Source organism: Cyclobacterium sp. L-R (genome assembly GCF_056859355.1).
Map to the genome: position 1 here is coordinate 1 of NZ_JBSXOH010000071.1, position 57,671 is coordinate 57,671.

Annotated in this window: 43 protein-coding genes (1 of these 43 running past the window's edge); 13 read left to right on the forward strand and 30 right to left on the reverse strand. The window is 39.7% G+C overall.

Annotation, left to right across the window (positions count from 1 at the left end):
- Positions 1 to 94: 94 nt before the first annotated feature.
- The 3 genes from AC13EX_RS10900 to AC13EX_RS10910 all read right to left on the reverse strand — a co-directional run bounded on the left by AC13EX_RS10900 (position 95) and on the right by AC13EX_RS10910 (position 4,412).
- Positions 95 to 2,227, reverse strand: coding sequence for an alpha/beta hydrolase (locus AC13EX_RS10900; protein ID WP_482892699.1), 2,133 nt, complete (start codon positions 2,225 to 2,227; stop codon positions 95 to 97).
- Between the two features lie 251 nt (positions 2,228 to 2,478).
- Positions 2,479 to 3,930 (reverse strand): sulfatase, encoded by a 1,452-nt coding sequence (locus AC13EX_RS10905; protein ID WP_482892700.1) that lies wholly within the window; start codon positions 3,928 to 3,930, stop codon positions 2,479 to 2,481.
- Between the two features lie 101 nt (positions 3,931 to 4,031).
- Entirely contained in the window at positions 4,032 to 4,412 is a 381-nt protein-coding gene (locus AC13EX_RS10910; protein WP_048642563.1) for a PH domain-containing protein, read from the reverse strand.
- A 98-nt stretch (positions 4,413 to 4,510) separates the two neighbouring features.
- On the opposite strand from AC13EX_RS10910, the gene AC13EX_RS10915 reads away from it, so the two are divergent.
- Entirely contained in the window at positions 4,511 to 4,678 is a 168-nt protein-coding gene (locus AC13EX_RS10915) for a hypothetical protein (RefSeq protein WP_482892701.1), read from the forward strand.
- 256 nt (positions 4,679 to 4,934) lie between these two features.
- Here AC13EX_RS10915 and AC13EX_RS10920 read toward each other — a convergent pair whose 3' ends face one another.
- From AC13EX_RS10920 to AC13EX_RS10965, 10 genes are all read right to left on the reverse strand, one after another.
- On the reverse strand, positions 4,935 to 6,632 hold the full coding sequence (locus AC13EX_RS10920) for a sulfatase family protein (RefSeq protein ID WP_482892702.1): 1,698 nt from the start codon (positions 6,630 to 6,632) through the stop codon (positions 4,935 to 4,937).
- A 490-nt stretch (positions 6,633 to 7,122) separates the two neighbouring features.
- Positions 7,123 to 8,484 (reverse strand): hypothetical protein, encoded by a 1,362-nt coding sequence (locus AC13EX_RS10925; RefSeq protein ID WP_482892703.1) that lies wholly within the window; start codon positions 8,482 to 8,484, stop codon positions 7,123 to 7,125.
- A gap of 109 nt (positions 8,485 to 8,593) precedes the next feature.
- Positions 8,594 to 10,393, reverse strand: coding sequence for a gamma-glutamyltransferase (gene ggt / locus AC13EX_RS10930; RefSeq protein ID WP_482892704.1), 1,800 nt, complete (start codon positions 10,391 to 10,393; stop codon positions 8,594 to 8,596).
- Between the two features lie 93 nt (positions 10,394 to 10,486).
- The gene (locus AC13EX_RS10935; protein WP_482892705.1) at positions 10,487 to 11,641 is read right to left on the reverse strand and encodes a bile acid:sodium symporter family protein; all 1,155 of its coding nucleotides are present in this window, start codon (positions 11,639 to 11,641) and stop codon (positions 10,487 to 10,489) included.
- Between the two features lie 47 nt (positions 11,642 to 11,688).
- Positions 11,689 to 12,240, reverse strand: a complete 552-nt coding sequence (locus AC13EX_RS10940) for a RidA family protein (protein WP_482892706.1) — start codon at positions 12,238 to 12,240, stop codon at positions 11,689 to 11,691.
- Between the two features lie 255 nt (positions 12,241 to 12,495).
- On the reverse strand, positions 12,496 to 14,340 hold the full coding sequence (locus AC13EX_RS10945) for a CocE/NonD family hydrolase (protein WP_339713552.1): 1,845 nt from the start codon (positions 14,338 to 14,340) through the stop codon (positions 12,496 to 12,498).
- Positions 14,341 to 14,443: 103 nt separating this feature from the next.
- Positions 14,444 to 16,021: a SusD/RagB family nutrient-binding outer membrane lipoprotein gene (locus AC13EX_RS10950; RefSeq protein WP_048644540.1), complete on the reverse strand. Its 1,578-nt coding sequence runs from the start codon at positions 16,019 to 16,021 to the stop codon at positions 14,444 to 14,446.
- A gap of 50 nt (positions 16,022 to 16,071) precedes the next feature.
- The gene (locus AC13EX_RS10955; RefSeq protein WP_482892707.1) at positions 16,072 to 19,506 is read right to left on the reverse strand and encodes a SusC/RagA family TonB-linked outer membrane protein; all 3,435 of its coding nucleotides are present in this window, start codon (positions 19,504 to 19,506) and stop codon (positions 16,072 to 16,074) included.
- A gap of 225 nt (positions 19,507 to 19,731) precedes the next feature.
- Positions 19,732 to 20,766, reverse strand: coding sequence for a FecR family protein (locus tag AC13EX_RS10960; protein WP_339717484.1), 1,035 nt, complete (start codon positions 20,764 to 20,766; stop codon positions 19,732 to 19,734).
- A gap of 149 nt (positions 20,767 to 20,915) precedes the next feature.
- Positions 20,916 to 21,605, reverse strand: coding sequence for an RNA polymerase sigma factor (locus AC13EX_RS10965; protein ID WP_482892708.1), 690 nt, complete (start codon positions 21,603 to 21,605; stop codon positions 20,916 to 20,918).
- Positions 21,606 to 22,494: 889 nt separating this feature from the next.
- On the opposite strand from AC13EX_RS10965, the gene AC13EX_RS10970 reads away from it, so the two are divergent.
- Positions 22,495 to 23,514 (forward strand): LacI family DNA-binding transcriptional regulator, encoded by a 1,020-nt coding sequence (locus AC13EX_RS10970; RefSeq protein ID WP_482892709.1) that lies wholly within the window; start codon positions 22,495 to 22,497, stop codon positions 23,512 to 23,514.
- 146 nt (positions 23,515 to 23,660) lie between these two features.
- Here the strand turns inward: AC13EX_RS10970 and AC13EX_RS10975 are convergent, their stop codons facing one another.
- From AC13EX_RS10975 to AC13EX_RS11005, 7 genes are all read right to left on the reverse strand, one after another.
- Positions 23,661 to 24,407, reverse strand: coding sequence for a glucosamine-6-phosphate deaminase (locus AC13EX_RS10975; protein ID WP_048642551.1), 747 nt, complete (start codon positions 24,405 to 24,407; stop codon positions 23,661 to 23,663).
- Between the two features lie 548 nt (positions 24,408 to 24,955).
- Entirely contained in the window at positions 24,956 to 26,299 is a 1,344-nt protein-coding gene (locus AC13EX_RS10980; RefSeq protein WP_482892710.1) for a dipeptidase, read from the reverse strand.
- 71 nt (positions 26,300 to 26,370) lie between these two features.
- Complete coding sequence (locus tag AC13EX_RS10985; RefSeq protein WP_482892711.1) at positions 26,371 to 27,714, reverse strand: Gfo/Idh/MocA family protein; 1,344 nt, start codon at positions 27,712 to 27,714, stop codon at positions 26,371 to 26,373.
- Positions 27,715 to 27,754: 40 nt separating this feature from the next.
- Entirely contained in the window at positions 27,755 to 29,827 is a 2,073-nt protein-coding gene (locus AC13EX_RS10990; protein WP_482892712.1) for an alpha/beta hydrolase family protein, read from the reverse strand.
- Positions 29,828 to 29,867: 40 nt separating this feature from the next.
- Complete coding sequence (locus AC13EX_RS10995; protein ID WP_482892713.1) at positions 29,868 to 31,289, reverse strand: Gfo/Idh/MocA family protein; 1,422 nt, start codon at positions 31,287 to 31,289, stop codon at positions 29,868 to 29,870.
- 89 nt (positions 31,290 to 31,378) lie between these two features.
- Positions 31,379 to 33,073 (reverse strand): RagB/SusD family nutrient uptake outer membrane protein, encoded by a 1,695-nt coding sequence (locus tag AC13EX_RS11000; protein ID WP_482892714.1) that lies wholly within the window; start codon positions 33,071 to 33,073, stop codon positions 31,379 to 31,381.
- 31 nt (positions 33,074 to 33,104) lie between these two features.
- Positions 33,105 to 36,146 (reverse strand): SusC/RagA family TonB-linked outer membrane protein, encoded by a 3,042-nt coding sequence (locus tag AC13EX_RS11005; RefSeq protein ID WP_482892715.1) that lies wholly within the window; start codon positions 36,144 to 36,146, stop codon positions 33,105 to 33,107.
- A 637-nt stretch (positions 36,147 to 36,783) separates the two neighbouring features.
- On the opposite strand from AC13EX_RS11005, the gene AC13EX_RS11010 reads away from it, so the two are divergent.
- The gene (locus tag AC13EX_RS11010) at positions 36,784 to 37,446 is read left to right on the forward strand and encodes a lysozyme family protein (protein WP_482892716.1); all 663 of its coding nucleotides are present in this window, start codon (positions 36,784 to 36,786) and stop codon (positions 37,444 to 37,446) included.
- A gap of 467 nt (positions 37,447 to 37,913) precedes the next feature.
- Here AC13EX_RS11010 and AC13EX_RS11015 read toward each other — a convergent pair whose 3' ends face one another.
- The 3 genes from AC13EX_RS11015 to AC13EX_RS11025 all read right to left on the reverse strand — a co-directional run bounded on the left by AC13EX_RS11015 (position 37,914) and on the right by AC13EX_RS11025 (position 41,907).
- A complete protein-coding gene (locus tag AC13EX_RS11015; RefSeq protein WP_482892717.1) occupies positions 37,914 to 39,140 on the reverse strand; it encodes an amidohydrolase family protein in 1,227 nt (408 codons plus the stop codon).
- Positions 39,141 to 39,307: 167 nt separating this feature from the next.
- On the reverse strand, positions 39,308 to 40,549 hold the full coding sequence (locus tag AC13EX_RS11020) for an Nramp family divalent metal transporter (RefSeq protein WP_482892718.1): 1,242 nt from the start codon (positions 40,547 to 40,549) through the stop codon (positions 39,308 to 39,310).
- Between the two features lie 65 nt (positions 40,550 to 40,614).
- Complete coding sequence (locus AC13EX_RS11025) at positions 40,615 to 41,907, reverse strand: dienelactone hydrolase family protein (protein ID WP_482892719.1); 1,293 nt, start codon at positions 41,905 to 41,907, stop codon at positions 40,615 to 40,617.
- A gap of 908 nt (positions 41,908 to 42,815) precedes the next feature.
- On the opposite strand from AC13EX_RS11025, the gene AC13EX_RS11030 reads away from it, so the two are divergent.
- From AC13EX_RS11030 to tsf, 5 genes are all read left to right on the forward strand, one after another.
- Positions 42,816 to 43,214 (forward strand): GreA/GreB family elongation factor, encoded by a 399-nt coding sequence (locus AC13EX_RS11030; RefSeq protein WP_048642542.1) that lies wholly within the window; start codon positions 42,816 to 42,818, stop codon positions 43,212 to 43,214.
- A gap of 287 nt (positions 43,215 to 43,501) precedes the next feature.
- A complete protein-coding gene (rplM, locus tag AC13EX_RS11035; RefSeq protein WP_048642541.1) occupies positions 43,502 to 43,945 on the forward strand; it encodes a 50S ribosomal protein L13 in 444 nt (147 codons plus the stop codon).
- 12 nt (positions 43,946 to 43,957) lie between these two features.
- Positions 43,958 to 44,344, forward strand: coding sequence for a 30S ribosomal protein S9 (rpsI, locus tag AC13EX_RS11040; RefSeq protein ID WP_014020963.1), 387 nt, complete (start codon positions 43,958 to 43,960; stop codon positions 44,342 to 44,344).
- Between the two features lie 45 nt (positions 44,345 to 44,389).
- Positions 44,390 to 45,151, forward strand: a complete 762-nt coding sequence (gene rpsB / locus AC13EX_RS11045) for a 30S ribosomal protein S2 (RefSeq protein ID WP_048642540.1) — start codon at positions 44,390 to 44,392, stop codon at positions 45,149 to 45,151.
- Positions 45,152 to 45,260: 109 nt separating this feature from the next.
- Entirely contained in the window at positions 45,261 to 46,091 is an 831-nt protein-coding gene (tsf, locus tag AC13EX_RS11050) for a translation elongation factor Ts (RefSeq protein ID WP_048642539.1), read from the forward strand.
- Between the two features lie 213 nt (positions 46,092 to 46,304).
- Here the strand turns inward: tsf and AC13EX_RS11055 are convergent, their stop codons facing one another.
- On the reverse strand, positions 46,305 to 47,840 hold the full coding sequence (locus AC13EX_RS11055) for a hypothetical protein (RefSeq protein WP_482892720.1): 1,536 nt from the start codon (positions 47,838 to 47,840) through the stop codon (positions 46,305 to 46,307).
- Positions 47,841 to 47,957: 117 nt separating this feature from the next.
- Positions 47,958 to 48,131, reverse strand: coding sequence for a hypothetical protein (locus tag AC13EX_RS11060; RefSeq protein WP_482892721.1), 174 nt, complete (start codon positions 48,129 to 48,131; stop codon positions 47,958 to 47,960).
- A gap of 228 nt (positions 48,132 to 48,359) precedes the next feature.
- Here AC13EX_RS11060 and AC13EX_RS11065 point away from each other — a divergent pair, with 228 nt between their 5' ends.
- Positions 48,360 to 49,091, forward strand: a complete 732-nt coding sequence (locus AC13EX_RS11065; RefSeq protein ID WP_482892722.1) for a hypothetical protein — start codon at positions 48,360 to 48,362, stop codon at positions 49,089 to 49,091.
- A 71-nt stretch (positions 49,092 to 49,162) separates the two neighbouring features.
- Here AC13EX_RS11065 and AC13EX_RS11070 read toward each other — a convergent pair whose 3' ends face one another.
- Together AC13EX_RS11070 and AC13EX_RS11075 are read right to left on the reverse strand one after the other, a co-directional pair.
- Positions 49,163 to 50,011 carry a lysylphosphatidylglycerol synthase transmembrane domain-containing protein gene (locus AC13EX_RS11070; RefSeq protein ID WP_048642538.1) on the reverse strand — a complete coding sequence of 283 codons (849 nt, stop codon included), beginning with the start codon at positions 50,009 to 50,011 and terminating at the stop codon, positions 49,163 to 49,165.
- On the reverse strand, positions 49,992 to 50,945 hold the full coding sequence (locus AC13EX_RS11075) for a glycosyltransferase family 2 protein (RefSeq protein ID WP_048642537.1): 954 nt from the start codon (positions 50,943 to 50,945) through the stop codon (positions 49,992 to 49,994). The genes AC13EX_RS11070 and AC13EX_RS11075 overlap by 20 nt, the downstream gene beginning before the upstream one ends.
- A 373-nt stretch (positions 50,946 to 51,318) precedes the next feature.
- Between AC13EX_RS11075 and AC13EX_RS11080 the strand changes: the two genes are divergently transcribed.
- Positions 51,319 to 52,413 carry a Gfo/Idh/MocA family protein gene (locus AC13EX_RS11080; RefSeq protein WP_482892723.1) on the forward strand — a complete coding sequence of 365 codons (1,095 nt, stop codon included), beginning with the start codon at positions 51,319 to 51,321 and terminating at the stop codon, positions 52,411 to 52,413.
- Between the two features lie 234 nt (positions 52,414 to 52,647).
- Positions 52,648 to 54,300, forward strand: a complete 1,653-nt coding sequence (locus tag AC13EX_RS11085) for an ArnT family glycosyltransferase (RefSeq protein WP_482892724.1) — start codon at positions 52,648 to 52,650, stop codon at positions 54,298 to 54,300.
- A gap of 54 nt (positions 54,301 to 54,354) precedes the next feature.
- Here AC13EX_RS11085 and hpf read toward each other — a convergent pair whose 3' ends face one another.
- Genes hpf through rpsU form a run of 3 tightly spaced genes read right to left on the reverse strand, consistent with a single transcriptional unit; the run spans position 54,355 to position 55,826 of the window.
- The gene (gene hpf, locus AC13EX_RS11090; protein ID WP_048642534.1) at positions 54,355 to 54,660 is read right to left on the reverse strand and encodes a ribosome hibernation-promoting factor, HPF/YfiA family; all 306 of its coding nucleotides are present in this window, start codon (positions 54,658 to 54,660) and stop codon (positions 54,355 to 54,357) included.
- A gap of 31 nt (positions 54,661 to 54,691) precedes the next feature.
- Positions 54,692 to 55,576 carry a tyrosine-type recombinase/integrase gene (locus tag AC13EX_RS11095; protein WP_482892725.1) on the reverse strand — a complete coding sequence of 295 codons (885 nt, stop codon included), beginning with the start codon at positions 55,574 to 55,576 and terminating at the stop codon, positions 54,692 to 54,694.
- A gap of 55 nt (positions 55,577 to 55,631) precedes the next feature.
- Positions 55,632 to 55,826 (reverse strand): 30S ribosomal protein S21, encoded by a 195-nt coding sequence (rpsU, locus tag AC13EX_RS11100; RefSeq protein ID WP_014020953.1) that lies wholly within the window; start codon positions 55,824 to 55,826, stop codon positions 55,632 to 55,634.
- A gap of 286 nt (positions 55,827 to 56,112) precedes the next feature.
- On the opposite strand from rpsU, the gene galE reads away from it, so the two are divergent.
- Together galE and AC13EX_RS11110 are read left to right on the forward strand one after the other, a co-directional pair.
- Positions 56,113 to 57,129: a UDP-glucose 4-epimerase GalE gene (gene galE, locus AC13EX_RS11105; protein WP_482892726.1), complete on the forward strand. Its 1,017-nt coding sequence runs from the start codon at positions 56,113 to 56,115 to the stop codon at positions 57,127 to 57,129.
- A gap of 12 nt (positions 57,130 to 57,141) precedes the next feature.
- Positions 57,142 to 57,671: the 5' end (the start) of a GH92 family glycosyl hydrolase gene (locus AC13EX_RS11110; protein ID WP_482892727.1), read on the forward strand. The gene runs 1,753 nt beyond the window's last position; only the first 530 of its 2,283 coding nucleotides appear in the window; it begins with the start codon at positions 57,142 to 57,144; its stop codon lies beyond the right edge, outside the window.

Here is a 57,671-nt window from a genome sequence, read left to right on the forward strand (position 1 = left end):
TCGTGTTTTGGTTGGTATTTTGTACCTTCATAGCTATATGTTTAAGACAACATAATTTAACTAAAGTAGGCCGGTTTTCATAAGGAAAATCGGCTTATTTTGTCTCAAGAGGCCATTTTTTCCTTAACTTAATAGCATTGACCTTCACTCTCCTAAAATGAAATTGATTGGCATAAATGGTGGCATTGGAGGTACTGTCATTTTTGTCATTGTAGAGGCTTTCGGCCCTTAGCCAGAGGTCCAGTTCCTGGTTTTTGGGGCTGTCCGGGGAAAGGGTTATGGGGGTGGTTTCACTTGTGCAGCTGGCTTGATTGAGTCGCTCCAGGTAGTGCATGTTGTTTACGCTTGTATAAGGCTGTGCAGGATGGTTGAGCAGGTAAGTGGGGTGAAAGGTATTGGTGTCTTTGGGGGCCAGGCCCTGCGGCAGGCGCAGATAGAGCAGTACCTCCTCTCCTGCTTCCCAGATGCCATTGCCATTGCCTTGTCCGCCTGACAAAGCCTCAAAAACAATGCTATCCATCCCCTGCTGATAGATTGGTACCTCGGGCACGGTTCTTCCATCCAGAAGGATCAGGTCTTCTTTGGGGCTGTAGATGGCTTTGGGGGCAGCAAAAGCCATGATCCTAAGGGTATCGGCCACTTGCTGGTCTGCCCTGATCACAAAATCTACCCCAGCCACAAAGCTGGAATCGGAATAGCGTCCAAAGGTAAATTGAAAGGCCTGCTCGCTATCGATCGCTGCTTTGGCTTCCAGGGCTGAGATGGTGATTTTTTCGGGGCTTATTTTTAAATGGGGATGGGTGCTTAGCGGGATGATCTCGATTTCCTGAGCCGGAGCATTGCCTATATTGACCAGAGAGAAATTCAGGCTTTCTGTTTTTCCCTCCTCAAAGTAAAAATGCTCCTGGTTGTTGGGGAATACCATGCCTAGTTGGGCTTCTGGTTCAGCTTCCCTGTTGATTCCCAGCCAATGGCCTCCACCGGACAATGCAAAGTCCAGCTTTCCTTCTTTGTCTGCGGATACAAGGTTGTCTGCTTCAAAAGCATGCGTAGAAAGATTGAACGATCGCAGAAGGTAGGCTTCCCCAGGCGCATAGCTTCCTGCCGTATTGACAGCAATGCTTTCTTCCTGCACGATGGGTCCATCGGGAATAAATGTTCGGGACAGCAGCTTCATTTTATTCGCTGTTGCATTTTCTATCAGGCTTAGGGCTGGGCTTTCCCGTTGGATCTCAAAGGTATTTCCGAACACTTCGAAATTGTCAAAACCCGGATTGACATGGTTCCATTTTGCAGGCAGCGCGGGGGTCTTTGCAAATTCATTGCGGTGAAAATCCAGTTGCTGTTCGGTATCTGCTGTCCAGTGATTGGGGTAGTCTGCGGTATGGGTTTCAAAATGGCTAAGGTCAGCACTTCCAAAAAGCTGGGTCATGTGCCAGTTGTTGTACTTGAGCCAGTCCCCATCGGTCTTGGTCAATCGCACGGCCAAACCCTTTAGGGAGCGGTGCATTTCCAGGACGGGGAAAACCACCTGTCGGTCTTTAGGGCCGTAGTAAGGGAGGTTTGCGGCAGGATCGAAAGCACTGACGGAGGCCACCAGGTCTTTGTTTTGTCCGGCTACATAATAGGAGGTCAAGCCGCCCATGCTCAGGCCTGTGATGGCTCTTTTGCTGCGGTCGGGAATGCTTCGGAAATTTTGGTCTACATGCTTTACCAACTCCCTGAAATGGGCACTAAAATCCCAGCCCCAATGTTCCCGCTCAGTTTCATGGGCACGTACATAATCATAAGGCAGGGCATTGCCATAGGGTATGCCTTCCCGCTCTTTTTTCCCCGGGGAAAGATTGGGTTCGTAGCCATCCCAGGTGACGATGATCAGGTTATTTTCCTGGGCATATTCTTTCCATTCCATCACAAAGGGAGGTTCCAATCGGCCGTTTTCCGGATAGTGTACATCGTCTTCCAGGTCGTAAGCATCCCATTTGTACCTGCCTCCATAGCCATGAAAATAATACACCACCGGGTACTGCTTGTCCGGTTGCTCAGCATAATCTCCCGGCAGATAGATCCTGTAATTTCGCTCGGTAGCGAAAGCATCACTATAGAAGGAAACGTCCTGATAGGGTTCGGTTTTTGGGGTTTCGCAAGCCAGGAGGCTTAGTAATACCAGAAGTATTGTAAAACTTTTGCAGGAGAGTAGGTGGCTGAGTGGTTGGGTGAAGGACATAGTGGTATTTTTATTTGTATTTGAACCTCGATGTTAAGTTTGATTTTGTCAGCATTGTTGCAGAAAAAAAGGCAACAATACCGCCAAAATCAGGTCATTCCTATTGATTTACCAGGGGCTGACACCCCTGGCTAATGTATTTCGCCCTTCCAGGGCTGGCAAAAGCAGGAACTAAAAGGTTCTCTTACTCGCTTAATTGTTGCCAATGTATTAAAATAAAATCATCCATTAAAGACCTAAGCTTTTTCTTCCTATCTGAATGGATTGGTGCCCCATTCGTATCTTTTTGCCGGATCGAAATTAGGATTGGGTACGGGGTTTTGGGCATTGGTCGCTACTTGCCATTTATTTAAGGCTTGCTTCATTTCGGCCAACTTATCAGGATAACTGAATTTCAGGTCTGTCATTTCATTGGTATCATACTTCAGGTTGTACAGGTCAAATTCTCCGGTGACCAGGTTTTCAATTATTTTCCAATCTCCTTTTCTCAATGCCGACATGGGCACCTCATGGTGGTAAACCGGGTAATGGGTGAACACTTCCCTTTCCGGGTCAAAGGAGTTTTCTGTTAAAGACGAAACCAATGAGACCCCATCCAAAACCTGGTTTTGTGGGCGTTTTCCTTTACCCAAATCCAAAAAGGTCGGGTAAAAGTCAACACTGGAAACAATGGCCTCAGTTGTGGTGGCTGCTTTCACCTTCTCGGGCCAGCGAACAATCAAAGGCACCCGAATTCCTCCTTCATATAGCGTTCCTTTTCCTGCCCGAAATGGGGTGTTGGAGGTGGCAATATAACGCAGGGGATGACCTTCTGGGTAGACATCCTTGCTATCTCCCCCCAATAAAGGGATGTTGTCATACCGGTTGTCCACTCCCCCATTGTCTGAATAGAAGATAAATACGGTATTCTCCGCCAAGCCCCTTTCCTCAATGGCGGCCATGATATCCCCAACACTTTCATCTATATGGGAAATCATAGCGGCATACACCGCATTGCTTGGATAGTCGGGATCTTTGGGTTTGTTAAGGTATTTATTGATCAGGTCCCTGTCTGCATCCAACTGTACATGCACATCGTAATGAGAGACAAACAGGAAAAATGGCTCGGCTTTGTTTTCCTCAATAAAGTCAACTCCCATACGGGTCAGCGTTTGGCTCAGTCGCTCATTTTCTCTGGGTTGGTACTCAGGAACAAACTTTGGATGGTAAAACCCTCCACCCGCATACATATACGCTTCATCATAGCCCCTGTTATTGGGCAGGTGTTCGGGGTTGTTTCCCAGGTGCCATTTCCCAAAATAACCGGTTTTGTAACCTGCAGCCTGCATGGCATTACCGATGGTTGAAATCTTATTGGGAAGATGTTGCACTTGGTGATGTGGAACGGTTACTTCCTCATTGGGGCGCCAGTGCCCCGGTATAAAATCGAAAATACCTACCCTCGCAGGATACTGACCTGCCTGTATACTGGCCCGGGTAGGCGAACAAACAGGTGCTGCATAAGCATTGCGAAACAACATCCCCTGGCTGACCAATTTGTCAATATTGGGGGTTTCATTGAATCGATTGCCATAAGCCGGCAGGTCTCTACCCCCCAAGTCATCGGCCATAATCAACACAATATTGGGTCGGTCCTGAGCAGTCGCAATAAAGGCGCTGAAAACAAAAATCAGCAGGATAAAAGTATTCAATAATTTAGTCATCGGGTAAATGGTTATTTGGGCAGTGATTGATTTCGTTTTTGAAGGTAGGCTCTCGCTTGTAAATTAAAGCAAAGGAAATCTGTGTGAATCAATGAAAAGCATTAACCCAATACAAAGCTTGCCAGTAATTTTTGAACCTCATAAACATCCACAGATTTATTGAATTTTTTACTTACGGCGGGTTGATGATCACTTGAGATCCAAATCTTCAATTCCGCGTCCAGGTCGAAAGTCCCTGCGGTCTCTATACTGAACCTGGAAATGCTCTTATAGGGCAAGGAAAGGTACTCTGATTTTCTTCCGGTAATACCTTGTTTGTCTACCAGGATCAGTCTTTTGCTGGTAAAAATAAAAGTGTCCCGAATCAGTTTAAAGCCGGTTTCAATTTGTTCCTCGGCGATTAAAATTTTACCGAAATCTTTCAGTAGGGTTTCTTTGTCTACTACTCCGGCATTGCCTAATAATGAATTAAATAATCCCATACAATTGGTTAATTGAGTGTTTGGTTTGCTTGTTTTTAGTGGATTAAATTTAGTAAATATTGTGGAGAATAAGGTTTTATCGAAAGGAATATCTATGAATGGTTTGGTATAAAGTTGGAGTATTTGCTGAGCTAAGTGCTTTTGCTACCCTATCCGGATTCCACCATCAAACTTATTCCTTTTCCATGGTACCTATACAACAATCAATTTCTCCCGCAGAGGAATTTGTAAGGAATGGTAAATTTAAAGCAATTGATTTGACATAAAAAGGCTTACAATTTAAACCTTATATTTTAGAATATTTGCGTCAGAAATCCCCCTTTGTCCCACTTACAGAAAGGGGGATTTTGTGCTTTTCAGATTGACGATTTCTTCGCTGATTTTGAATTTCCTTAGACCATTTCAACTACATCAATTGCGCTTTTAATCGATTCTGGATTTACGATTTACGAAAAAAAATCCCTCCTTGGTGGCGGAGGGATAAAAGCATTGTAAATTGAAACCAATTGGTTCCTGGTTTTTTTATTTATTTGAAGGCTCTCTACCGTCAAATATTTTATCCAATAGCTCGGTGTTTTTCCCTCCTGCGTAGGATTCGTTTTCCTGAAGAAAATCCAAATACTCATTCAGGTATTTTTGAGAGATCTCTGAGTTGTCACCATATTTCTCTCTTAAGCCATCCAATTTCTCATGCAATTCTGCTTGAATTTCTGCGTAGGCAGGATCATCATAGACATTTTTCAGTTCCATTGGATCATTGATTCTATCGATCAACTCCCATTCATCTGCATCAAAATAGTAATGTACCAGTTTGTATTCTTTGGTGACAATGGCATAGTGACGCTTCACCATATGCACAGAAGGGTATTCGTAATAGTGATAATACACTGCATCTCGTGTCCATTCACCTTCTCCTGTCAATAATGGTAAGAGACTTTCACCCTGCATATCTTTGGGAGCTTCTATCCCTGCTGCAGCCAGAAAGGTCTGGGCGAAATCCAGATTTTGAACCATTTCATTGGTTGTAGAACCTGGAGCTACTTTTCCGGGCCAAGCTACCAACAATGGTGTTTTAAAAGATTCGTCATATACAAAGCGTTTATCAAACCAGCCATGCTCACCAAGATAAAATCCCTGGTCAGAAGTATAAACGATAATGGTGTTTTCCATCAGGCCATTGGCTTCCAAATAGTCCAATACACGGCCAACGTTTTCATCGACCGCTTTGATGGTACCCAAATAATCCTGCATGTAACGCTGGTACCTCCACTTCATCTTGTCGGTATCAGTCATGTTCGGATAGGCCTTTTTAAAATCTTCGATCATCGGATTGTAGGAAGCATCCCAAACAGCGCGTTGCTCCGGATTCATGCGTCCTACTTCTCCATCAAAGGCAGCTTTGTCCCAACTGGAATTGGGGGCTATGCCCAACTCATCCATCACTGCCGGTGGAATTTTAGAATCTCCCGCCCAGTGCATATCGGTAAGCAAATTCATTTCAGCTTCGTGCGCCGCTCGACCTCTACCTGAATAATCATCAAACAAGGTTGGAGGCTCCGGGAAAGACCTTTTGGTAAACTCTTCTACATGTCTGCCTGCAGGAAGCCATTCTCTGTGAGGCGCTTTGTGCAGGTAAAAAAGTAGGAAAGGATCTTCTTTGGTGCGCTCATTTTCCAACCAATTTAGCGTCATGTCAGTAATGATATCTGTGACATAACCTTCCACTTCTATTTTACCTTCATCCTTGGTGATAAAGACCGGATTGTAATATTTTCCCTGCCCGGGTAGGATTTTGAACTGATCAAAACCTTTTGGGCTATTTCCAAAATGCAACTTGCCAAACATGGCTGTCTGGTAACCTGCCTCCTGAAAAATCTGCGGAAAAGTCACATTGGTGGTATCAAAAGGAAAATGGTTGTCTACCTTTCCATTGATATGGCTGTGCTTTCCTGTCAAAATCGTGGCTCTGGAAGGTGCACAAATGGAGTTTGTCACCGTAGCATTGGTGAAAAGCATACCCATTTTCGCAATTCTATCGATATTAGGCGTTTCGATCAGCGTATTGTCATAAGCAGAAATGGCCTGATAGGCATGATCATCTGACATGATAAACACTATGTTTGGTCGGTCAGAGGTGCTTTGCTCTTCAGACGCTTGACCACAGCCTGTAAGGCCGAGAAACAAAAGCAAGCCTGCTATTATAGACGTATATTTTTCCATTAAGTATATGATTTATTGTTATGATCGGGAAAATTAGGGCTTTGGTGTAATAATTAAAAATGTTTTATCAAATTAAGCCAGATTATGTCATTTTGAGTAGTCCATTTTATTGATTTCCTTAAGTCCGATAAAATAGAAATGTCCGAAAACCAAGAGGGTTTAAAAGCCTTACTTTTTGTAGATGTGTGCGGATTTGGGCTTATTAGGAGTAATATTAAGTATTGATAAAAAATCCCCCTGCCCCCTTTAAGGGGGATTTTAATGCGTCCGGATTAGCGGGACAGTTATTATATGTCGCCTTTATCAGCCCATTTCAAAAGCACCAATTCAACATTAAATTATTAAATCAGGATTAAAAAGTGCAAATCCTATATATGCTAGCAATCAATTACTGAACGGATAAAATTAAAAAGCGTCATCTACAAGGGAATAATATTCCTCGTTGATGACGCTTGCATTCTTTTGGAAATGCCTTTTGGGCCCTCCATTTTTATTTTTTAAACCTTTCAGGAATAATAAACTCATAGCCTTTAGGAGGCCATGGGCCTACGCTTTGTCCTTCAGGACGAGGAGCTGTTGGTCTGATAGGATCAAAACCGGCTGCGGAATATTTAATATTCAAGAATGGTGTTTCAATTTTTTTACCGTCTACAAGAGACCGGATACCCATATCTGAAATACCACTTGTCAACAAGGTTCGCTCCACTGGGGCTGTTGGCTTGCCTGTGACAATAAACTTCTGGATATTGAGTGTCAGGTAACTGAAATGAGAATAACTCATGCTATGGTCCAGCACAAATTCAGTAGCTACCTGGCCTTGGGAAGTGTTGGCTGCATAAGCCCAACCCTGATTAACATATCCTGTGAGCATTACAATCGCACCTTTGGTGCCATCTGTATATTCAACGATAATAGCATTTGGATCTTTTACCAAATCCCGCATATTCCCTTCTTTTCTACCTTGAATTTTACTGCAAGCAGCTTCCACCAATTCCAGGTTGATGCGACCATCATCCATGGCTTTCCACACATCGGATCCACTAAGTCCTAGCACACTAGAAACACCAGTTTCCCCTCCTTCTCTTCTTTCCACCATGCATTGTAGAATCTCTGCTACATGGAAACCATAAGCATCCAGAGAAGCATAACCAATCCCGACTGCTTCAGAGATTTTCACTCCTAGCGGATGTTCCAGTGGTTTATCCCTCCAGCAAAAAGGCAAAGAAGATCCTGCCATCATTGGCACATTCAATTCCTTAGACCTGTCATAAACCCATTTGCTATCCAACCAACTGTACGACAAATGCTTGTCATTGAACAAAGGAACTGATTTGTTAGAGGCATCAAATACCCTAAAAATCTGCTCCAGGTAATTCATTCTCGGGTACATTTTTATACCATAGCGACTTTTGTCATAATCACCATGCTCTCCCACATATATCACGGCATCAACAGCCAACTTGTCTCCCCCAAGGGTCAATGCACCTGCAATGGTATCGTACATTTTTGCACCATTCATACCGGCAATCTGTACCCCTGTATCATTGTCTCCAATCTGGTCAATCCAAACCGATACAATCTTTACTTGAGGAGCTACCATGCCATCATCCGTAGGTATCCCTACAAAAAGCTTGGTGGCAATTACATCAACATGGGCACTGTTTCTGTAGATATTAGCAATCAAGGCAACTGTTTTTTGCTCAGAAGCAGGCTTATCACTGTTTAACTCAATGACTTTAGCCATGGCTTTTGCTTCAGATTCCCAGAACAAGCCTGATAAATTGATAGCAGTGGCCGCCAAAGCTGATTTCTTTATAAAATTCCTTCGTGGGTTTTCTTTTTCGTTGTTCATGTTTATAGCCAATAGCGGTTAATTTTTTAAGGTTACTTATCGTTTATGCATTTGGCATCAATACCCAAAAGTGTTGTCTCCTGGAGATTAACCAATTATAGCCAGTTTTTTACCAGCCTACTGCATAACCATTTCTTCTTGGGTCAGCACCTCCCATAATCCATCCGGTTTTTCTGTCTATGGAAACGCCTTGCGCACCGCCCACCGTCATGGACCAATCTCCTAAACTGGTATCCAAAAGGTAGCCCATTTGTCTTAAACTTTTGAGGACCTCATTATCTACTCTGGTTTCAATTATAATTTCTTTAGCTGGAACAGATCCCAATTCGTCTTTCCATCGAAACCTAGGCGCACTAATGGCATCCTGTATGTTCATACCAAAATCAACATAATTCATGGCTACCTGCGGTACAGACTGCAAAATCCCAAAACTACCTGGAGAACCTACCACCAATTCAGGTTTGCCATCCTTATGGAATTGCATCATACCTCCTACACACCAACCTACGGCCTTCCATGGCTCTACACTATTGGCCAATCCTGGTGTTTTTTCCATCCAATCTATGGCACTATTGAAAATCAATCCGGTTTTTCCTGCTACATAGCCAGAGCCAAAGCCTCCACCGTGAGTTTGGATGATTACCACCGCATTGCCCCATTGATCCATTGCAGAAAGACTAGTGGTAGCGTACTGGTACTTTGGATCCATCTTGTCTTTCAAATTCCCCAACAACTCAAGTTCAGATTCAGTGAAATCACTTTTTTCTGCTATTTTACGGTTCTTCACCCTTTCAACCACTTTCTTGCGTTGTTCATCAAGATAACTATCAGAAAGCAACCTGTCAACAGGTACATCAACATAATCAGGATCACCTACATACTTGTCAGTATCTATTCTACTCAAGTAAATGGCTTCCATTAAATGGGCAAGGTATTCGGTGCTATTGTGCCCCATGGCTTTCAAGTCAAAGCCTTCCATGATTTTCAAGGTTTGCAACTGCTGAATTCCCATACCCGGAGGAGGGTTATTGTACACTTTGTATCCCCGATAATCAATTGAGATAGGATCTGTCCATTGTACGCGACCTGGCACCATTGCCAAATCTTCTACCGTAATAAAACCTCCGTCTTTTTTAAATGCTGCGGCAATTTGTTCCGCAATATCTCCCTGATAAAAAACTTCAATACCTTCATCAGCTATTCGTCTCATGGTTTTTGCCAAAGGTTTATTGGTAAAAATATCACCAATTTCATAAGGATTTTCTCCATCCTTAAAAAGTATGGCTACTGATTCCTTGTGAGGTTTTACTCTTTCGACAGTACCTCTCCACATGGCTTGATCAAACTCGGTAATTGGAACACCATTTTCTAAATAATCAATGGTTGGTTCAAATACCTCTTTTAAGGTCATGGTTCCATAATCTTCCAAAGCTCTATTCCATCCGGCAAGATTTCCGGGAATGGCTACAATTCTAGGTCCCACTGTTTCAATGGCACCATGACCTGCACCATCAGCAGCTTTTGCTTCACCCTTTAAAGATTGGGTTTTAAAAGATTTGGGAACCCAACCACCAAACACAAGTGATCTCACCCTGTCCTCTTTGGCCGAGTAAAAGAGCATGTACCCTACACCAGCAGTACCGGACATATAAGGTTCTACGGCATTCAATGAGGCTGCCGCTGCAACTATGGCATCAATGGCATTTCCACCATTAGCCAAAACTTTCTGGCCTGCAAGACTTGCCAAAGGATTCGCTGAAGCCACCATTCCTTTTTTACCCATTGCTGCGGGACGAAGGTTTTCTTTCGCTACCTGCGCAAAGGAGTTAAAGCTTAGAATGGTCATTATCAAAATCACAGCAAACAATGCGTTTTTAAAAGCAAGTCGTTTTATGTAGTTGGTTTTCATACTTTCTTAATTTTAATTTTAATCTCTTTGGACAATTAAGTATCTATTTAATAAAAGCTTAAGACCAAAGTTTTGTTTTATATATTAGGCCAATCAAGACTCCCCTGAAAGCCCTATATTGCCTTTTTCATCCTCTTTAACAACTTCCGAAAGATTGGCATCGAGGGATTCCGGCGAATTTTTACCATTCCAATAAGAGGCTAAAACAGATGAAGTGAAACCCATCAAAGGCCCACAAACAGCAGAAGCTAGCCCTACTGTGGCTATTTTTCCCATCTCTTTGGCTATACCAGATACAAGTCCCGCATTTTGCATACCAGTTGTTATTGAAATTGTTCTGCAATGCTGTTCTTCCAATTTGAAAAGCCGAGCCATCCAATAGGCCGATAAGTAACCTAGGAGGTTAAGTAACAGGACCATCAGCACCAACATCAAGCCCATATTCAAAAGGCTTTCTCTTCCTGCTGCCATAATTATGGCCACAATGAAAGCGATGCCCACCATAGATACGATTGGCATGGAAGCATCCAACCATTTGGCCTTACCATGCAGAAACTTATTAAAAATCAAGCCTGCACCAATAGGGAAAAGCACCATTTTAACGATACTCCACATCATACCCAAAACATCAATAGGAATAAATCCGCCTGCATAAAATTTCATTAATACAGGGATAAACAAGGGAGCCAAAAGGGTGGTTACAGATACGATGGTGATGCAAAGGGCTACATTTGCCTTGGCCAAATAAGCAAAAACTGGGGAAGCCACGGATACAGGTGCACATCCCAATAAAATAAGGCCGGCAGAAATTTCAGGGGAAAAACCACTTGCTGAAGCTAAGGAGAAAGCGATCAAAGGCATTAATAAAAACTGTGCTGACACACCTACAATTACCGATTTCGGGGATTTCCCTAGGGCAATAAAATCCTTTATCCCCATCGAGGTTCCCATCCCAAACATGATCACTTGAATCAATGGCGTTATTAAACCTGCCAATTCATACCCTCTGAATTCTAGAAAATAATTCGGGAAATTTAATGCTGTAGCAACTACCGTCAGTATTATTAAAGTAAAGGAAAGTCCTTTGGTTGCTTGAAATGCCCTAACCCCAATAGCTGTCATTAAAAAAAACGCCATCAGAACCGGACCTAAGTAGCTTGTATTCTGAGTAAATAGCAACACCAACACTGCAATAAAAAGCAAAATGGCGCATGCTATTATTATTTTATAAATCCCATGTATTTTCAAAGCAGATGGTATTATAAATGTTAGGTGATTTATTTAATATTTTTGTTTTATTCTTCTTTCAGCTCTACTATCATCTCAATTTCTACAGGAATGCCAAAAGGTAAAGACCCCATACCTACAGCAGAACGCGCATGTTTACCACTCTCACCGAATACTTCAACCATAAAATCAGAGAATCCATGCATAACTATTGGCTGCTGCTCAAAAGTAGGTACACAATTGACCATTCCAAGCACTTTTACGATTCTTTTTACTCTATTAAGTGATCCTATGGTATGTTTAAGTGAGCTCAATAGTGAAATCCCTGTCAATCTTGCAGCTTCTGCTCCTTGTTCTACAGTAAACTCTGAACCAACTTTACCTTTCATGTATTCACCATTTTCTTGCATAGGGCCATGGCCTGAAAGGAATACCAGGTTACCAACCTGAACGGCCAATACAAAATTAGCTGTAGGCTCGCCAGGAACTTTTAGGGTTATTCCCATTTCCTTTAATTTTGCTTCGGGATCGTTACCTGAATTTTGTGCAAAAGTGGATTCTAACTGACCAACTAAAAGAAAAATTGTCAGTAATAGTATTTGATGAATTTTAATAGTCATAACAGGAGTAAATTTAAAACATGTGGGTAATAAAACACCTTCAAATATGCAAATCTAATTTGATTTTGGGCACTTATCCCTAAATTTGATTGGGCATTTTTGATGAATGGTGCAAATCTCACATAAACCAAGGCATTTGCAAGCCATTGATCATACCATTCTATCTTAGTAAAATAATCCATTCCCCGAATTGACTTCAGAGAATGGATTAGAGAATTAGTGGTTATTAGTGAGTGGTTTTTCTATATACAATCTTTAGAAACCAGGAACAATTGGCAACAGTATATGACTGGGCTTAGGCCCTCCATGGTGAATTGTTTGTTGCGCAACCCGGGTCTCTGTACTGCTTCCCAATGGTGCCCCAGTATTTGGATTTCGGTCAAATTGAGGAAAATTACTTGAAGTAATGTCCACCCTTATTCTATGACCGGGAAGGAATACATTGGCAGTTCCGGTAAGGGTTATTTCGTATTCGTATACCTTATTGGGCTTCAATAGCTCTATTTTGTCTGTTCCATTTCTGAACTTTGCTCTCAAAATTCCTTCGGATATTGGGTAAGCACTCCCATCAGGATAAACATCTACCAATTTTATCATCCAATCTGTATCAAGACCGTCGGTAGCTGCAAATAGCTTCATGGAAACCGGCCCAGCTATACTTATAGGTTCTGTTAAAAACTCAGAAGTGTAAACCAATATATCGTTTCGCCTCTCGAGGATTCGTTGGTCCTTTGGTCCTGATTGTGTAGGTGTGCCACAGCAGTTGTTCCCGCCATAAGTAGGTACCGGAACTTGCGGATCATAAGTATAGGTATCAGTAACTGCTTTACTTGGTTTTTCAAAACTCAACTTTCCTCCACCTCTACCAGAATTGGCTGGTGCATCTCCTCCAAGGTACAATTCCTTGTATTGTGTTTCGGGAATAGGCCAGTCGTCTTCATGACGCCATTTGTTTTCCCCCATATAATAGATTTGAACAGGCTTTTCTTTGTCCAATCCATTTTGAATTCCTTTCAGGTGGAAGTCATAATACTTCAACTCTTCCTCAAATAGATCTATATAAGCATCATCGGTAAATTTCATGTCACCAAATGAGGAAGAAGGGCCATGTCCCCAAGGCCCTATAAGCAATTTAGTGCCCTTTCTTGCTTCCGGAGTTCCTCCATGGTTTTTCATCCCTACATACCCGTTGATTGTACCCATCACGAAGATATCAAACCAACCTCCCGTATTGTAGGCAGGAACGGTGATCTTACTAAATCGCTCTTCATCACTTACAGACTTCCAATACTCATCGTAAGATTCATGGGCGATCCAATCCCTATAAAAAGGAACAGCTTTCCCCGCACTTACCAAGTCACCATCCTTGAGCGGTAGATGATACAGTATGTTTTCATACTTTAGTTCTTCGGGAGTATACTTGGCCGTGTGCCAATGTTGTGGCAACATGATCTTATTTGGCATTCTCACCACTCCCCAACCATAGTTAAAGCTCAATCTAAAAGCCCCACCCATGGTAATCCAATTGGCATATACATTGGTAGAGGCTACGGATGGAAAAATCGCTACCAAACCAGACGGATCCTGACTGGCTCCAGCCCATTGGTTATGCCCCAAATAGCTACCACCCTGTGTGGCTACTTTACCGTTTGAACATTCCAATTTTGCAGCCCACTCTATGGTATCAAAACCATCGTTGGCCTCATCTCTAAATGGATCCCACAAGCCTTCACTTTCATATCTCCCTCTTACATCCTGAACGATAGCCACATACCCTCTTTGCGCAAATTTTATCATTCGCTCATGATGTACCCCATCTCTTTGTACGCCGTATGGAGTACGGGTCAATATGACAGGATATTTCCCGTCTTTTACCGGTCGATAGATATCGGCATAAAGAATCACCCCATCTCTCATTTTTACCGGCTGATGTCTTTCAATCCTGATCTCGTTCAGTATTGGGTCTGGATCTGGGATATAATCCGCCTTCACCATTCCTATTGAGATTACCAACAGAAAGGCCAATAACCATTGGGATTTCCCGCAAAGTTGCTTTACAAAAAATGGATGTTGACTTATAGTTTGTCTTTTTCTCCTCATATTTAATTTGGTCGACTATTTTTATTGTTACCAAAATACAAGCCTGAGTTCGACCAATAGTACATCGAACTCAGGTTATATTTATTGTTAGAAATAAGTTAATCTATCTTGGGAATTTGGGATCCCACCAAACAGTACTTGTCAATAAATTACCAACACCTTGTCTATTGTAAGCTTCCATAAAATTATCCTCATTAAGATTCAATTCGGAATCTGGAATAATAAGCCTTCTAGGTATGGTACCACCAGTAATATTACCAGGATAATTGGTTGGAATTAACTCCGGATAACCAGTTCTTCTCCAGTTAGAAAATATCTCATAATTATCGAGAAGCAATGACACCCATTTTTGGGTACTTATTTGCTCAAGTTTTTCCTCAAACGAACCGCTTTCCATAAATGGATTCTTAGCAATATAAGCTTCAATTTTCTCAGTTGAAATGATACCCTCATCGCCAAATAGCGCCCAATGTCTCATTCCTGCTCTTACTGCATCTTCATAGGCTGCTTTTGCACTACCTGTGTACCAACCTCTGATACTGGCTTCCGCAAGCAATAAGTTGGTCTCGGCATTGGTCATTGTCAACACTGGGCTGGCATAACTCAATACTGTATTTGGATGTGGTTCAGAATAGGTGTGAAAATCGTCAGGCTCACCGAATAAGGCTCCATTTTTCATTCCCCTCTGAATACTTGTAGCTGTGTCGTAGACATATCCGTCTCCATCAGGATTGTCCACCCAAACTACGGAAATAACGTTCAACCTAGGGTCTCCTGTTGCTTTTAAATGTTCGATTAAAGTCTCGGCATATTTTCCACCTTGGGTATTACTAACCCCTGCCTGTGGATTCTGGTAATCCTGCACAAGGAGATTGGCAGCTTTAGGATTCCTACTGTGTTCTATTTGACCATCAAGGTAAGTGACTTTAGCAATTTCTTCGTCGGTCATAATCACTCCACCAGCAATTGCTTTTTTGGCCCAGGTTTCTGCCAAATCCGGACGAACCTCCGTCAAGCGCATACTTAATCGAAGCATAAGTGAATTGGCAAACTTTTTCCATTTGTCTATGTCTCCGCCATAAAATAAATCAGAAGGACCAAAAGTAGGGAGAGAAGGATTAAATGAACTTCCTGCCTGCTCCAATTCTTTTAGCATGTCTTCATAGATGGCTTCCTGTGTATCATACTTAGGCTGTAATAATCCTTCAGCACTTTTCAATGCTTCAAAATAAGGTACATCTCCATGTAAATCCGTAACCAGATGAAACATATAGACTTTCCATATCCTCGCTGCAGAAAGCATATTGATCGAATTGGGATCATCCTTCACGCCATTGATCACTCGCTCATTATCAGCAAGAGCGGTATTGTAAACAGCCCAATGACTTCTTGCGGCACTTTCATTGAAATATTTATCACCCGTACCTCTTACTTCAGAGTGGGTGGCAAAATGCTGCATTGCTTGGGCAAAGATAAAATGTTGCCCATCTGCTCCATTGGTGAAGTTAAAGGACACCCCATCGAGCAAGGAATTGGTAAACAGAAATTCCGGTATAACCTCTTCATAAGCATTGGGATTCTTATTTAAGTCGCTCAGACTATCTGTAAAATCATTACAGGAGGTCAAACCCACCAATGCCATGGCAAGACCTATTATATATATATTTGAATACTTTTTCATAATATCATATTGGTTAAGAAATAAATTGGTGAAATGCAGGATGCTTTTCATTAAAAACCTATCCTTAAATTAAAACCTATCTCTCTAGTCCTGGGAAGCATTACCCCAGAGAAATTCTGAGAGTTGCTATTAGGATCTGATGCTTGCTCAGGATCGAAATGATCAGAGTTTCTATATAGTATGGCAAGGTTCCTTGCAACCAAAGATATTTGTGCTGTTGTCAGGTTAACGAAATTCAGTTTATCAACTGGGATGTTATAGTTTAACACAACACTTCTTAATTTCACAAAACTTCCATCAATCATAAAATTAGTAGCATACTGTCCATCATTGTTATAATATGTGGACATAAAGCTAGAAGGCCAGGTTTTAGAAAATGCATCTCCATTTTCATCCACGCCTTCAACGGTCAGGCCATTGTCTCTTCCTGGAAGGGTTTCCTTAAGAAAACCGAATCTCCACATGTATTGCTTGGCCTGTGAAAAGAACTGATTTCCGAATTTCGCATCAATTAGTGCGTTCAGGGAAAAGTTCTTGTAAGTAAAGGTGTTTTCAAATCCCATAGTATAAGGAGGAACACCTATTCCAAGTGGCATAGTTGGACCTAACATTGCGTATCCACTTAGGCTATTGTAAACTCTGATACCATCTTCATTATACTCATAACTTCTACCAAACCTTGTACTAGAATCTTTACCTAGCAAACTGCTGTTACCTGTTGCCTGACCCGGTGCTAGAGTAAGTACTCTGTTTTTATTGTAAGCAAGATTATAGCTTACATTCCAAGAGAAAACGGAAGTTCTAATTGGGTTACCGGTCAATAGTAACTCTATCCCTTTATTGCTGATTTCACCTACATTCAATAAGGTGGATGTAGCTCCCGAAGAAGGGGCAATGGAAGTAGAAACGATGTCATCCTGGTTGATTTTACTATAAAGCGTGAAGTCAATACCAAACCTATTGTCGAAAAATTGAGCATCAAAGCCTATTTCCGATGTAGTAGAAGTCAAAGGTCTCAATTCAGGGTTTGAAATCGCTGAACTTGAAGTTTGTACCGGCACGCCTAAATGTCCTCCCAAACGGAAGCCATACAATTGGTTAATGGCATAAGCATCCACAGTAGCAGAACCTACCTGAGCCCAAGAACCTCTCAACTTGGCGAAGCTAATCGCATCAGGAAGATCAAAAGCATTGGATAAGATCACACTACCACCAACTGATGGATAAAAGATTTTATTATTACCAGGATTAAGTGTAGAAAATTGATCTTGTCTTCCTGTGATACTCAAGTAATAAGTTTCTTTAAAGTTAAAATCCAGAGAACTGAATACTGAATTGGTACCTGTTCTATAAAAACCTTTGGAAGGTGCCAAAATATTTAAGTTAACAGGGCTAATCCAGTCTGGAATAATGTATTCGGATCCTATAAGGTTAGACACATCCAGTATATCTCTTTCCAAATTACCTCCAACCATAGCTGTTAGATTAATACCGTTTCCGAAAGTGGTATTGTAATTGGCAATCACACGTCCATTGGAACGGGTACGAAGTTCTTCTTGAGAACGGTAAGTTCCCAATGGTCTGAATGCTGTGCCAACCGGATAGAAATCCTCTTCTCTCCAGCTACTAAAATCACGCATAAAATCCGCTTTAATAAATAAATTAGGCAATAGATCATACGTCAAACTTCCCTGAGCAATAACCCTGTCTTTCACATCCTGATTACCCATTCTGTCTCTGGCAAAGTATGGGTTAGTAGCTTGGTTTACGTGTTGCCATTCTACTTCCTGTCCTGTTTCGGGATTGTATCCTGGAGCAAGATCCGTAACGTCTACTGTATTGGCAAGCAAATACACTCCCCATGCTGAGTTTGTTCCTACATACCCAACACCTGGACGATTGGTGCCTACTTCATAGTTGTATTGCACCTGGGTATCAAAACTCAATTTATCACTCAAAAAAGCTTTCAAGTTAACATTGGCAGTTTGTCGATCATAGGTAGACCCATGTACAATGGCACCTGACTGAAGATCTGAAGCTGAAACTCTGTAGAGGACAGACTCATTGCCTCCTGAGAACGATACCGTATTGACAATATTTGTACTGTTTCTGTAGAATGCTTTAATATTGTCTTTAACATTCACAGGTGAATAAGGCCGCTCAACTCCGTCAAATTGTACGTAAGGTTGACCATCCATCGGCTCTCCATAAGACAAACGCCCTGTACTGATTGCTTCTCCTTGACTTTGTGGACGTACGCCTAAGCTACCTTGTCCATATTCATATTGGTATTCTGGGAAAATATTAATGGTTCCTAGCGTGAAATTTGAATTAAGCTCTATGCCTATCCCCTTTTGTTGTCTTGTACCTTTTTTGGTTGTGATAAGGATAACTCCATTCGCCGCCTGACTTCCATACAATGCAGCAGCAGCACCGCCTTTTAGCACACTTATGGATTCGATGTCATCAGGGTTTATACTCGATATTCCATCTCCCAAATCCGTTGTAGCTCCATTGGCCTGATCCTTTACAGTAGAAGGTCTATTAGAGATAGGCATACCATTGATTACATATAGTGGTTGGTTATTGCCATTTAATGAGCCATTCCCCCTAATTACTACACGACTGGAACTGCCTGGCCCACTTGCCATACTCGTTGCATTTACACCAGCGATTTTACCTGTCAATGAATTCGCTAAATTGGTTTCTCTGGATTTGGTAAATTCCTCACCTTTCACTTCAGTCACTGAATAAACCAAAGATTCCTTTTTTCTTTCCAGTCCAAAGGCAGTAACCACTACCTCTCCTAAGGCCTGGGATTCATCTACCATGGTCACATTAATAATGCTTCTTCCACCGATCGGAATTTCTTGGGAAGTAAAGCCTATAAAGGAGAAAATCAAGGTTCCATTGCCATTTGGCGCTGTGATGGAGTATTTTCCATCCATATCAGTAACAGATCCAATATTGGTTCCTTTAAGAAGCACATTTACCCCAGGTAATGTTTCTCCATTTTCTGAGGAAACAGTTCCGGAAATGCTCACTTCCTCCACTTTTTCTGTCCTGTTGGTTTCTTTCTTTCCAGAATTATTGGATTTAGCGGCAGGGAGATTAATTGGGGCTGCATCATTGTTAATGGCTCCTTTCTCCTCCTTATCTGTGATCACATAAAATCCATCATCCAATTTATGATAGCTCAAATTGCTCTTAGAGGTCATTTTGGAAAGATGCTCTTCTACAGACTTTGATTTGTCTGATACATTATAAGAGATTTTTGTATGAATCAAATCACTGTTACAAACAATAGAAACCTCATACATTGGTTCCAGTACCTTAATCAAAGTCTTCAAATTATTAATTTCGACCTTTTTCTTGACGTATCCCGTCTGCGGATCATCCCTCAGTGCGAGTTCCTGGGCTTGTACATTCATTATCCCAACCATGAAGATGAGTAATGAAAATTTAATTTTGTTAAGTTTTTTCATATTCGCAATTGTTAGGTTGTTAGTTATAGATGCAGATCACTTTCAATACAACAATTAAGTTAACGCATTGATAATGACCATTTTTGGTTAAATCTTATTTCCTTTCCTTTAGGTATTTAATCAGTTGAGATTAAAACCGATAGAAGGGCATTAGGTAATCTATATAGTGGTTTAATAAATCCAATTCTATTGCGCAATCCTTTTTTCTCTATTCCCTCTTAGGCTTTATTTTATAGTGACCAATTTTCCTTCAATCGAAATTTGATTTCCGAGACTTCTTTCAAGACCTTTAAGCAATAAGGTTATGTCATTGCTGGGTGCAGACCCATACAAGCGTTTTTCCAGTAGGCTTTCATCCTCAACTATTACAGTCAGTCCATATGTAGATTCCAAAATGGATTTGATTTCAAGCAATGAGGTGTCATCAAAGAGCAATCGATTGTTTCTCCAAGATGTATAGACCATCGGGTCCACTTCCTTCTTTGTCAAAATCTGGTCATTGTGCGTATACTCGGCCATTTCGCCAGGCAGCATCTGCAATCGCTCAGCTTTAGCCGAATTTTGCAGGTTGAGCATAACCTTTCCAGATGACAAAACAACTTTCGTTTTACCACTTCGATTCAGGACATTGAATTCAGTACCTACCACTTCTACATTGAAATCAGATGTTGCATGAACAATAAATTTCTGCTGATCACCAAGGTGATTTACTGTAAAATAGCCTTCTCCCTCAAGCCATACCTCCCGAATCTCATCCTTTTCCCAAATCCTGGAATGGGTCAGAGTGGAATTTCCATTTAGCTTTATTTCAGATCCATCTGGAAGTGTAATGTTTTTGGTTTCTCCAAAGGCAGTAGTGTGTGAAATAATATCCTCGTTAAAAGCAAAATAATAAATGCTACTAACCACTAATAAACCAACAAATATGGCTGCCCACCTCATCCAAATTCTTATGGATGCTTGTTCTTTAAACTTATTATTCTTTGTTGATCCTTTCGGAATTGCGTCTTCGTTTTCTTTGTTGATTGAATTCTGAATCCGTTGAAAAATCAAATCCTGTCGAATATTCTCAATACTGGTTTTTTTAAAATCTATGGAAGAGGCTATTGCCTTTGCTTGCTTAACTTGTGCTTTTCTTTCTGGGTTTGTCCCTTGCCATTCTTCCCAGTACCTATTGTTTTCTCCATTGGGATTTTTTATCCAATCAAGGAAAGAAGGGTCTGATAATAAATTATAAATAGAATGAATATCCGATTTCATTTACAGTCATTTATGGAATAAAGGATGGGAAATTCCTTCACATTTCCGGTGTATATATACTAAGGGCTAGGTAAAAAGGAAATTACCTCAAAAAATTTAGAAAATTTTTAAAAAAAATATTTTACGACTAGAAGAACTATCAAATAAAGTTATTCCCCTATTGAATACATCTTTAATAGAAACGAAAGCAATAGGATATTCTCCATACTTCCTTTCATTGCGGCTAGAGCCCTGTAGAGTAGGGTGTAAGTGGATTTTTGGCTGATATCCAGCAATTTAGCAATTTCGCTAAACTCCATCCCATCATAAAACCTTAATACTATAATTTCCTTTTGCCTTCGTGAAAGCTCGTTGAGTGCTTTAAGAATTTGTGCTTTTTTTATGGTAGAAATTTCTCCCGCAATTATTCCAAATTCATGGGACAAGACTATTTCAAAATCGTGATCATTGAATGCTTCTTTAAGAGGTAGTTTTCTTTTTTTCTCCAGGTTTTTAAAAATTTTCCTTTTCAGGCCCTTGTACAAATAATAACGAACAGAATCTGCTTGTGCTATAGTTTTTCTGTTTTTCCAGAGTTCTACAAAAAGGTCATGGATACTATCTTCAATCAATTCCCGATCAGAGGTAATTATTTCGCCATAGTTATATAACAATACAATATAGCGTTTATAAAGGGCTGAAAACGCCACTTCATTCCCGGCTTTAAACTGCCGCCAAAGCATGGTATCATCATTACTATGTTTGAGATTCTTGGAAGTCGTATTCCCTCCTTCCGAAGTCTCTCCTTCAGGAGTAAGTGTTAATTGAAGGTCTCTATTTTCCCTGCTGGATAGCCCCATAATAATTATAACTCAATCAAACTACAGTAATAGAATGGCAATTACAGCTTGACTTGGTTAGGTAGTCGCCAATCCATTTGTTACTAAATCCTTTAAATCCGAAATACCCAATAATAATCATATTAGATTCTACAATCACTTCATAATCAGTCAATCGTTGTTTTTCGGAACTTCATCGTAGCAGTCAACTGCCATAATTTATAATCCCAGTGATCAATTTTTTATCTCCACCAATCATGGCAATAGTAAACGTATTATTCGGGTTTAATAGAATTGAAATTGAGTATTGACTATTGAATCAGGAATAAGCAATCGCAAATCAATTTTGTAGCAAAAACCCTGGTAATTTCAGGTTTTTTTTAACTACATGAAATTGCATTTTGAAAACTCTATTTCTACTTTTTTCTCTATATCAACACAATGTCCATCAGGCTACTTAGATCAATCTTTATTAAATTAATATTGGTTGAATCAATCAATTTTAACCTTGATCCGAAGTCACCCCACAAGCATATTAAAATTTACTGCCTTATTCTGTTAAATAAAAGTTTTGCGACTGATTTTTTCGGATTCTAGGTATAATATAGCGGAATCAAGTGCTGGGTGGTAAATCAGAAAGATAATCCACTAAAACTTTCGATTTTATCTACTCTCTCAAACACTCCTGCAAAAAACAGATGTCCTTAAAAAAACTTCAAAACAAAATTTAAAAGCTTGTAAAAGGACTTCATTTTTCACCAAATTAAATCAAATTTATTGGTTTTTATTCCCAAGCCAAACTCACGCTTAGCTAAAGCATATCGTAAAAAATTTCTACCGGTCCATACATTTGATATTTCATATTTATTAAAAAAACAGCATATTATGGGACAGTATTACAAAAATCTAAATGCTACATCAGACTATAACCATAAAAGACATTGCGAGGGAATTGAATATTTCAGTTTCTACAGTTTCCAGGGCTTTGCGCGACACTTTTGATGTGAGCCTCGAAACAAAACAACTGGTACTTGAAAAAGCAAAAGAACTAAATTACAAACCGAACTTCAATGCACGTGGACTATCTCAAGGCAAGACCAATAATATTGGGATAATTTTACCTTTTATAACCAATTACTATTTTTCGACAGTTATTACGGGTATTCAAAAAATCGCTTACGATTTTAATTACAACATTATTCTTTACCTGACCAATGATTCTGAAGAAAGGGAAAAGCTTATAATGAGCAACCTTACCCTATCAGGACTTGATGGAATACTTATTTCTACTTGTGCAAGTAACTACGACCACGTTCATGAAGTCATTGGCAAGGGAATTCCCGTTGTGTTTTTTGACAGAACCAACCCTCTCGAGGCCTCCAAAGTAAGACAAGACGATTATAACGGGGCTTTTGAGGCCACTAGTCACCTTATTTCCCAAGGTTTTCGTAAAATTGCTCACATAACGGGTCCACAAGATCAAATTTTTACTCAAAACCGACTTAATGGATACCTAAATGCATTGGAACACCATGGAATCCCCATAAGAAGTGAATGGATCGTCCACACTGGGTTTTCACAAGAATGCGGATCCACCGACCTACAGTCATTAATGAGTCATTGCAAAAAACCCGATGCCATATTTGCTGTAAATGACAGAAAAGCCATTGGGGCCATGGTACAGTTGAAAAAAGAAAATATCCGAATAGGACAAGATTTTGGTGTGGTTGGTTTTACAAATGACCCTATTTGCACACTTATTACCCCTACGCTTACTACAGTTTCTGAATCCGCTTTTGAAATTGGTAGGATTGCCTGTGAACTGCTACTCAAACATATTCAAAAAGTAAACCTACCCTCCAAAGAGGTCATTCTTCCTGGGGAATTAATTATCCGAGAATCCAGTATGCGGACTACTTTAGTAGACTAAAATAAAATCCAATTAGTCAAACTCAGGCCGGGTTTGGCTATAGAACTTCAGATAGACAATGGAACCCTCTATTCTGATGAAAAAATAAAAAGCCCCATCCGAAGACCAATTATTAGTCTTGGAATAGGGGCTTTTGGCTTAGTGGTTTATTTCTCTAAAGCATTGGTTAATAACTTCGCAGATGCATCATCTAGATAGATGCTACATGAAGAATGTTCTTGCAGGATGCTAGAAGGGTTCATATTGCTTACTTCACCTTCAAGGCAATCTTTAACAGCTTGTGCTTTACGCTCATCAGGAACAGAACAAATGATATGTTCTGACTTCATGATTTGTTGGATAGACATACTTATGGCCTTAGCCGGTACATCCTCCATGGTTTCAAACCAGCCTTCATTCATTTGTTGCTTTCTGCAAGGCTCATCCAAGTCCACAACTAAATAAGGTTCCTTGGTATCAAAATCAGCTGGTGGATCATTGAAGGCAAGGTGGCCATTTTCCCCAATACCTACAAAAGCCACATCGATGTCCTGGTCTGAAATCAAAGCCTTTAGCCTTTCACATTCTTTTTCCGGATCATTTTCTCCATTGATATAATGAATAGCTCCCAAATTCTCCACCTTATCTACAAATCTCTCTTTAAGGTATTTGCGGAAACTGGCAGGATGAGTTATTGATATCCCTATGTATTCATCCAAATGAAAAACGGTCACTTTGCTCCAATCAATGTCTTCTTTTAAAAGCTGAGTAATGGTTTCAAACTGACTTGTACCCGTTGCTAAAATCAAATTGGCTTTCCCCTTACGTTCGATAGCCTCACGGATAAGAGGTGCTGCTGCCTCTCCTGCTGATTTACCAAGGCCTTTTGGATTAGCTGATTGAATTATTTTCATAAAATTGATATTAAAGTTAAATAAAAGACATTTTAATCGTCACTATGTAGTTTATACCTAAGCAAAGGTTTATTAAGGGTTCATTTATCCGGTAGCGTACCCTGATTTTTCAGGAGATTTACCTAATTCTTTGCTTAAACCCGAAATATGCAATAGACAATCTATTACATTATCCGGGTTAAACAGAAAGGTGAAACCCTTTTTGAGGGGCTATTTAATTGATTCATTTTCCAAGCCTTTCTGCCCTGTTTGATCCATAAATTTCGCTTTCAATTTACGGCTCATTTCTACACAAAATAAACCGCAGAAAATCCCTTGACCTTGAGGGGGCAAAGATTGTTCTACAAATAAAATTGAATAAAAAGGTCAAGGTTTATATCTCCATCTAGTAAAAGGCTTTTTTTTATATAGCCTGAAAATTAAACACTAAAAAAGTGTTACTAATAAATTAATTGAGAAAGAAAGGGATAACAAAACACTTTTCTAAAATTAAAATAGGCTTTTCCCTGCAAAATTTTCTATACAAAATTAGAATCCTATAAAAGCAATTACTTCAAAGACGCTCTTGCTACGCGCAATACATTTCCGCTAAGTATTTTTTGAATATCCTCGTCAGAGTATCCCATTTGAACCATCCCAACAGTAAACAATGGCCAATTGGTCCAAGCCATGCTTTGCGTCATCTCCTTGGTGGTAGTAAAGGGTTCTCTGGGATCTGGCCAAAGTGCTTCCCATCTATTCCTACGCTTCCTATAAGCAGGCACTTTCTTGTTTTCTTCAGCAGCGTATTGAGAATTGTGCGCTACGTCTGTTCCGATGGCCACCCGGTCGCTTCCAAATTTTTTGACCATATAATCAATGTGCCTCATCATGGAAGCGATATCTCCTGAACCACCTAGGAACCAAGGTATACAACATATCCCCATGTATCCGTCTGTATCAGCTATGGCTTTAATAACATTGTCAGGCTTGGCACGGTAATGTTCATACAATGAATTCACCGTACTGTGACTGGCCACCATTGGTTTTGTGGAATACTTGGCAGCATCTAGACTTGTTTGCCATCCTGAGTGAGCAATGTCTACAATCACCCCTACCCGATTCATCTCCTCTACTACCGTTCTCCCAAAATCACTCAAGCCAGCATCATTCGGTTCTCCACAGCCATCACCAATCATATTTCGCCGATTATAGGTGAGGTGCATCATGCGAATACCAAGTTGGTAAAACACCCTAATATATCGTAGTTCATCCTCCACAGAAATCCAGTCCTGAGGAAGAGGAACACCATTTCCTGTAAAGTAGAGTGAATGCTTGTTCTGTTGTTTTGCTAGCAAAATATCCTCAGGAGTAACGGCCTTTATCAGAGTGTCCTTCATCCAGTCTGTAGCATAGGTAAACCTGGACAATCGTTTGAGCAGCCTTTCTATGGCACTTCCTTCCTCTCCTGAATTTTGGATGACACAGGTAACTCCTGACGCTTTCCAAGCATTGATAAACTCTTCGGTTTCTCGCTTGACTTCCACAAAACCTGTCATGGTCATGTCTTCCTGCATATCCTGAAGCTCTAGAGGAGAAGCATTTTCCTCCACAGCTACTTTCATTCTTTCCCCATCGACTGCGGCTCTGGGCATAAAGCCATAACAATCAACCACCACAGAATTTCGATGAAGTTCAAGTCCCCTTTCCAACTGACTCTTGGTAGGTTTTAAAACCTTCAATGCTACCTGATAGGCCTCTTCCATTGCTGGTGTAATTTGAAAACTTGTAGGGTCTCCCATAGGCATAGGGGGATAGTTTCCCGATTGCCCGGCAGCAAAACCTTCCAATACACTTAAGCCAGTAACGGCCATTCCTGAAACCTTCAAGAACTTCCTCCTGTGATGGTTCATGTGTTAATAATTAAGATTAAATCGACATTTTAAAGGTAAAACTTCGTTCACCGAAAATTCTGTTCTATAAATCAGCCCTTTCTAGCTACTGGAACAAGAGAAGTAAGGTCTTCTATCCTGACAATTTTTCCCGTCTCAATACTATTTCTTGCTGCTATTCCAATTAATGCAGACATGGCTCCATCTCTAGAACCTGCAGATTGTTTGTAAAGATCTGGTGAATCTGGATACCTGAATATCTTGTCTTTTAGTCTAGGATCAGAACCTCCGTGTCCGCCTGACTCAGGCATGACTTTTATATTTTTGACATTACCGAATAGGTTTCTGATCGTGATTTCCTGGTAAGGAGGTACTCCTGTTGGCATTGAGGACTTAATCCATGCGTCTAATCTTCCTTTGCTACCATTAATGGCCAATCTGTAACCTTCATAGGGAGAACTGGCAGTTAGGGAATAACTTACTTTCACTCCATTGGCATACTTGTACTGTACCGCCATGGTATCATAAATATCCACCTCTTTACGATAAATACAGCCATCACGTAAGTATCCATCATGTTTTTCATGGGCTACATACAGGTCCATTGAACTTTTGCTTTGGGTAATGTCCCAATAAAAATTACAATTGGATTTATGTGGACAAGGCCTACAGTTGGTACTATTGAATTTACTGTTTTTCATTCCATAATAATCCAAAGAACCATAAGCAAAAACTTCCTCGGGTTCAGAATCGACCCAATAGTTCAAGGCATCAAAATGGTGAGTAGCTTTGTGAACCAAAAGGGTACCACCAAACTTCTTTTCACCATGCCAACGTCTGAAATAACTTGCCCCATGACTGGTATCCAAATACCAGTTAAGGTCTACTGATTTTATATCCCCTATTTCTCCATTTCTCAGCAGTTCCCATATCTGTTGCACATAGGCTGAGTAACGCATATTAAAGGTGACAATTACCTTGTTTCCTGTCCTTTTTTCCGCATCAAAAATTTCCTGACATTTAAACTCATCAGTAGTCATCGGCTTTTCTGAAATTACTCTCAAACCAGCTTCCAAACCTTTGATAATGTACTCATGATGGGTCGCATCGGTAGTCGTGACAATCATGGTATCGGGCTTGGTTTCCTTCATCATCTTGTCAAAATCTGTATATACAGGGCAATCGACTTTCATTTTTTCTTTGGCGTATGCCACCCTTCCAGGATTAACATCACATAGCCCAACAAATTCCAAAATGTCATTGTACTCTTCCTGAACTGGCTCACCCCACATACCGATACCTCTACCACCAGTACCTACCAATACCACCCGGCTTTTATTCCCTTTAAAACCATAACTAATTGAAGGTGCCAAAAGGCCAGATGCTGCAAGTAGCCCCGTGTTTTGGATAAATTTTCTTCTGTTTATCGATTTCATAGTTTATTTGTATTAAGCTTCTATATTCTATTGGTGGGTTTTAAAATTGAAATTTAACGCTTCCTTTTCCTTTAAGATAAGTTCTTATGCTGGCAAATTCCTTTTGCCATTCATTTTCCTTCGCTGCAGATATCGATTCACCAGACATGGTTACGGGGTTCTCAAAGGTAATTGGCAAGGCAGCCAATCCTGCAGCTAGTGATACATCTCCCCATTGAAGGAATTTAGGCAGGAAGATGGCAAGGCTAAAATAGTCTACTCCTTCACGGTTATCAAAAAGGTAACTAACCGGAGTATTTCTTAGGGTAAGTGCTTCAAAAGTTCCTTCTTCCAAGGCTGCCAAATACAGTCCCGCTAACCCTGCCTCTTTGTCTCCATCAAAGGTCAAATCTACTGGTGCATAATGCTCTTTCACAAACTCAGAGACCATGTTCAACTCCCCAACCCATTGTCCAAGCATTGTTTCTCCCAGCCATAATCTAGCTCTTGCAAGGGTATGAAAAGGGGTAAGGTAAGCGACCAATTGATCCTCTTTAGAAGCAGCCTCCCCTGTGCCACTCAATTCCACTATGACTACCCCCTGCCCCTTATTTATTAATTCATCAATTCTTGCTTGAGGAACTTCATGTTTCCCATTTGCCGTGGCAATGATAACATAGCCCAATGCTGCATTACTTGGTTTTCTGATAAGTAGCGGGGTGAGTAAGTTATTAGAAGTTTTTAAGGCAATCTTTTCCCATCCTGATTCGGAGGAATAACTGTTTACCTTATCAACTTTAGGATAATCCTTGATTTTCAAAAGTTCTTTCAACTCTGATTTCACTTGTTGCTTGTCTATAGAGGTTTGCCCTAAATAGCTTTCTCTCAACTTCTGCCCTTTTCTCCGGCTGTACTCTGCAAGACCTACTACCAATGGGTCACGCTTTCCTTTTGGAAAGACCATAAGCTTTTCATAAGGAAGAACTTCAAAAGGAATTTCCTTTCGGGAACTGCCATCTCCAATACCTTTTAAGTGAAGATCAAACCATCCAAGCATGGCTTCCCTGTCTTCCGGCCAATAGCCATGTTCCAAATCAAACAACTCATAGGCTATCTTTTCTTCGGCCCCAAACTGCTGAAAGACTGGTTTGGCATTGTGGTAACTTCTCAGCATCTCTGTTGGAAAAAAAGTAGAGTTACTGTCCTTATTGTGATTGCACATTTTCAAAGCCCTGGGAGCATACAGTGCCAAAATACCCGAAGTCTCAGTAAATGAAAGTCCATTGGGCATCAACTCGCAAACGCAGTTGGAACCCATTACTGCGGATTCAAAGGTACCTACACTCACTACTGGCATGGCTGCTTTAACCCTTTCATCCATGGCAGCAAACCACATGGTTTGATTTCCTCCACCACTTGCTCCTGTAGCGCCAATGTTTTCGGCATCCACATAAGGTAAGCTGCTCAATAGATCAACCGCCCGCATATTGTCTATCACTTGGACGCCCAAAAGGGTCTCACCTACGTTCATCAATGAAGCACCTAAATTGGATCCATGGTATTCGAAATCCATGTGTTTGGTTGACCTTTCCCCAGCGCCAAAAGCATCAATACTCAAACATACATATCCATTTTTGGCCAGGCTATGCCCTACAGATTGTATGTTTTCGGCAGCCTTACCTTCAGTCCAATGTCCATGCATATTGATCACAGCTGGAAATGGGCCCTTGCCCTCTGGAATATAAAGGTTGGCAGTAGCATAAATGCCGGGTTGGGTTTGAAAATAAATGTTTTTTATCGCATAACCATCCATTTGGACAGTACCCGTTACCCTCATATCCAATTCCAGGTCATGATCTACCTTAATGCCACTATTTAAAATTACCTCTCGAACTATTTCGCTTTTTTTCTTTTCCCAATCAGCCAAGGTTTCCGGTAAAATGTGCGTGGCATATTTTATTTGGGCCTTTTGCTTCATCCTTCCACCTAAGATATCAGCCCGCTGAGCAGATAGAACGGAGGGTAAACTATCTTGAGAACTCCAATGCAGCGCAGTACCATCATAGGCTTTTGTTACACTGGGACTGAAGAGCTGGACGATAGAAAAAAGACTTCCAAACAGAAAATTTCTCATGGCTTAATTAGATTACATGTCATAAGTGTACGTTTTTAAATTAAAGGTTAATCCCTGTATTTCCACCATGAGTCAAATTTATGTCCACTGGGGAGTTTTGCTTCCATGAACCGCCGGTAAAATCAGGCACATCGATAGCCGTTGATCGATTGGCTACTGACCATTCACTTAAAGGAAATACAGAGCTCCATAAAGCTGCATCATAAACATCTTGTTCCAAAGGCAAACCATTTCTTAAGCAATCTATTAATCGCCAATCCATCAAGAAGTCCATTCCTCCATGCCCTCCTACTTGCTTGGCCAATTCTCCTATTCTTTTTACAATTTCTGGTTGGTATTTTTGCTCCAAAACTTTCATCTCCTCTTCAGGAAGCCAACCCTCATGACTTGTAGCAATACGGCCTGGCAAAGGGTATTTCATGGCAACCCCTTTGGTACCACTTACCAAATGTATTCGTGAATAAACCCTAGGGGAAGAGACATCATGCTGAAGCATAATGGTACTTCCATTTTTGGTTTTGATGGTGGTTACATTCATGTTCCCCCTGAATGGTTTACCTACAAATTCTTTGTAAACATCATCCTCTTTAGCCAATTTTTCAGTCATCTCTCCAAGGACAAAATCCTTACTCGATACTGAAACAAGAAAATCAAGTTGATCTCCCCTGTTGACATTCATGGCCTGACAAATAGGTCCCAGTCCATGAGTGGGGTATAAGTTTCCATTTCGACTGGCATTGTGTCGAAAGCGCCACATATTCCATTTTTCTTTACTGAAAATGCTAGGGATAAAATCATGAATATAGGCTCCTTCACAGTGAATAATGTCACCAAAAAATCCTTGACGCACCATATTCAGCGTCATCAATTCGAAGAAATCATAACAGGTATTTTCAAGCATCATACAATGCTTCCTGGTTCTTTCAGAGGTTTCTACAAGGGCCCAGCATTCCTCCATGGTGATTGCCGCCGGAACTTCCACTGCTGCATGTTTATCACTTTCCATTGCATAAAGAGCTATGGGGGTGTGCAGTTCCCAAGGAGTGGTAATATAAATTAAGTCAAGGTCCTTTCGCTCCACCAATTTTTGCCATATTTCCGCATCTCCTGTATAGAGATCAGGAGAGTGGGCGGTATTTGCAAGCTTTTCCTTGGCTTGTTCGGCTTTTTCTGGTCTCAAGTCACATAGGGCTTTTATAGCAACTCCTTCAATTTTGCTAAGTCTTCTTACAGCCGCTGAGCCCCTACTTCCTAGGCCTACCACGCCTATCCTAACCGTATCAATTTTAGGAGCTGCATATCCGGACATATTAAAAACCTGCTTGTGTTTTTTATTCGCGAGGTTTTTTATTTTTTCGTATCCGATGGTTTCCTCAGCACCGTAAGCTGAGCCTGGAAACAAGGCCGATCCAGCCATACCTAAACCGGATAATTTGAGGAAATCTCTTCGATTACTATTCATAGAACAAATTATTTAGCACTCAATATATGAAAAAATGATGTACGTACCTCAGATTATAATACGTACATCATCATTTTATTTAAATTAACTTACTGTTGGGCCACATTATAGCCTGGATTTTGCTCAAGCAATCCATTTTTGTTGATTTCGGATTGAGGAATTGGGAGCAAATAATTGGCTGGGTTGAAATTTCCTGTTTTCCAAAAGGCTACTTCATAAGTCTTTGTTCCATCTGCTTGTTTTCTGATGATCATTCGTGTGCGGTCTTTGTCTGCCACTTCCGGAAGAATTTTCCAACGACGAATATCAAACCAACGATGTTCTTCAAAGACCAACTCAATTCGCCTTTCGTTTACTATTCTTTCAAATAGGGCATCCCCACTTTCAGTAACATCAGGCATGTTTACACTTGGTCTATTTCTTACTTTATTAAGGTATTCTCTGGTAATGTCTTCGTTACCCAGAAAATAGTTAGCCTCAGCATAATTCAACAAAATTTCAGCATATCTAGCAAATGTCCACGGGGTTTGAGACATATTATTTCCGCTTGGATTAACAATCCTTTCATTTGCAAATTTCAACTGGTAATATCCAGTTTGTGTGGCGTTCCATGCCGATACTGGCCCCTCATTTGAATCTAAACCACCTGGTAAGAAAGTTTCCACTTCTCTTCCTTGGAAAGGTGCTCCATCATGTAGAATAGTGGCATAAAACCTAGGGTCTCTGTCTGCATAAGGATCATTGGGATTGTAATCAGGATCATCCTCTGGCTGAAGGCCATTCACCGTTTCGAAATCATCTACCAGATTATGTAGCGGATGCACTTGCCCAAAACCATTGTAGCCATTAGGATACAAACTTAATTCAACGTACACCCTTTCACTACTTACAAATTGATTGTAAGGACGCTGCCATATCATTTCTGGATTGTAGATATTTTCTTCAAGAAACATGGTCCTATAATCCTCAAAAAGCTCATATTGTCCCAAATCGATGACTGCCTTTGCAGCATCTGCTGCTTTCTGCCATTTTGTTGGATCCATTGCTGGATTGTTCAATTCACTGGCGTAGTATAAGGTAGCACGTGATTTTATGGCCATGGCTGCCCCCTTAGTGACCCGACCCTGATCGGCATTATTGTAAGTTTCTGGAAGCAAATCAATCGCTTCATCCAATTCTGCCAACACAAATTCCATGACTTCCTGATAAGTATTTCTTTTTACTTTAAAATCATCCTCTAAGGTAAAAGTCTTGGTAAACAATGGCACGCCACCAAATAAACTGGCCAACTTAAAATAACTGTAAGCCCTGATGGTTTTCATTTCACCAATCATCCTATTTTTGGTGTTTTCACCTATTGGCACAGCTCTTTCCCTATCTATATTTTCGAAAAAGATATTGGTGCGGTTAATTGGCTGCCAATAATTAATATTTCTATCGTTTGCTCCTGTCCAATAATCCACTTCTCTAAGGTCATCAGGATTAAGGTTACCCTCCCAAACACTCCAGGCCCAAGAGTTGCTTCTAGCATTAATTTCATCCGTAACCACAGACAGTCCATACAAACTATAGCGAAGGCCACTTGGAATGGTTCGGTAAGCATTGCCAATGAAAGCTTCTATTAAAGATTCATCCGCCCAAACTGCTTCGTCTGTAAACCTGTCTGCAGGTATAACATCTAATACCTCATCATCGCAAGCTATATTCAGCGTAGCAACTAGCAATAGCATGGAAAACATTCCTGTTATTCTATTTATATACAAGTATTTAAATATCGTTTTCATAATAGGGAATTTTAAATTTTGCATCAATTGATTAAAAGGACAGGTCAACACCCAAATTAAAAATTCGACTTTGTGGATAGAATGAACCTCTTTCATTATCCCCTTCCGGATCAAACCATTTGATTTCCGAAATGGTAAGGAGATTATTGCCATTCAGATAAATCCTCGCTGAAGACAAACTTAATTTCTTAAGTAAAGCAGCAGGCAGGTTATAGCCTACTTGAAGGGTTTTGAACCTTATGAAACTTGCATTTTGCAACCAAAAAGTACTTTGAAGCCCACTTGGCTGAGTCCTTGTTCCCAAATCAGGTAGTATGGGATATTTAGAATCCATGCTGCCTGGCGTATATCTATTTTCGATCAATTCAGCCAAACCGTTTACCGCAATTCTTGCATTTTGATGATAGTATTGCCATGCGCCTCCTTGCCCTGCAAAATTGGCAAAAAGCGAAAATTGCCCATAGTTCAATGTACCATTAAGTCCAAATGTAATTTGTGGAATATTGGATTTGTCCATTCTGACCATATCCTGAGAACTAATGATTCCATCATTATTGACATCTCTGTACTGTAGGTGGCCCACTAGAGTCCCCGGGAATACAGGATTTGAATCAACAGCTTCCTGAGTTCGGAAAATCCCAAGTGCTTCATAATATAGTCCTGCCCCTAAGATCCTGCCCTCAGCTTTTTGGTAATCAGGAACATCCTGAGCTTCCGAAATATCAATCACGGTATTTTTATTGAAAGCGATGTTGCCCCCAACTGAATAAGAAAAACCGCTTGGGGATGTAGCTTTTCCACGATGATTCAAAGCCAATTCTAATCCTTTATTCTCAACTATACCTATATTTTCATCTGGCAATTGCAAGCCTGTATAAAATGGAACTTCGAGGTTTCTTTTGGTTAAAATATTTTCACGCCTTTGTTTAAAAACCTCCAAAGTAAAACTTAATCCACCATTCCAAAACATCCCATCCAAACCAAGGTTATAAGTAGTGGCTACTTCCCATGTAACATTAGGGTTTGGTGTCACACCAGGCACTACACCCAATTGAGAGTTAGTAGGTAATCCAAAATGGTACCCATCTAATCCAAGATTGTAAGCAGGCATAAATTGAAAAGGACTAATTCTGTCATTTCCCATTTTACCTATTGAAGTACGTAATTTTAAATCATTGACTCCTGATATGTCTTTTAAAAATTCTTCAGACAATACCCAGGCAGCAGATACCCCAGGGAAAAACCCGAACCTTTTACCTTTTGGGAATACATAAGAGCCATCATACCTTGCATTAAAATCGATAATGTATTTTTCCTGATAGTTATAACTTACCCTACCCAAAATACTTTGTCGAGAAGATTCTGCAGATACCCCATCATTTTGCTGGGTAGCAGGATCTCCTGCAAATAACTCTGATAAGGTTGGAGAAAGGTAGTTTCTTCTAAAGGCTTCATAATACGCATTGCCCCCTTTAGTTTGTTCAGCACCAATAAAAGAGTTGATGTAATGGTCTCCAAATTGTCTTTCATATTTTAACCTGAAATTCAAAAAAGTACTACTGACACTTCTGGTCGATTGGGTCAATTCTGGAGCAGTAATCCTTCCCCCTCGAAGAGGAAGGTATGTATCGTTTGCCTTGTCATAATTATAAACAGTCCATGGAGTTCTCCATCTTTTATCTAGAATGTCTTCATTGCTATAAACAAAATAACCATCCAATCCCAATCCTTCCACCCAAGGAGCCTTGATATTGAAACCAACTTTTGAAATAGCTCTCTTGGTTTTTGTATTGTGATCTCCCGAGGCCGAGGTAGTCATTACAGCAGGGTTTAGGCCTTGCTCAATACCCGCTGAGGGATAACCGTTTTCATAGTACACCGGCATCATAGGGATTGCGTTCAACCAACCCCACGGATTTTCCGTTCCAGGCTGTGATCGATCATCCAAGCCTAGGTTCAGATCAAGATTTACAGTGATGTATTCATTGACATCGGCATCCATATTTGATCGGATTGTATAGCCTTTGAAATCATGGACCCCCTTCTTAAATATACTATTTTGATGAGAATAGGAACCTGACATTGAGTAGCGTACTGATTCGGAACCGCCTCTCAAACTTAGGTTATGCATACTTTGAAGTGAATAATCTTTTAGAACCTCTTTGTACCAATTGGTATTGGGATAATTGGGATCAGTACCATTTCGGAACAATTCAATTTCCGCATCTGTATACCTGGGATCCTGTCCATCCCTGACCATCATTTCATTAACATAGCCTGCAAATAAAGGAGAGCCAGCTAACTCAGGAAGTCTCGTCGGTTGACTTATACCCTGATTGAAAGTATAACTTAAAGTTGGCTTTCCCTCTTTGCCTCTTTTGGTGGTAATTAAGATTACACCATTAGCAGCCCTAGCGCCGTATATAGCTGCAGAAGCATCTTTTAACACCGAAATTGACTCTATATCATTGGGATTGATCCTTTCCCAACCCGGAGGATTTTGAACCCCATCAACGACCACAAATGGACTGTTGTCTCCAGTGGTATTACTCCCCCGAATCAGTATAGAAGAGTTATCAGCACCAGGTTCTCCGGAACGATTTAAGGCAACCAACCCAGGTAAAAGACCAGACAAAGAGTTGGTTAAGTTTACAGAAGGATTACTAATCACTTGTTCACTTTCCACACTAGTAACAGACCCTGTAAGAGTGGCTTTCTTCTGCGTTCCATAACCTATGACAACGAATTCATCTAGGTCTGCTGTTTCTTCCTCTAATGTAACGTTTATCTGACTTCTGTTTCCAATGCTTACTTCACTAGTAAGCATTCCCACAAAGGAAACAATTAACACTTGAGCATCTGAACCTACACTGAGACTATACTTTCCGTCCATATCCGTGACGGTACCATTTGTAGTACCCTTCACCAAAATGGTGACTCCAGGGATAGACTGACCATTTTGGCCAGACACCGTACCATTTAACACCCTTGTTCCTTGGGCAATGGCATTTCCGAAATTCATTCCTCCCAACAGGACTAGGAGGATGATTAAATAGCTAGTAGATTTTTTCATAGAGCGTAAGCATTGAGTTAAACCTTATTTTACATAAACTTTAAGTTCAATTTAACCAATAATCAAATTATATAAATTGAAATAGTGAAATTTAATAGCGATAACGTTATCGAAAAGCCAAATACTCACCATATGAAAAAAGAAATACACCTAATGTGTAAATATTAAGAGAACTAATTTATTTTTAATTGGAATAGTTGAAAAACAGGGGTTTATTTAGATATAAAACAACTAACAGTGGTTTAAAGCCTGGTTTTCTATTGATAAAAAAGGAAGGGAAAATACAATTTTTCAATAACCTCCTGTCTTAGCTGGTGTAATTGGATCATGCGACACCGGTGGCTGAGCCTGTCGAAGCCAACTGTGTCGGAGTCAACTTAAGGAGCTTTTCACCTATAGGAGATTGAAACAACTTAGATCTGTTTCAAGAATGTTGAAAACTTTCCGCATTTTAGGTCTAAGTTACACTTTGCCCAACTTAGACCAGCCCGGAACCTGAGGGGAATACCGATGATATTTATTCTGGGAGTTTTGGTGATAATTGCTTAAATAGTAGTTAAACCCGAAATATGCAATAGACAATCTGTTACATAATCCAGGTTAAAGAGCTTTACCCATTTAATTGAGATTTTTCAACATGAAGCAACTGATCACCATTATTACTTTGAGCCTATTTTTAGTTGCTTTTTTCGTTTTTAACAGCAGATACAATGAAAATCAAAAAAAAGCAGCTATATCAATGACTGCTCTAACAAACGATACCATAGTGTTTTCCAAGGTGGAAAAGATGATACATAGCTATCCATGGAAATATGCCTGGAATAAATTCATTTCTAAGGAAATCATCCGTCACAAAGGAGTCTTTTTAGACAATGATTCCATTTACAAGCAAGATTTAGAAAGGCTTTGCCCCTCTTATTACAAGGCTTCAGAAAAGGAAAAAGTCGCCTTGTGGACACTCCTAATTGCATCAATGGCCAAGTATGAATCAAATTTCAACCCGAATACCCGCTACCAAGAGCCACCGCCACTTAATGCGTATAGCGAAGGCTTATTGCAACTCAGTTATGGAGATGAAACACGTTACAAGGATATTCCACTCGACCCGGAAAAGCAAAACATCCTGATCCCAGAGGTCAATCTAAAAACAGGGGTAGCCATATTTGCCAAGCAACTAGAAATAAGAAAATCGATTTTTACAAATAAGCATTTTTATTGGTCTGTATTAACCAACAAGCAAAATGAAATAATTCAATTCTTTCAAATTAATGCGGCTGAGTTAAATATTTGTAACAAGTAATTGTATTATGACACAGGTGGCTGAACCTGTCGAAGTCGGCGGTGTCGGAGTCACCTTTGGCCTATTTAATGAAAATTGAAAGCTTTCGGCTTCTTGGGTCTAAGTTACGCTTTGCTAAACTTAGACCGGATCAGGATACTTCGACAAGCTCAGTAACCTGACGTACCCTGAAAAAATTGAGTAAAATTTGAAGATATGTTTTTCATTTGGCAAAGGACTATTCAATAAATTCACTTTTATTCTCTAGGTTTTTGCTAAAGCCAGATAAAACGATATTACCTTAAAAAATTGGCTGAAGCCCATCCCTATTGAATTGCCCCTGAAGGTTTGGATGGGAACCATCACTAAATAAGTCCACCGCCTACCCCGAAAAAATCTGGTATAGGCTGTGAACTTCTTATTTCATCAACTTGATGAGGAAATTGTTATTTTTTTAATCGTCATTAAGCAATAAAACCACAAGGAAATCAAGTCCAGTTAAGTACCTTCTCAGCATTGGTTCTATACAGTTTTTCCAATACATTCTCAGGGAGTTCGAGACCATAGTATCTCCACCAAACTCTACCTGGCATGTGTTCATCCCCACTTTCCAACAAACGCCACCAAGCTTGGTACATCTGTTTATCCAATCCCATATCTGTCCCAAACAAAACCCTATCACTGTACTTGGTCAAAAATTTGGCTGATGCCCTAGGTTGTCTTCCAATTTCATAATCCCTGGCAGAAATGTCCAGATAAAGATTATCGAAATCATCTAACATGGCTCCAAGGCGATTCAAGTCATTGCCCAAATTGGCCATATGACATGCGATAAAGGTGGTTTTTGGATGCTTCACCAATAACTTGGGAAGATAAGTTACCAGCTCATCATATGTCAGGCCGTCTGTGTCATATTTATTGAACTGCTGAAATATAGGCGTCCTTTCCTGATAGACATCAGGTGGGGTCCATGCAGAAGGGTGATCGGATTGATGAACGTTAACAGGTATATTCAAATCTCCACACTTTGCCCAGAATGGATCCAACCTAACGTCGTCAATGTGCATTCTTTCTTCGGGCTTTAAAGACTGGTCACGAGAGACACCAAAACCCTTGTCTGTCACTTCTCCTACTCCTCTAGCGCCTAATTTATAACAACGTTCCAACTCCTTCACTGCCCTTTCAGGATAATCCGGCTTGTCAATCTCTTCCATTTCAATGCCACAAAAAAGCTGGAACCTATCTGCGTAATCGGTCAAATAATAATCAACCATCTTGTCAAATTCTTTTCCGGTAGCCACAGTAAGCACAACTGATTTTTCTACCCCTACTTCATCCATTGTCTTCACCCAATCTTTTATGGCCTGCTTAGGATTTCCACCTTCTTCTAATTCCGTATAGTGATGCACATGTGCATCAATCACAGAGAATTTGGCTTTGGGAATAAATGTTTCCTCAGCGATAATAGTGGACTTAGGTGCATAATCCTTTACCAAAACCCCATCCATGGGACCTGGGCCTACGGGCACTCCCGGACCACTCCATGCGCCATATTTCACTTTTAACCACTCAGGGTCAGAGGTCCATTCTTTAGAAAGAGGTGTTTCTATAATTTCTTGCTTCTTTGGCCCACAACCTTGAACATAACTCATCCCTGATGCACCAAGACCTAGTAAACTTGCCTTTTTTAAAAAACCTCTTCTGTTATTTTTCATTTTTATAAATCATTTAGAACACATCTTATTACCTGGAACTTACCCTTCTATTTAAATAAAATAAGGGTAAAAAGGAAATAGAAAACTTTAATTTCGACTAAAAACTTTAATTTCGACTAAAAACTTTAGCAAAGGCAAGTTTATAAATGGACTGGTCAATGCAAGTTTTAAATAAATTCAGCAATCGCAAAATAAGCTGTTAGCAGACTAAAGAGAATAACTGCTACCAACCCAATATTCTCTTTCAAGCCAGCCACATGTGTCTTCATAACCTCCTTGTTATTAATGAGAAGAAAAACAGGAATAGCTACTGCTGGAAGAATAAAGGCCTGAAAAGCCTGGGAAAAAACCATAATCAATGGAGGTCTGGCATCCAAGAACTGCATACCAAAACCAAACAGTATCCCGATAAATGCCAGCCACCTGTACATAGGTGACTTGATATTTCTGGGCTTCCCAGTAAAATCACTAATCAACCATGGCGCTATCAATATAATAGGGAATACAGTAGATATACCTGCACCCACAATACCCAGTATCAAGATAAAAGCAGCAAACTCTCCTCCTATTGGTTCAAATAACTTGATCATCTCAACTGTGTTATCCAGCTTCAGCCCCATCACATGCAAAGTACCTGCAGCAACTGCCATAATGATCACACTAAGCACAAACATCATGGTAGCAGATACCATAGCATCTTTTTTTTCGTTTTTGAGGTCTTGAATTCCCCATCCTTTTTCAGCTACAACAGTACTTCTAATAATAAATACAGCTGCAGAACAGGTGGTACCTGCAATGGCTGCTATCAATCTCAATACTCCAGGTTCGTCAGGAATAGATGGTGCCATGCCTGAGACAATTGTGGAAAAATCAGGTTTCAATAAAACAAAAACCACGATAAAAGAAATCACCATTAAGGCCACAAAAAATACCAATACCTTCTCAAAAATCAAGTAATTACCAAACCAGAAAAGCAGGTAAAGCGCAACCACCAAAACAGATGTAATCCAAAAGGTACTAAAACCTTCTCCTCCAAACAGTAATCTTGATCCTTCTTGAATAAGGTCGGCAATGATTCCAAAAATCCCCATCAAGGCCATTATCTCACCAACCACAAGGGCAATAATGATATAGACTGCCAGTACAGTACCGTATTTCAACTTGTTCTTGATATTAAAGAGGGCCGTATTTCCGGTAACGAGTGTAGTTTTACCATAAGCCACCATCAACACATAAGTAAACAGGCAAGATAGCACCAATGCCCAAGTCAGCATCATACCGTATTCAGCGCCCACTTTGGCCATTGTAGTAATACTTCCAGTTCCAATATTATAACCGATCAGGAATAACCCAGGACCGATTAGGCTAATGGCAAAAATGAGCTTCTTGAAGAAAACGTTGTCTTTCATAAATGAGTTAAAGTAGGATGAATTGTCTAATTATTTTTAAAAACCTTAAGATAATAAAAGCCTAGTTACTTCAGCCAACGATCAAACCAATCAAAGGCATCTCCTTGCATTTTTTTGTTGAATTGATGACCACCGGGGTAAAAGGAGCACTTGTATTTGTCTTCCGCTCCAGCTTTTTCAAAAACCGAAGAAAGTATTTTATCTGCTTCTTGCATTTCATCTAAAGAGTACAAACCGTCTTCTATTGAATTTTGCACCATGGTAGGTAATGGAACCCTCAAACCTAGAATTTCAGGGAAATCAAGTGCCTGAGGCAATCCTGGAGCAAAAGTCATCCATGTATGGGTAAAAGATTTGTGCAGAACCAAATCCTTCCAAGTAGTCATAAAACCTACGCAAACAGCACATTTTATTCGTGGGTCTAAACCTCCCGAAAAAACAGTCCTCATCCCACCACCTGAAAGGCCCCCGCAGCCAATTTTATCGGCCTGAACATCATTCCTATCACACAAAATATCCAATGCTTTCTGGTCCTCAGCCATAAAAACTCCCGGCCAGCTTGTGCCTGCACTAAAGAGCGACTTGGCCATGGTGTCCTCCTGCCCTTTCGCCCAATTGTTGTAAGCTTTGGCATTTTCTGGCAGGTCAGGATTATCATCATTTAAACCCTGTCTAAGATTTTCCGGAACGTCCTTAAGCAATACCCTCCTGCTTGCAAAAGGAAAAGCATCTGGCACCATCACTACATAGCCTCTTTTGGCCACTTCGTTGGCCCAAGCCAAATCCTCATAATACATCCTTTGGTGATCTACCATCATTGGATGCCTTTCATCACTTGTCCGGGTAATTTTTCTTTTACCGAAATATTTCCAACCCCCATGGTCATGAAAAGCCATAATCCCAGGCAATTTCCCTTTGGCATTGGCTGGCTTCAGCACAATGCCCTCTGACCTACCTCCCGTAGGAAGTACCCAGCTTATTTCTTCTACAGAAAGTCCGTCGTATACGTATTTCTTGTCAATAGTAACCTTTGGTGTACCGCCTAAATCAGGTGCGGCCAACTTCTCCTCAGTGATTTTTATGGCCTTATTTTTCCAATCCTCCAAACTTTCCCATTTATCTCTTCGGTAGGAATGACTGGGGATTTTACCATCTAATAAGCTGTTCGCCCATTTACCATAATCACCAATTATGCTCTTGCCCGAATCTTTAGAACCCGGAATTTGATAATTATTCCTCATACCTTGATCTCCCAATGGCACCTTACTTTCGGTATCACCGAATGCTTTAACACGATTCATTAAACCTAAGCCTAAAATGCCTGATAATTTCAGAAATAACCTTCTGGTATTTTTCATTTAATGTTAATTTAAACCTCATATTGAGCAATGACATTTTCATCCAAGCCATGGGATCTTCAAAGCCGACCTTTTAAAGATTTCAACTTGTAACAGGTAACAATCAAGTATTGATTCTCCTGATCCTATCGACCTATTACATGGTTTTAACTGATCTGAAGAATAAATAAAAGACTATATATCCAATCTAAATTTTAAATAAAAGTATCCTTGTGAAAATAATAACGGAAACGTTCTCGAATTTGCAAATAAAAAATGGCATTGCCATTCAAAAGCCTTGCATATTGCTATTATCCATTAAAAAATGGAATTAATACATCTGTTAAATCCATTTTTATTTTATTATTAATCTAACAAACCACGCATTAACCTATACACCTTCTAGCAAAACTAAATCATTAAATTGGGTGCTAATTAGACAAAAAACCAAAAGAGAAAAAATAACCTAAATCCCTTCCAATCAAATAGATTTTCGAAAAAACAAATGAATACAATAATTGTAAAAATGGAATATATTATTAATTTTAATGAACTTTAATTCAATTCTCTTCGTAAAAGAACATGCGTATTGATTTGAGAAAATTATTATTTATTATAGAGAAAGCCATTATTAGACAATTTCAATATTTTTTTATATCTTGATTTAAATTATCTCATGATTCAACCGTTCAACCATATCGCCGATTTCAACAATGCGCTAACAAGGGTATTGAAGGTGGATTGGATTGTTCTCGCACACAATAAAGCCTTTATCAAATCTCCCTCTACCATATAGATCAAGGTAGGGGGCACCATGACCGGTATTTAGGCTATACACTATTCCTATTTATTATTTACTAGCAAACACCAATGAACCGTAGTGGGAGTTCCACCTTACGGCTAATGGTTGTTTTTAAAATTTAAAAACAATGAAACCTATAGTTAAAGAATCAGATTACAGTACAATTAAGAACATTATTAACAATCTTACTCCTGCCCAAAAAACCAAAGAGGTTGGCCAATTGATGAATGAGTTAGAATTGGCCAAAAAGGTACCTGACAAAAAGATCCCTAAAGACGTTATTCAATTGAACTCTTATTTTGAGGTAGAGGTGGGAACCCCTGCACAAATCATTAAGATGACAATGGTGATCCCTAAAAATGCAGATTTAGCCCAACATAAGATTTCCTTATTCTCGCCTTTGTCTGTTGCCTTGATCGGGTTCCGAGAAGGAGCCTCTGTAGATTGGGTACTTCCTGGAGGACTTAGAAAGTTAAAGATTCTAAAAGTAACCAACCAAGTTCAGCAGGAATTGGTGGCCAAATAAGAAAAAAACGAACTGAGATAATTTTAATTGGAGTTAATAAAAAAGGAAATCAAATATAATAACTACTTTGCCTTGCTAAGTAAACGTTTCCAAGAGTTGTTTAAGACCATTTTGCACTAAAAAGGAACGAAAGAAGGTTGAAAGCTAGCTAAAGTAATTAGCTATTCTTGTGAAAATAAGGCAGTAAACTTTGGTTTCTATTGCAATTGAAGGAATTAACTTCTATCTTTGTGTCCCTTTTTGAGGGTGAAATGTATTTAACAAGCTAATTATTAAACATTTACACAGTGAATACTTTAAGCTATAAGACCATATCAGCGAATGACGCCACGGTGGAAAAGGAGTGGGTAGTAGTGGATGCCCAATCCCAGATACTAGGTCGATTTTCAAGTGAAGTGGCAAAAATGTTGAGAGGGAAGCACAAGCCAAACTTTACCCCTCATGTAGATTGCGGAGACAATGTTATTGTTATCAATGCCGAGAAAGTGAGACTTACCGGAAGGAAGTGGACTGAGAAGGTGTATGTTCGTCACACAGGATTCCCTGGAGGACAACGTATCGCTACTCCCAAGATCCTTTTGGAAAAATCTCCTCGAACTCTGGTAGAGAAAGCAGTAAAAGGAATGCTTCCAAAAAACAGACTTGGCAGAAAATTGTACACCAACCTGTACGTTTACGCTGGATCAGAGCATCCACACAGCGCACAGAAACCTAAAGAAGTAAAACTTTAATGCTACCCGTCAATGGAAGTAATTAACAAAATTGGAAGAAGAAAAGAATCCGTAGCCAGGATTTACGTCAAATCTGGTAACGGTAATATCACGGTAAACAAAAGGGCACTTGATAAGTACTTCCCTTTTGAGCTACACCAGATTGTGGTGAAGCAGCCCTTGGTATTGGTCAATGAGGACGGTGCTTATGACATTAATATAAATGTTGATGGTGGCGGAATCAGTGGTCAGGCAGAAGCTATTCGAATGGCAATCTCAAGAGCCCTTTGTGAAATCAACGAAGACCATAGAAGTCCGTTGAAAAAAGAAGGATTCTTAACACGTGATTCCAGAATGGTAGAACGTAAAAAACCTGGACGAAGAAAAGCAAGGAGAAGATTCCAGTTCTCTAAAAGATAATTGGGGATATATATTCCTAAATACTATAAAACAACAATTTAATAAATGGCCAATATCGAATATAAAGACTTACTGGATGCTGGTGTTCACTTCGGACACTTAACAAGAAAGTGGGATCCTAAAATGGCGCCTTATATCTTCATGGAGAAGAATGGTATCCATATCATAGATCTAAACAAAACGCTCGTTTGCCTTGAAGAAGCATCCAACGCAATCAAGCAGATAGTACGCTCAGGCAAAAAAGTTATGTTTGTAGCGACGAAAAAACAAGCCAAAGATTTAGTAGCAGAAGAAGCCAGAAGGCTTAAGATGCCTTTCATTACTGAAAGATGGCTTGGTGGTATGATGACTAATTTTGCCACCATCCGTAAATCTTTGAAGAAGATGTCAACAATAGACAAAATGTCTAAAGATGACTCTTACACTAACCTGGCGAAAAAAGAAAGGCTGATGATCAGCCGTCAAAGAGAAAAGTTGGAGAATGTATTGGGTGGTATTTCCGACCTAACACGACTTCCTGCTGCACTCTTTATTGTAGATATTAAGCGAGAGCACATTGCCCTAGCTGAAGCTAAGAAGCTTGGTATTCCTGTGTTTGCTTTGGTAGATACGAACTCTAACCCTAACGAGGTAGATTTCCCTATCCCAGCAAATGATGATGCTTTTAAATCCATTTCACTATTAGTAAAAGCTTTCGGTGCTGCTATTGAAGAAGGTTTGTCTGAACGTAAGAAAGACAAGGACGATGCTAAACTTTCTGAAGAGGAAGAAGCAAAAAAAGCAGCAGACGCTGAAACAAAAGAATAATCCACTTTGACATTTTATTTACAAAAATTGGACACTGGCACTAGCCTGCTGTTCAATTTTTGTTTTATTGTCATCACCTATATTTAATTAAACAAAAAAATATAAACCAATGGCTATTACTGCACAAGAGGTAAATAAATTGAGACAAAAAACCGGGGCCGGTATGATGGATTGTAAAAAAGCCCTTACCGAAGCTGAAGGAGATTTTGAAAAAGCTATTGATATCCTAAGAAAAAAAGGACAGAAAGTTTCTGCTTCCAGAGCTGACCGTGAAACCAAAGAAGGTGTTGTGGTAACTAGCGTAAGCGAAGATGGAAAAACGGGTACCTTGATTTCTCTTACCTGTGAAACTGACTTTGTTGCCAAAAATGAGGAGTTCTCCACATTTGCAAACGCTATACTTGCTGAAGCAGTAAAAGCAAATGCTAACAGCATTGAAGCTGTTATGGCTTTGCCTTTTGAAGGCATCACTATAGGTGAAAAAATCACTGAAATGACCGGTAAAATCGGTGAAAAAATTGAGGTGTCTCATTTCGAACAAGTAACAGGTGAAGTAGTAGAGCCTTACATACACTCTAATGGTAAATTAGGCGTATTGGTAGCACTTAGCAACACTGCTGGTGCAAATGCTTCTGATGCTGGTAAAGATGTGGCTATGCAAATTGCTGCAATGAATCCAGTAGCACTTGACAAAGATGGCGTTGATTCATCTGTTGTTGAAAGAGAAATTGAAGTTGGTAAAGATCAGGCCAGACAAGATGGAAAGCCTGAAGCTATGTTGGAAAAAATTGCCCTTGGTAAATTGAATAAGTTCTACAAAGAGAACACTTTACTAAGCCAGGCATTCGTAAAAGACCCTAGCAAAACAATCGCTCAATACCTTGACAGTGTAAGTAAAGGATTGACAGTGACTGATTTCAAAAGAGTTTCTATCGGATAATCCCGACAGTAAACAAACAATATTTAAAGCCTGACCTTATATTTTGGTCAGGTTTTTTTTTATTTTTATAGCTTGTCCCGTCATGAAATAGACCGTTGATCTTCAATTGTATGATGGAATCAGGAAGCCATAACACCTAATCCTAGCTAAAGAATGGAAAAGGTGGATAAGTAAATACCCCTTAGAAAGCCATAATGCCCCTATGGGCAAGTGCTAATTCAACTGATTTAACATCTCCTCTACCTTCTTTTCGAATAGGACTTGCCATTCAGGAGCCAAAAAGGTGTCACTATCTTCCTGTGCCGCTCCTGTATTTCTTAGCTGTTCGGCAGTTGGTGCATAATAGATGTACCCATTGGTATAGCCTGCCACAAAAGTGGACGCATATTTGGATCGCTCTTTAATGTTTAATCCTATTTCAACGGTCAACTCTCCTGGAAAGGTAACCATATAAAAATCACCAATATTCACAGCTAAAATTTCAACTGGAATCATAGGTTCGCCCTGAGCCAATTCATTGTGCATTTTCACCAATGCCAAGTTGGTGTTGACCCGAATGAGTTCTTCCATGATGTAAATATTGTTTTGGTAATTTGTCATGTCATTCTTATTGACCTCATCCCAGGTCTGCAATCCACATGCTCCAATCATGGCTTCATGCATGTATCTGTAGGCATATGCTGAAGGATAAGTCGCTGAATTATTGTGTTCATCCAATAAGTCAAGAAATGTTTTTAAGTTTATATTGGTGCCACGAAAAGATTGAACCAATTTCATTTGCCTGTCCTCTAACGCTTTAATTCGGCTTTGAAAATCGGCCATGGGAAGTTCCATGCTTTCATTGATAAGGTGTATTTTACTGACTTTTTTACTAGGGATTTCCTTTAAGGCATTGAGTACGCTGAGCCCAAGCATATTTCCCAATGGTTCTGCATCTGGAGGTGTTTCTACCCCTTTATAGGAGACAGGGTTAATATCTCCTCCGCACCCTTGCAGAAAAAAAGCCATGCTTCCTTCTAGATTATCCTCTATAACCTTCGAAGCAAAGCCAATCATATCTGCTGTATTCCCTCCGTTTGGAACGCCTTGTATGGGGTGAACAGCGAAATTATAGATCACTGCTAAATTATCACCATTTAGCTTATCCAACCTTAAAATTCCAATCTCAGGATCAATTGGACCAACTTTGGCAATTTGTTCGTCGGGAGGAAAAGGATAAGCTCGCCTCATATCTACTTGTTCCCCGTTGGTTAAATAAACCCTCCTATTTTCCATGATTCTATTTTCATGACCACTTCCTGAGCCTGCCTTCACTTTTACCATGTTTTCACTCGCTGCTAAAACGGCTTCTATCGTCAGTTGATCCACATCCTTCCTAACGATTCCATGGCAATGGCTGGCATTAATTAAGACATTAGAGGGAGGAATGCCTAGTTTCTTTTGGATTTGACTGCGGACGGTTTTCATGAACCCTTCAGGGATGGGACCAATCCCCTCCAATGCCACAACATCAAGGGTAATAATAACCATCTTTGTGGTTCCATCATCCAAGACCATTGCTTTAGCAAAAAGAGGGTCATTGACGGCTCCTGCGTCCCTATCGGTGATGTCAATTTTGCCCACTCCTGCTCTCATTTGACCCACGACAGGTAAGCAAATTGTCGATATAAATATGAATGAAAAAAATAAATTTCTAAAAATGTGTCGCTTCCCTTCTGTGTATTCCAGAATCAATACTAATATTTTCATGGTTCAAGGTATAAAAATTGCTAGTTGTTTTCCAAATAAAAGTGATACTGAATGAATTTAAGTGCGCCATTTGAATTGATTTCATCCACATCATTAAAATATTCAATTGCCATATTTTCACAAATCCCTAATTTGTTGTACAAACGGATTAACCTTAGCATATTCAAAAGCCAACCATCCGTCCATTCCTACACCATTATCATGGTCACTTTCTACCATAAATGCCCTGGGTAAAATAAGGGTAACTATTTCTCCATAGGTAAAAGTCACCCCCAGGTTAAAATCATACATTCCATATTCAGGTAAGAACAAATAACTATCTGGTCAATCAGTTGTAGCATTTTTCCAAATCCATACAATTGACCATTACCTTTTTAGAATTTTGGTGGAATCCTTCTGAAATAGATTTCCACAATTCTAAACCTAACTTCAAGGTCGGGGCTTGAATTAAGCTTTCGACTCTAATTACTTTCCGATATATAAAAATCCTTTTATTCAGCCCATAGTAAACCATTCATCTTGGATTTTCGTAGATTCAATATGATCACTTTTCTGCTTCGTTCATTTTTATTGATATTGTTTTTTGCCCCATTGATGAGCATGGGACAGGATGTGTCTTTTGGCTTAGAAGCCAGAGCTAACATCCCACTTAAGGATTTTAAACAACAGTTGCATGCCAACAGTTTTCCAGAAATAGCTGCATTTGGATACTATGAATTCCCCGGCATGCCAATAGCTGCAGGCTTAAGTGTTGGGTACGGCCTCTATGGAAGTGTTCTTGAGAAAAGGAACGACTTATACGATGGAGATACTGAAGTGTATAGAATTCGCAGAAATAATAATATTCTAAACATTAAAGCGCATTATCGCCATTACCTACCATGGGTGAAATATGAAAAACTGTTTTTTGATGCACAGTTAGGCTTAGGTCATATGTATACCAGGTTTTTGATCAGGGAGAACTTGTTCTCAGAAACCATAGAAGAGGGACTTGATCATGGAACTTATACCATGGTATTTGGTTTCGGTTTGGGATATAAATTACCTATCACTTTCAAAAGCGAAGGTACCCACTTGGAATTAAAAGCTATTTACAATAACAGTAACCCAACCCGATTTCTCCCAAAAGGTGCTGTCAATACCACTAAAAATCCTGGAGAAGATGCTGTTTTTAACTATAACATTCAAAAAGCAAGTTTGCTGATGTTCCAGATTTCAATTGCGATCGTAGGATTAAATGGCACTTTTTAAACTGTGGAACAATTCGTGATGGAAACTGATAGGTCTTAGAATTATAAATTATTTAAGTTTAAATATACAATTTACCCTTTGTATTTGACAAATACACCCGAAAGAGAGGTAAGCATAGATATAAGGAAGAACAAAAGACTAAAGGCTACAGCCACATTCTGGTCTATTCCAACATACTCATGGGCAAGAACAAAAACCAATTCTCTAGCCCCTACTCCTCCAATCGTTAGCGGCAATACAGATACGGTGCTTGAAACGAGAAACACAAAAAGGTAGGGAATTACTTGTTGTTGCACCCCTAAGCTCATTAAAATAAAATATGCACTGCATAATTGAAGGCCTTGGTTAAGAAAAGAAAAGCCTGTACTCGATGGAATGGTCCTCATGAATTGTTTAAAAAACAGCAACATCACCAAGTAAAACCCTGGGGGTATGGCCACTAATCCTAAAATACCTAGCCAAAACATAGACACAGGAAAATCCCATGGCAGATTCAGAATTAGCATTAGACAAAACATCAACCAAAGTAAAACAGCCAGTCCATTGCCTCTGTCAAGCAATACGGCACTGAGTAATTGTTTAACTGGAATTTTATGAATTTTATTTAACAAGTACACCTTGTAGCCATCTCCCCCTATCCCACCGGGAAGAAATAAATTGTAAAACATTCCTATGGCATACAACTTTACATTTTTCATTTCAGGAAGTTGTAAGCCTATGTCTTTGAAATAAATATTTAACCTTATAGCGCTAAAGAATTTAGATATCACAAAAAGCACCCATGCCAGAAATAACCAACCTGGGTTGGAAGATTGGATTACTTTCCAGGTAGTCTTGGTATCTATTTTGTTGAAGACCAGATACAGTGCTAAGCCGGTAAGGAAGATCTTTAGAAAAAATTTAAGCCTCTTTTTTATCACCTTGGAAAATTGCTTTCACTGTATATGTCTTTTTGTTCTGAGATTCGAAATAGGTTCTTACAATTATTTCAGCTACAATTCCAGTAGTGATTAATTGGACTCCACCCAACAAAAGGATGAACCCTACCAATAGTATAGGACGTCCCCAAATATCCTCTCCCATAATTTTAAGGATAAGTAGGTAGAAATTAATCAAAACCCCACCTGTGAAAGCAAAGAGCCCTAGGGTTCCGAAAATATGTATGGGGCGCTGAAAATATTTCTGAAAGAAGAGCATCAGAATAAGATCAGCAATTACTTTAAAAGTTCTGCTTAGTCCGTATTTTGACTCTCCATGTATTCTAGGATGATGTTTGACATCTACCTCGGTCATTTTTGCACCTTCCTGCTTTGCTAAAACAGGAATAAACCTATGCAATTCACCGTATAAACCCATATTCTGGGCAATATGCGCTTTATAAATTCTTAAACTACAGCCATAATCAGACAAATAAACCTTAGTGGTATGTCGGATCAACCAATTGGCCATTTTACTAGGTAATTTTCTAAGCACGAAGCCATCCTTTCTATTGGCTCTTCGTCCAGCTACTACATCCCAATCACCATTCCTCACCATGTCAAGCAGCATGGGTATATCGCTAGGGTCATTTTGAAGATCCCCATCCATGGTCACAATGTATTTCCCATTGGAATGGTCAATACCTGCAGCCAGTGCTGTGGTCTGACCATAGTTTTTATTAAACACCAGCACACGAGTCCTGTCATTTGCTAAAAGCTTCATCTTCTCTACTGAGCGATCTGTGGAACCATCGTCCACCAAAATCAACTCATAATCTATTGCCGATAAGGCACTGTACACTGCTTCATGCAAAGGTGCAATATTACCTTCTTCATTAAAAATGGTAATGACAACGGAAATCTCTGGTTGAGTCATGATTCAAAATTTACACGAAATTAATGCTTTTTAAAAGCTGTGGCAAATTGATTGCCTAAAACCTACCCTTAAAAGATCACCAAATTGAGACATCCTTCACTTTTCCACCTTTGACCAAATAGTTAATTTGATTATATTGAATCCAAAACAAGCAATAAATGGATACAAAAGGACTTACTTTGACAATTATTCCAAAAAAAGAATAATTGTCACGCTTTTCTAGCAATGTTATCGACTGTAGCCGTTTATTAGCTAAAGTCAATCAATAACTGGTCAATTAAACAAAAGTCTTTTTTTTAAATCTTTTACAATCCTAAACTAGCATACCCAATTCTCTAAATACAGCATATTATTATACCAAAAACCTAACCCTATGAATACCCAATCCAGAAGAAATGCGATCAAATCAATAGCTTTAGGAAGTAGCTTGGCCCTGATCAATCCCTACGAATTATTAGCCGCTAAAAAAGGACGAAAACTAGGTGTGGCCCTTGTAGGTCTAGGCTATTACAGCACCGATCTTTTAGCCCCAGCTTTGCAGCAGACAGAACATTGCTACTTGGCGGGCATAGTAACAGGCACTCCTGAAAAAGCAGTAGCTTGGAAAGATAAATACCAAATCCCAGAAAAAAACATTTACAATTATGACACTTTTGACTCCATAGCAGACAATCCTGACATTGATGTAGTCTATGTGGTTTTGCCGCCTTCAATGCATGAAGAGTATGTGATTAGGGCAAGCAATGCAGGAAAACATGTCTGGTGTGAAAAGCCCATGGCCGTTACCAGTAAGGAATGTCAAAACATGATCAATGCTTGTAAAAAGAACAATGTACAACTCACCATTGGCTACAGGTTGCATCATGAACCAAACACTCAAGAATACAGGTCAATCATCCAAAACAATAAGTTGGGTAAGGTGAAATATGTAAACTGTGCAGCAGGTTACAGAGAAAACAGGACCGACCATTGGAAACAGAAAAAAGAAATGGGTGGGGGCGTAATTTATGACATGGGTGTTTATGCCATTCAAGGTGCCCGATTGGGCATGAACATGGAACCTATAGCTGTGGTATCAGCCAAAGCCATCTCTACCCGACCAGAAATTTATAAAGACGGCCTAGCAGATGAAGTAACAGCCAAACTGGAATTCCCAGGGGCTGTGTTTGCGGACATAAGAACCAGCTTTGCTGAAGGTACTAATTTCATGACAGTGGAATGCGAAAAAGGAGATATCGCCTTGAAACCTTTCTCCAGCTATGGGGGAGCTAAAGGTGAAAGTCCACTGGGAAAAATCAATCATTCCTATGAAGTCCCTTGGCAACAAGCCAGTCAAATGGATGATGATGCCTTGGCCATAATAGAAAACAAAGCACCATTGGTGCCAGGTGAAGAAGGCCTCCGCGACATCCGAATAGTGGAAGCGATTCTCAAGTCTGCCAAAAAAGGTAAAAGAGTAAACCTTTAATTTGATTGGGGTCCTCTAATTCAGCAGGGCAATAAATCGTTGTTTATTGCCCTGCTGAATATTTTTTGCATAAAATCTGGCTCTTAGGCCTCCTACTAATTAAATGCTTTATCCCGAAAATGGCATTAAACAATCTAGCAGCTTTAAAATCGTTTTAAATTCAACGTTCTTTTAGGTAGAAAACACCTCCCAAGCATTTTATTTTTTTAATTTTACCCCTTATTCTTTTCGGCCATGAACAAAACTCCAGGATGGATTAACTCCTACAGCTTCCCTATGCTAGCATTTTTAGTATTGGTAGGTCCATTTGCCCTAGATTATCATCTCCACTACCCAGATGAAATGTATTATACTGATGCGGCTATTCGTATGATGCAAAATGGAGACTATCTTACCACCTACCTAGGGAGTGGTGAATTACGATTTAAAAAACCCATACTGACCTATTGGTTCGTTCTTGCGGGCTTCAAGACTTTTGGTGTAGCTGCCTACTCTTCACGGATATTATTTCTTTTATTCGGTGCCGGGATAATCCCTTTGGTTTATCATATTGCTAAGATGGTAGGGAGAAGCAATAAACTCCCTATATGGTCAGCATGGATAGTTGCCACCCACCCAATTCTCATATTCAGCAGTACACGTTCCATCCCAGATATTTTACTGGCTTTTTTTATGACTTTGGCTGCTGTAGGCATTACAGGCTTGTTGAAGTATGGAAATAACAGTCCAAAAAAGTACCTCTGGTTTTTATATTTAGGATTAGCTTTTGCCTTTGAAACAAAGGGATTGCCTGCAGCTGCTTTAGGTTTGGTCGCAATTGCCTATATGCTATTCAACCCTTGGCAACGCATCAAACTGATGAAATTATTGTACCTACCTGCAATTGCCCTGGCCTTGTTTATATCCTTGTTTTGGTTTGTCGCCATGTACATGAAATTCGGATCAATTTATTTGGACTCCTTTTTAGAAGATCAAGTTGGCATGCGTGTAGGTAGCAGGATATGGATGATCGTGAAACATTTTATCTTTGCTGTGCTATTGATGGTTGGGCTCTTCCTTCCGTGGGTCAGTCTAAAAATCAAGGCGCTTCCATCAGGGTTAAAATCCATTTTCAGTCAAAACAAAGCATTCTTTGGTTTTGCTATAATCTGGACCTTATCGATCATTGGCATGACAGCGATGGTATCAACCTTCTATGAGCGCTACCTCCTACCCGTTACTCCTATCTCAGCGATTCTCTTAGCGGGGATTGTTTTGAAAACAACTCCTAGACCGACCAATGCCATGAAGCTTTGGACAAAGGTTTTTTTAGGCATTAATTGGCTTGTTCTGTTTGTCGCTTTATTTGCCCATGTGGGACTAGGTAGTTCCTTTTGGATTTATGGCCAATGGATCATTGGCTTTGGTTTAAGCGTTTTGCTTTGGAAAAAAGTAAACCAACCGAATTACCAATTGCAGGTTTTGGGACTTTCTATTCTACTCTTGTTTCTCTCTGTATCATTGGTAACCCATCCCTTATCTATACCTAACCAGGGCAGACAAGTACAAGCCTATATTTCGACTCATAAAATACCTGAAAATAGCAAAATTGCCTTCCTTGGAAACTTACATTATGCTAGTAAAATAAGAATAGGGCTAGGACCAGAATACTTCATGAAAACATTCTCTTCCTTAGAAGAAGTGCCTGAAAGTTACGCTTATATCATTTGTGATGAACCTAATAAAAGGGCCCTGGATGGCTTGCTTCCGATTAAAGATGTTGTCAGTTTAAATTGGGATCCTAAATATATAAAGGAGATGATAATGTCCATATTAAACGGTAACACCACAGAGGAAAAGATGAAGTGGGGTAAAAAGTATTATTGGATTGAAAGATTCCCTGCTTAGATAAAAAAAAGGGTTACCAAATGGCAACCCTTTTTTAATTATTAATGATTATAACTATTGTTTAGATAGAACAAGTTTTTCTTTGTGCTTTTTAATTTGTCTACGAAGGGCTTCTATGGAATCATCAGCTGCCGCTTCAAAAGAGTCGTTTTGATTTTTTGCAAAAAATTGTTTACCTGGTACATTCAGTTTGATTTCCACGATTTTATTTTCACTTTTATCATTTTTATCCAACCTCATAAAAACCTCACCATCAATGATCTGATCATAATAAGTATCTAGTTTATCTGCTTTTTTCTGAATAAAATTGGTCAACTTCTGATCAGCGACGAAATGAATTGAATGCATTTGTAATTTCATAATAATAAACGTTTAAAAGTTAAACTTAATTTTAAGCTTTTGGATGTGCCTGTTCATACACAGCCTTAAGTTTCTCAATAGAATTATGAGTATATACCTGGGTGGCTGCTAAACTAGCATGTCCCAGAAGGTCTTTAACAGCATTTAGATCTGCTCCTTTATTAAGTAGGTGAGTTGCAAAGGTGTGTCTCATAAGGTGAGGACTACTCTTGGTATTTCGGACAAAAAGATTTAAACATTTCTTGACGATTCTATAAATCATCATTGGATAAGCTTGCTCTCTATTTAATCTAACGATAAAAAAATCATTTTCGTTTTGAATAGAAAAACATTCTTCAAAAACTTTTTTATAGCTAAGGATAGCTATTCTAAGTTCACTAGAAATAGGGATAATTCGGTATTTTTTGCCTTTGCCAAGCACTTTTACCTGTAACTGACTAAGGTCCAAAGCAGACCATCTCAATCCTATCAATTCTGACAATCTAATACCTGTGAGGTAAAGGGTTTGCATGACCATTCGGTCCCGTTGTCCCTCAAAATCATTGTCAAAATTTGCTTGTTCAAGAAGGCGATAAATTTCTTTTTCCTGGATAAAGGCAGGAAGGTTTCTGCCCTTTTTTAATGACCTTATTTTAAAAGTTGGGTCTTGGTTGATGATTTCGGAGCGCAATAAAAATTTATAGAAAGACCGTAAAGTGGCCATTTTTCTATTTACAGTGGCGACTTCTAGCCCCTCTTCAATTAAATCCACCATCCATGCCCTGATCTCGGCATGACCAGCATCCTCCGCATTTTCCAAGCCAAAAGCTGTATTTATAAAAAGGAAAAACTGTTCCAGGTCCTTTCTATAAGCCAAGACCGTGTGAGGACTTACCCTTTTCTCGTGTTCCAGGTAGCTAATAAATGAAAAAAGCATATCGATGTTTTAGAACATCAATATGCTTAATATTTTTCGAAAAAGAAAGATTTTCTTATTTACCTTCTTCTTCTTGCATGCGCTGCTTGTAAGCTGCTTTAATTACTTCTGTTCTTCTTGTGATAGAAGGTTTTTCAAAAGCCTGTCTGCTTCTCAATTCACGGATGACTCCTGTTTTATCAAACTTCTTCTTGAAACGCTTTAGCGCTTTCTCGATAGATTCGTTCTCTTTTACGTTAACTACGATCATATAATACACCTCCTTTCAGGGGGCAAAGGTAGAGAATCTTATTGGTAACCCCAAAACAAACACCAATCCTATTGAAATGATATAGCAAATTAGCAAAATCTGAGATGATTTATCGCTAACTATACTCTAATTTATAGAACTTTAGGGGCTTTTATCTGACAATAACTACAAGGTGAAATTGAATTCAAATTCATAATAATAATTTGAATCTCTAAGTAGATAGGACATTCACAATATATTAAGATTTATTTCTTTCTAAGAATAGGATAAAATTTTATATTTGACAATGGAAAAAATTTTAATAACTGGTGGGGCCGGATATATCGGTTCCCATACGGCGGTGGCACTTTTGGAAGCCGGCTACCAGCCCATCATCATTGATGATTTTTCAAACTCCGAAAAAAGTGCTTTACTAGGTCTGAAAAAAATTACAGGCCAAGAGATCCCTTGTTACGAAGGTGACTGTAATGATGCTGATTTAATGGATCGGATTTTCACAGAAAACAAACTTTCTGGGGTCATTCATTTTGCCGCTTTCAAAGCTGTAGGTGAAAGCTCAATGCTTCCATTAAAATATTACAATAACAATATAAGTTCCTTATTGGTACTTTTGGCAACCATGGACAAGCATAATGTGGAGAACCTTGTTTTTTCTTCCTCATGTACTGTATATGGACAGCCTGACAAATTACCTGTAAAGGAATCTACACCAAGAAAAAAGGCAGAGAGTCCTTATGGTAACACCAAAAAGATCTGCGAAGACATATTGGTAGATCAGGTCAACAGTAAAGTTGCTTTATCGGCTATTGCACTTCGTTATTTCAATCCTATTGGAGCGCACACTTCCTCAGAGATCGGAGAATTACCCTTAGGTGTTCCTTCCAACCTTGTCCCTTTTGTTACACAAACAGGTGTGGGAATAAGAAAAGAATTGACAGTATTTGGTGATGATTATGACACCCCTGATGGTACTTGTGTTCGAGATTACATCCATGTGATGGATTTAGCTGAAGCCCATGTAAAAGCAATTTCACACCTTAAAGGAAAAACTGCTCCATTTTATGACATTTTCAATGTGGGCACCGGCAATGGCAACACGGTAATGGATGTGATTAAAGCTTTTGAAAAAGTAAGTGGGAAACCTCTTAATTATAAAGTTGGTCCAAGAAGGCCTGGTGATGTGGTAAAAGTTTGGGCTGACACCTCAAAAATAAACCAAGAATTAAATTGGAAGGCACGATTCAACTTAGAGGAAGCCTTAAGAGACAGTTGGAACTGGCAGCTGGCACTCTCCAAAAAATAAAAAAATAACCTTATGATAAAAAATATCTTCAGACTATTTGCTTTGCTATTGGTGCTCCCATCGATGGCATTTCAGGCAAAAAAGGACCCAAAACCCGTTGATCAAGTTTACCCACTTTTGGATGCTGCAAATTCAAGGTGGTTTTACTTTAGTGCTGCCACCCGTCCCTTTGGGATGGTCAATTTAAGCCCTGACCATACAATAGATGGCGCGTGGGGCAGTGGCTATCGTTACAATGAGGACACCGTAAAAGGGTTCAGCCATATCCATGCCTGGCAAATGTCTGGTGTATCTGTAATGCCGGTGAGTTTCTCCAAAGCTCCAGAGGAGTTATTGGAGGATTATTACTCTGCTTATGACAGAGACAAAGAATTAATTAAACCCGGTTATCATAAGGTTTATTTAAATCGCTATGACATTACCGCAGAATTAACTGCCACGCACAGGGTAGGTCTTCACAAATACAATTTCTCAAAAGGCAGCAATCAGGCAGTCCTTTTTCATCTTGGCGGGGTTCTAGGACCTAGTAAAATGATAGATGG

Bases quoted from the DNA above. Each gene is read 5' to 3' on its own strand.
- AC13EX_RS11085 (WP_482892724.1), top strand. From the start codon at position 52,648: ATGAACAAAACTCCAGGATGGATTAACTCCTACAGCTTCCCTATGCTA.
- AC13EX_RS11025 (WP_482892719.1), bottom strand. From the start codon at position 41,907: ATGAAAAATACCAGAAGGTTATTTCTGAAATTATCAGGCATTTTAGGC.
- AC13EX_RS11000 (WP_482892714.1), bottom strand. From the start codon at position 33,073: ATGAAAACGATATTTAAATACTTGTATATAAATAGAATAACAGGAATG.
- AC13EX_RS10990 (WP_482892712.1), bottom strand. From the start codon at position 29,827: ATGAGAAATTTTCTGTTTGGAAGTCTTTTTTCTATCGTCCAGCTCTTC.
- AC13EX_RS10945 (WP_339713552.1), bottom strand. From the start codon at position 14,340: ATGAGGAGAAAAAGACAAACTATAAGTCAACATCCATTTTTTGTAAAG.
- AC13EX_RS10905 (WP_482892700.1), bottom strand. From the start codon at position 3,930: ATGACTAAATTATTGAATACTTTTATCCTGCTGATTTTTGTTTTCAGC.
- ggt (WP_482892704.1), bottom strand. From the start codon at position 10,393: ATGAAAACCAACTACATAAAACGACTTGCTTTTAAAAACGCATTGTTT.
- AC13EX_RS10985 (WP_482892711.1), bottom strand. From the start codon at position 27,714: ATGAAATCGATAAACAGAAGAAAATTTATCCAAAACACGGGGCTACTT.
- AC13EX_RS11015 (WP_482892717.1), bottom strand. From the start codon at position 39,140: ATGAAAAATAACAGAAGAGGTTTTTTAAAAAAGGCAAGTTTACTAGGT.
- rpsB (WP_048642540.1), top strand. From the start codon at position 44,390: ATGGCCAATATCGAATATAAAGACTTACTGGATGCTGGTGTTCACTTC.
- AC13EX_RS11030 (WP_048642542.1), top strand. From the start codon at position 42,816: ATGAAACCTATAGTTAAAGAATCAGATTACAGTACAATTAAGAACATT.
- AC13EX_RS10970 (WP_482892709.1), top strand. From the start codon at position 22,495: ATGCTACATCAGACTATAACCATAAAAGACATTGCGAGGGAATTGAAT.
- AC13EX_RS10925 (WP_482892703.1), bottom strand. From the start codon at position 8,484: ATGAACAACGAAAAAGAAAACCCACGAAGGAATTTTATAAAGAAATCA.
- AC13EX_RS10920 (WP_482892702.1), bottom strand. From the start codon at position 6,632: ATGGAAAAATATACGTCTATAATAGCAGGCTTGCTTTTGTTTCTCGGC.
- AC13EX_RS10940 (WP_482892706.1), bottom strand. From the start codon at position 12,240: ATGACTATTAAAATTCATCAAATACTATTACTGACAATTTTTCTTTTA.
- galE (WP_482892726.1), top strand. From the start codon at position 56,113: ATGGAAAAAATTTTAATAACTGGTGGGGCCGGATATATCGGTTCCCAT.
- AC13EX_RS11075 (WP_048642537.1), bottom strand. From the start codon at position 50,945: ATGACTCAACCAGAGATTTCCGTTGTCATTACCATTTTTAATGAAGAA.
- AC13EX_RS10965 (WP_482892708.1), bottom strand. From the start codon at position 21,605: ATGGGGCTATCCAGCAGGGAAAATAGAGACCTTCAATTAACACTTACT.
- AC13EX_RS10900 (WP_482892699.1), bottom strand. From the start codon at position 2,227: ATGTCCTTCACCCAACCACTCAGCCACCTACTCTCCTGCAAAAGTTTT.
- AC13EX_RS10955 (WP_482892707.1), bottom strand. From the start codon at position 19,506: ATGAAAAAACTTAACAAAATTAAATTTTCATTACTCATCTTCATGGTT.
- AC13EX_RS10975 (WP_048642551.1), bottom strand. From the start codon at position 24,407: ATGAAAATAATTCAATCAGCTAATCCAAAAGGCCTTGGTAAATCAGCA.
- tsf (WP_048642539.1), top strand. From the start codon at position 45,261: ATGGCTATTACTGCACAAGAGGTAAATAAATTGAGACAAAAAACCGGG.
- AC13EX_RS11010 (WP_482892716.1), top strand. From the start codon at position 36,784: ATGAAGCAACTGATCACCATTATTACTTTGAGCCTATTTTTAGTTGCT.
- AC13EX_RS11055 (WP_482892720.1), bottom strand. From the start codon at position 47,840: ATGAAAATATTAGTATTGATTCTGGAATACACAGAAGGGAAGCGACAC.
- AC13EX_RS10910 (WP_048642563.1), bottom strand. From the start codon at position 4,412: ATGGGATTATTTAATTCATTATTAGGCAATGCCGGAGTAGTAGACAAA.
- rpsI (WP_014020963.1), top strand. From the start codon at position 43,958: ATGGAAGTAATTAACAAAATTGGAAGAAGAAAAGAATCCGTAGCCAGG.
- AC13EX_RS10950 (WP_048644540.1), bottom strand. From the start codon at position 16,021: ATGAAAAAGTATTCAAATATATATATAATAGGTCTTGCCATGGCATTG.
- AC13EX_RS10960 (WP_339717484.1), bottom strand. From the start codon at position 20,766: ATGAAATCGGATATTCATTCTATTTATAATTTATTATCAGACCCTTCT.
- AC13EX_RS11020 (WP_482892718.1), bottom strand. From the start codon at position 40,549: ATGAAAGACAACGTTTTCTTCAAGAAGCTCATTTTTGCCATTAGCCTA.
- rpsU (WP_014020953.1), bottom strand. From the start codon at position 55,826: ATGATCGTAGTTAACGTAAAAGAGAACGAATCTATCGAGAAAGCGCTA.
- AC13EX_RS10980 (WP_482892710.1), bottom strand. From the start codon at position 26,299: ATGAACCATCACAGGAGGAAGTTCTTGAAGGTTTCAGGAATGGCCGTT.
- AC13EX_RS10915 (WP_482892701.1), top strand. From the start codon at position 4,511: ATGGTTTGGTATAAAGTTGGAGTATTTGCTGAGCTAAGTGCTTTTGCT.
- AC13EX_RS11095 (WP_482892725.1), bottom strand. From the start codon at position 55,576: ATGCTTTTTTCATTTATTAGCTACCTGGAACACGAGAAAAGGGTAAGT.
- AC13EX_RS11080 (WP_482892723.1), top strand. From the start codon at position 51,319: ATGAATACCCAATCCAGAAGAAATGCGATCAAATCAATAGCTTTAGGA.
- AC13EX_RS10995 (WP_482892713.1), bottom strand. From the start codon at position 31,289: ATGAATAGTAATCGAAGAGATTTCCTCAAATTATCCGGTTTAGGTATG.
- hpf (WP_048642534.1), bottom strand. From the start codon at position 54,660: ATGAAATTACAAATGCATTCAATTCATTTCGTCGCTGATCAGAAGTTG.
- AC13EX_RS11005 (WP_482892715.1), bottom strand. From the start codon at position 36,146: ATGAAAAAATCTACTAGCTATTTAATCATCCTCCTAGTCCTGTTGGGA.
- AC13EX_RS11060 (WP_482892721.1), bottom strand. From the start codon at position 48,131: ATGTATGATTTTAACCTGGGGGTGACTTTTACCTATGGAGAAATAGTT.